This window comes from Cognatiluteimonas weifangensis, assembly GCF_003416885.1.
Lineage (GTDB): Bacteria > Pseudomonadota > Gammaproteobacteria > Xanthomonadales > Xanthomonadaceae > Cognatiluteimonas > Cognatiluteimonas weifangensis.
The window spans coordinates 1-49,640 of sequence record NZ_QVPD01000016.1 but is presented as its reverse complement, the minus strand read 5'-3'; the positions used below and the strand labels follow the sequence as shown (position 1 = coordinate 49,640).

Genomic DNA, 49,640 nt, shown 5'->3' with positions numbered 1-49,640 from the left:
ACCATGGAGGGTCCACGACCCGACTTAAAGACAGGAGGTCGTCAGGAGGGCGCAGCACCCCCAGCCCGCCGGGCGGCGACTCCTGCCGAAGCCGATCTCTCGAGCGCAGGCCACCGATGGTCCACGGCTCCACTTAAAGACAGGACATCGTCACGAGGGCGCAGCACCCCCAGCCCGCCAGGCGGCGACTCCTGCCGAAGCCGATCTCTCGAGCGCAGGCCACCGATGGTCCACGGCCCGACTTAAAGACAGGACATCGTCACGAGGGCGCAGCACCCCCAGCCCGCCGGGCGGCGACTGCCTCCAATGCCGATCTCACGAGGACAGGGATGGTCTTCGACCCACTTTCGCGGGATGACGACGACGCTTCCGACCTCCCTCCGAGCGACTCGTACGACCAGCCTTCGCGTGACCCAGCGCGGTCCAACGACAGCTCCGGACACCCGGCCGGCGTCTCCACCGGCTGGCCGCACTCCCGGCCCGATCTCCCGCGCCCCACGGAACGACGAAACGGGTTTACACGACTAGTCCGCTTCTTCCGGCGGCGGCACCACCGCGCCGGGGTCCAGCGCGAGCTTGCCGGCGATCAGCACCGCCTGGGTACGGTTGCTGGCGCCGAGCTTGCGCAGGATCGCGGTCATGTGCGCCTTCACCGTGGCCTCCGACACGCCCAGCTCGAACGCGATCTGCTTGTTCAGCAGCCCGGCGCCGAGCATCTGCAGCACCCGGAACTGCTGCGGCGTGAGCTCGCGCACGCGCTGCGCCACGGCCTGTTCGTCGGCGCTGGCGGCCGGGGCCTGCAGCGCGCCGGCCGGCGCCCAGCGGTCGCCCGCGAGCACCGCCGCAAGCGCGGCGCCAAGGGTGGCGGCGTCGGCGGACTTGGGGATGAAGCCGACCGCGCCGTGGTCCAGCGCACGCCGCATCACCGCCGGCTCCTCGCGCGCGGACACCACCACGATCGGCAGCTGCGGGTGCAGCGCGCGCAGGTGCACCAGCTCGCTGAAGCCCTGCGCGCCGGGCATGGTCAGATCCAGCAGCAGCAGGTCGGCGTCGGATTCGCGCTCCACCAGGGCGTTGAGCGCGGCGACGCCGTCGGCTTCGCACAGCCGCGCCTCGGGCAGCACGCGCGCGATCGCGCCGCGCAGGGCCTCGCGGAACAGCGGGTGGTCGTCGGCGATCAACAGCGTCGGCATGCGCATCTCCCTCCCCGGCGCCCGCGCGGCGACCGGACCGGAGGCACCGGCCCGGGCGGGCCGCGCGCAGGCCGGCGCGGCACGCTACATCACGCGCCGCTGCTGCACCAGCGACTCCACCACCGAGGGGTCGGCCAGGGTGGAGGTGTCGCCCAGCTGATCGGGGGCGTTCTCGGCGATCTTGCGCAGGATCCGGCGCATGATCTTGCCGCTGCGGGTCTTGGGCAGGCTCGGCGCCCATTGCAGGTGGTCGGGAGTGGCGATCGGGCCGATCTCGTTGCGCACGTAGGCGATCAGCTCCTTGCGCAGCTCCTCGCTGTCGGCCTCGCCGGCGACCAGGGTGACGTAGGCGTAGATGCCCTGGCCCTTGAGGTCGTGCGGGAAGCCGACCACCGCCGCCTCGGCGACCTTGGGATGCAGCACCAGCGCGCTCTCCACTTCCGCGGTGCCGATGCGGTGGCCGCTGACGTTGATCACGTCGTCGACGCGGCCGGTGATCCAGTAGTAGCCGTCGGCGTCGCGGCGGCAGCCGTCGCCGGTGAAGTAGCAGCCCGGATAGGCGCGGAAGTAGGTGTCGATGAAGCGCTCGTGGTCGCCGTAGACGGTGCGCATCTGCCCGGGCCAGGAATCCAGCAGCACCAGGTTGCCCTCGGCCTCGCCTTCCAGCAGGTTGCCCTCGGCATCGACGATCGCCGGCCGGACGCCGAAGAACGGCAGCGTCGCCGAGCCGGGCTTGGCCGCGATCGCGCCGGGCAGCGGCGAGATCAGGATGCCGCCGGTCTCGGTCTGCCACCAGGTGTCCACGACCGGGCAGCGGCCGTCGCCGACCACGTCGAAGTACCAGCGCCAGGCTTCCGGATTGATCGGCTCGCCGACGCTGCCCAGCAGGCGCAGGCTCCTGCGCGAGGTCCGCTTCACCGGCGCGTCGCCCTCGCGCATCAGCGCGCGGATCGCGGTCGGCGCGGTGTAGAACAGCGTGACCTGGTGCTTGTCGATCACCTCCCAGAAGCGCGACACGTCCGGATAGTTGGGCACGCCCTCGAACAGCAGCGCGGTCGCGCCGTTGGCCAGCGGGCCGTAGACGATGTAGCTGTGGCCGGTGACCCAGCCGACGTCGGCGGTGCACCAGTAGACGTCGTCCTCGCGCAGGTCGAACACCGCCTCGTGGGTGTAGCTGACGAACACCAGGTAGCCGCCGGTGGTGTGCAGCACGCCCTTGGGCTTGCCGGTGGAGCCGGAGGTGTAGAGCACGAACAGCGGATCCTCGGCGTTCATGCGCTCGGGGTCGCACTGCTCCGGCTGGCCCTCGATGACGGCGTCGTACCAGCGGTCGCGCGGCATCTGCATGGCGACCGCGCCGCCGGTGTGGCGCACCACCAGCACGGTCTCCACCGACTGCGTGCCGGGCAGCTTCAGCGCGGCATCGACGTTGGCCTTGAGCGGGACCTTCTTGCCGCCGCGTCGGCCCTCGTCGGCGGTGATCACCAGCTTGCTGGCGCAGTCGGCGATGCGCCCGGCGATCGAATGCGGCGCGAAGCCGCCGAACACCACCGAGTGGATCGCGCCGATGCGCGCGCAGGCGAGCATCGCCACCGCCGCCTCCGGGATCATCGGCAGGTAGATGGTGACCACGTCGCCCTTGCGCACCCCCAGGTTGCGCAGCGCGTTGGCCAGCCGGCACACGCGCGCGTGCAACTCGCGGTAGCTGATGCGTTGCGCCGGCTGCGCCGGATCGTCGGGTTCGAACAGCAGCGCGGTCTTGTCGCCGCGGGTGGCGAGGTGGCGGTCCAGGCAACTGACGGTGGCGTTGAGCTCGCCGTCCTCGTACCAGCGCAGGCGGAAATCCGCGGGATCGAAGTTGACGTTGCGGATCCGCGTGGGCGCGCGCATCCATTCCACGCGCTGCGCCACGCGTCCCCAGAAGGCGTCCGGGTCGCGGATCGATTCGGCGTACAGGCGCTCGTAGTCCTCGCGGCGGATGCGGGCGGCGGCGGCGAAGGCGTCGGGGACGGGATGGAGGTCTGGCTGCGACATGCGCGCGGCTCCATGAAAGGGGGCCACCAGTGTGCCGCAAGCGCCGTCGACGGCGTGAAGAAGCGGCCTTAGACATTGGTCGAAACCGCGCCCGGCTTCGACGAATGGCGAATAGGCGGCCCCCCCCCGGCACGTGCACGCTCGGCCCGTGCATCCGCACGCCGCCCGTGGAGGGACCATGACCCCCGTCGATGCAAACCGTCACCGGCAGCCGCTCGCGGCTGCACTCCTGATCGCGCTGCTGCTGCCGGGCCTGGCCCTGGCCGAAACCGACAAGGAGCGCGAACTCGAGGCCCGCGTCGCCCAGCTGGAACAACTGGTGCAGCAGCTGGTCGCACAGCAGCAGCAGGCGCAGGTCCAGGTCGAGGCCGTGCGCGCGGCGCAGGCGGCGCAACCGCAGCCCGCGGCCGCCAAGCCCGGCATCCAGGCCACGCCGATCGTCCCCGGTGCCGCGGCCGGCACCCGCTTCTCCTACGGCGGCTTCATCAAGCTGGACGCGATGCTGACCGACACCACCGACGGCGAGATCGCCGACGGCAGCGTCGGCCGCATGTTCTACGTGCCCTCGGCGATCCCGGTGGGCGGCGCCAACGAGGGCACCGACGCCGATTTCGGCGCGCAGTTCTCGCGCTTCTGGTTCGCCGCCGACACCGACCTGGAGTCCGGCGACAAGGTCAAGGCGTACCTGGAATTCGACCTGTACGGCGGCGGCAGCAACGCGTTCCTCGGCAACGAGGTCGCCACCAACACCCACGGCCTGACCGTGCGCCACGCCTACGTGGGATTCGGCAAGTGGCTGGCCGGGCAGACCTGGTCCAACTTCCAGGACGTGGCGGCGCTGCCGGACGCGGTCGACTTCGTCGGCCCCACCGAAGGCACGATCTTCGTGCGCCAGGCGCAGCTGCGCTACACGACCGGGCCATGGTCGTTCTCCGTCGAGAATCCGGAAACCACCGTCACCCCGTACCTGGGCGCCGGCGCGCGCATCAGCAGCGACGACAACAACGTGCCGGACCTGACCGCGCGCTGGCTGACCAAGGGCGACTGGGGCCACTTCACCGTCGCCGCGCTGCTGCGCCAGTACCGCTACCAGAACCCGGCCACCGGCATCGACGACAGCGGCAGCGGCGCCGCCCTCAGCGTCTCGGGCAAGGTCAACCTCGGCCCGCGCGACGACATCCGCTACATGGCCAGCGGCGGCCGCGGCATCGGCCGCTACCTGGGCCTGGGCATCGCCAGCGACACCGTGCTCGACGCCGCCGGCGACCTGGAGGCGATCGACGGCTACGGCGCGTTCGCGGCATGGCGCCACGTGTTCTCGCCGAAGCTGCGCGGCAATTTGTTCTATTCGATGGCGCATTTCGACAACGACCGCGCGCTCACCGGATTGTCGGTCACCGAACGCTCGCAGTCCTGGCACGCCAACCTGATCTATTCGCCGTTCCCGAAGCTGGACGTGGGCGCCGAACTGATCTGGGGCCGGCGCTCGCTGGAAGGCGAGGCCGACGGCGACCTGCGCCGCCTGCACACCCACGTCAAGTACAGCTTCTGAGGACCCCGGCATGAACTCCATCACCGCAGACAGCACCGGCTTCGAGAAAGGGCTCACCCAGAGCCACAAGAAGGTGATCTTCGCCTCCAGCCTGGGCACCGTGTTCGAGTGGTACGACTTCTACCTGTACGGCTCGCTCGCGGCGATCATCGCCAAGCAGTTCTTCTCCGCGCTCAATCCCACCAGCGCCTTCATCTTCGCCCTGCTCGCCTTCGCCGCCGGCTTCGCGGTGCGGCCGTTCGGGGCGCTGGTGTTCGGTCGCCTGGGCGACATGATCGGGCGCAAGTACACCTTCCTGGTCACGATCGTGATCATGGGCCTGTCGACGTTCCTGGTCGGCGTGCTGCCCAGCTACGCCGCGATCGGCATCGCCGCGCCGGTGACGCTGATCACGCTGCGGCTGCTGCAGGGGCTGGCGCTGGGCGGCGAGTACGGCGGCGCGGCGACCTACGTCGCCGAGCACGCGCCGCACGGCAAGCGCGGCCTGTACACCAGTTTCATCCAGACCACCGCCACGCTCGGCCTGTTCCTGTCGCTGCTGGTGATCCTGGGCACGCGCACCTGGCTGGGCAGCGAGGCGTTCGAGACCTGGGGCTGGCGCATCCCGTTCCTGCTGTCGTTCGTGCTGCTGGCGGTGTCGGTGTGGATCCGCATGCAGCTGGCCGAGTCGCCGATGTTCCAGCAGATGAAGGCCGAGGGCAAACAGTCGAAGGCGCCGATCACCGAGAGCTTCTTTTCCAAGAACGGCAAGATCGCGCTGCTGGCGCTGCTGGGCGCGACCGCCGGCCAGGCGGTGGTGTGGTACGCGGGCCAGTTCTACGCGCTGTTCTTCCTGACCCAGACCCTCAAGGTCGACGCCACCACCGCCAACCTGCTGATCGCCGGCGGCCTGGTCATCGGCACGCCGTTCTTCATCGTCTTCGGCTGGCTGTCGGACAAGATCGGGCGCAAGCCGATCATCATGGCCGGCTGCCTGCTGGCGGCGCTGACCTACTTCCCGATCTTCCAGGGCCTGACCCACTACGGCAACCCGGCGCTGGAAGCGGCGAGCACGACCAGCCCGGTGGTGGTGACGGCCGACCCGGCGACCTGCAGCTTCCAGTTCAACCCGGTGGGCACCAGCAAGTTCACCACCTCCTGCGACATCGCCAAGTCGGCGCTGGCCAAGAGCGGCATCCCCTACTCCAACGCGGTCGCCGCGGCCGGCAGCGTCGCCAGCGTCACCGTCGGCGACACCGTGGTCGCCGCGTTCGAGGGCGGCGGCCACGGGCCGGAGGCGCTCAAGGCCGACGGCGACCGCTTCAACGGCGAGCTCAAGGCGGCGCTGACCACCGCCGGCTATCCGGAGAAGGCCGACCCGGCGGCGATCGACAAGCCGATGCTGCTGGTGCTGCTGACCCTGCTGGTGGTGTACGTCACCATGGTCTACGGGCCGATCGCGGCGTGGCTGGTGGAGCTGTTCCCGACCCGCATCCGCTACACCTCGATGTCGCTGCCCTACCACATCGGCAACGGCTGGTTCGGCGGCTTCCTGCCGACCACCGCGTTCGCCATGGTCGCGGCGACCGGCAACATCTACCAGGGCCTGTGGTATCCGATCGCGATCGCGCTGATGACCTTCGTGATCGGTTCGCTGTTCCTGCGCGAGACCAAGGACGTCGACATCTCCAAGTGACCGTCGCGCCAGGGCGCGCGCGCCGACGCCGGCCTTCGGGCCGGCGTCGGCGTCCGTGCATGGCGCGGACGACCGCCCCGGCGCCCGCAGCCCGCGCGCGGCGGCGCCCGGCCGCGGATGCGGCCGATGACTTCCTGCCTATTTGGCGGCGGCGGCCGGCGGGACTAAGGTGGCGGTCCGTTTCCCACCCAGTGAACCCCATGCGCGGCTTCCTGCGTCCGACCCTGTTGACGATGGCCCTTGGCGCCTGCGTGGCCTGCACGCCGTCGTCCGCCCCTTCTTCCGCCGCCGGCCCGACCGCGGCGACGCCCGCGGCCCCGGCGATCGGCATCGACCTGGCCGGGATCGACAAGACGGTGGCGCCGGGCGACGACTTCGACGCCTATGCCAACGGCGCCTGGCGCAGGACCGCGGTGATTCCGGCCGACCGCGCCAGCACCGGCATCTTCCTGCAGGTGTTCCAGGCCGCCGAGCAGCGCAACGCCGACCTGGTGAAGGCAATCGCGGCCTCCAATCCCGCCGCCGGCAGCGACGAGCGCCGCATCGCCGACTACTACGCCGCGTACATGGACGAGGCCGCGATCGAGCGGGCCGGGCTGAAGCCGGTGCAGGGCGAGATCGACCAGGCCAACGCCATCGCCGACAAGGTCGCGCTGGCGCGGGTGCTGGGCGCCGGCCTGCGCGCCGACGTCGATCCGCTCAACGCCACCAACTACTACACCGACCGCCTGTTCGGCCTGTTCGTCACCCAGGACCTGCAGGATCCGGCGCGCAACACCGCCTACCTGCTGCAGGGCGGCCTGGGCATGCCCAACCGCGACTACTACCTGTCCGCCGACAAGGAAATGGCCGCGATCCGCGACAAGTACAAGACCTACGTCGCGGCGCTGCTGACCCAGGCGGGCATCGCCGATGCCGACGCCAAGGCGGCGTCGATCTACGCGCTGGAGGAGAAGATCGCCAAGGCCCAGGCCTCGATCGTCGACACCGAGAACGTGCACAACGCGCGCGCCTGGCGCATGGACGACTTCGCGAAAAAGGCGCCGGGGCTGGACTGGGCGGCGTATTTCCAGGCCGCCGGCCTCGACGGCCAGCCGTCGATCACCGCCTGGCAGCCCGACGCGATCGCGCAGCTGTCCGCGCTCACCGCCAGCCAGCCGCTGCAGGCGTGGAAGGACTGGCTGGTGTTCCATGCCATCAACCGCCATGCGGGCCTGCTGCCCAAGGCCTACGCCGACCTGGCGTTCGGTTTCTACGGCACCACCCTGAGCGGCACCCCGCAGCAGCGCGAGCGCTGGAAGCGCGCGCTCGGCGCGGTCAACAACGCGCTCGGCGACGCGGTCGGCAAGCTCTACGTGCAGAAGTACTTCCCGGCGTCCTCGCGCACGCAGGTGCAGCAACTGGTGGCCAACCTGCTGGCGGTGTTCCCGGAGCGGATCGACAAGCTCGACTGGATGGACGCCGCCACCAAGGCCAAGGCGAAGGCGAAAGTCGCTTCGATGCAGGTCGGCGTCGGCTACCCGGACACGTGGCGCGACTATTCCTCGCTGGAGATCAAGGCCGACGACGCGCTGGGCAACGCCGAGCGCGCCGAGCTGGCCGAATATCGTCACCAGCTGGCCAAGCTGGGACAAACGCCCGACCACGGCGAATGGTGGATGACGCCGCAGACGGTGAACGCGGTCAACCTGCCGCTGCAGAACGCGCTCAACTTCCCCGCCGCCATCCTCGAACCGCCGTTCTTCGACCCTAACGCCGACGCCGCCGCCAACTACGGCTCGATCGGCGCGGTGATCGGCCACGAGATCAGCCACAGCTTCGACAACCTGGGCTCGGAGTTCGACGCGCAAGGCAGGCTGCACAACTGGTGGACGCCCGAGGACGCTGCGCACTTCAAGGCCGCCAGCCAGGAGCTGGTCGCGCAGTACGCCGCCTACGAGCCGCTGCCGGGCCTGCACATCAACGGCGAGCAGACGCTGGGCGAGAACATCGCCGACCTGGCCGGGCTGGAGGTCGCCTACCAGGCCTACCGCAAGTCGCTGGGCGGCCAGCCGGCGCCGGTGATCGACGGCCTGACCGGCGACCAGCGCTTCTTCCTCGCCTTCGCCCAGAGCTGGCGCAGCAAGACCCGCGACGCCGCGCTGCGCGCGCAGGTGATCGGCGACGGCCACGCGCCAGGCCGCTTCCGCGCGCAGACGGTGCGCAACATCGACGCCTGGTACGACGCCTTCGGCGCGCAGCCGGGGCAGGCGCTGTACCTGGCGCCGGAGGCGCGGGTGCGGATCTGGTAAGCGAAGCAACCATGCAGGGGACGCCGGCCCGTTCGCGGGCCGGCGTCGTTTCCGGCGTCGCGACCGCTCAGCGCGCCGATGGTTACGCCGACGCCGGAGCGGGCAGCGAGGCGATGAAGGCGTCGACCGCGTCGGTGTAGGCGCCGGGTAGGCCCAGGGATTCGTTGATTTCGCGGTGCGACAGCGCCTGCGGCAGCACCTCGGCGCGGACGCCGAGACGCCGCGCGGCGCTGGCGAAGTCGCGCGCCTGGTTGCATGAATTCGCGCGCTCGCTCGAGCAGACCAGCAAGATGGGATGCGCGCCGCGCGCCAGTCGCAGCGTCGGCGATGCAGCGCGCCAGTAGGCCGGATCGGCGCCGAAGGCGTCGTCGTAGAGCGACGGATGGCGTGCCCCCATGATCTTCGCGACATCCAGCGCGGCGCTGTCGAGCGCGACGGTACCGCGCCATGCGCGTGCACCATGCGCACGTCCGAGCGCGGGGGCGGCATCCAGCAACGCGACGAGATGCGCGCCCGCGGAATGCCCGACGAGCACGAAGCGCGCCGGATCCGCGCCCCATCCGCGCGCATGACGCTGCGCGTACGCGAGCGCCGCAGCGACGTCGCCCGCCTGCTGCAACGGGTCGGTTTCGGGCAGCATCCGGTAGTCCACCGACACCACCACGATGCCGCGCGCGCTCCAGTCGGCGAGCTTGTTGGCGACCACGGCGCGATTGGCCTTGTCGCCCCGCTTCCAGCCGCCGCCATGCACGAGCAGCACCGCCTCGCCGTTCGGCCGGGCGGGCAGGTAGGCGTCGAGCCGCTGCGTCGGATCGGCGCCGTATGCAAGATCGGCGATCCGGCGCACGCCCGCGGGCAGGGCGTCTCGCTGCGCGCGTTGCCCGGCCGGATGGACGCGGCGCAGGCCTTCGCCGCGCCACGCCCGGTCCTGCCAGCCAGCCGGCGGGTCCGCCCACGCGGTTGCCGCAGCCGCAGCGACCATGCAGACGGCGACCCCGATGATCGCCATGCCTTTCCGCTTGCCCATCGTTGTGTTCCTTGCCAGGAATGGTGCCGACTCAACGCGGCGGCAGCCGCAGGAGTTGACGCCACCGCGTGGCGGGCGCCGTCGCAGCCGATCGGCGTTCAGGAAATCATCACCGTTTGCGGGGCGGCCATGCCGGACGGGTCAGCGAGGCGGGGCCGCCAGTTCCGCGGCGTCCAGGAATCCGTCGCCGTTGCGATCCTGGCGGGAGAACGTCGCCGCCAGTCGGGTGCGATGCGCCTCGCGACTGAGCGGATTACCGCGGCCGCCGGGAAGCTCCACCGGCGTCAGCACGCCGTCGCGGTCGCGGTCCATCGCCTCGAACCCGTAGCCCATCCAGGCTTGGTACTCGGCCAGCGACACGCGGCCGTCGCGGTCGGCATCCATGCGCGCGAGGTAGTCCGACGTGCCGCGGACCTGCGCCTGCAGCGGCAGTGCCATCGAGACCGCGAGCAGCCACGCCGCGGGCAGCGTGGCGCGGCTGCAGGAACGACGCGCTGCGGCGCGCATGGCGGGCGCCGCCGTTATGCCGCGGTGCCCTGCAGCGAATAGCCCTTCAGCCGCGCCGAGAACTCCTGCAGGGCGCGGATGCCGCTGGCCTCGGCCTCGTGGCACCAGGCCTGCAGCGCGTGCAGGCGGCCGGCCGCGTCCTGGCTGCGCGCCTCCAGCACGACGGCCAGGCGGCGGCGGTATTCGACCAGGGTGCCGATGCGCGGACGCTGGGCGAGGAAGGCCTGCAGCTGCGCGCGCGCGTCGGGCTGCAGCCAGCGGCCGTCGTCGGCGAGGCCGCGGCGCAGCTTGCGCGGCAGCAGCGCGCGCAATTTCGCGCCGGCGGCGCGCGCCTCCTCGCGCAGCGCCGGCGTGAGCACGTTGCGCTGGTAGTCGGTCATCGCCTGGAAGCGCACCGCCAGCAGCGCCTTGAGCGTGTCGGCGTCGGGCGCGGGGATGTTCGGGCGCACGTTGAGCGTGGGCGCGGTGCGCAGCACCTTGGCCAGGCCGACCCGCTGCAGCGCGCGGATCGCGCCCCAGCCGATGTCCACTTCCCACTTGCGCAGCGCGAACTTGGCCGAGGACGGGAACGCGTGGTGGTTGTTGTGCAGTTCCTCGCCGCCGATCCACACGCCCCAGGGGCTGAGATTGGTGGCGGTGTCGTCGGTCTCGAAGTTGCGGTAGCCCCACCAGTGGCCGAGGCCGTTGACCACGCCGGCGGCCCAGAACGGGATCCACAGCATCTGGATCGCCCACACCGCGACGCCGGCGAAGCCGGCCAGGGCGAAACTCGCGAACAGCAGCAAGGTCGGGCCCAGGGTCGCGTGCGGGGTGTACAGATGACGCTCGATCCAGTCGTCGGGGCAGCCCTTGCCGTACTTCTCGATCGACGCGCGGTCGGCGCGTGCGTCGCGGTACAGCTCCACGCCGCGCCAGAACACCTGGCCGATGCCCTTGACCACCGGGCTGTGCGGATCTTCCTCGGTCTCGCACTTGGCGTGGTGCTTGCGGTGGATCGCGACCCACTCGCGGGTGATCATCGAAGTGGTCAGCCACGACCAGAAGCGGAAGACATGGGCGATGGCGGGATGGAAATCCACGCCGCGATGCGCCTGGCTGCGGTGCAGGTACAAGGTGACGGCGAAGATGGTGAGTTGGGTGGCGACCAGCAGGTACAGGGCAAGCGCGCCCCAGCCTGGCTGCAGCAGGCCGCCGGCGAGGAATTCGGGCAGGGAAGCGGACATCGGGACTCCGGAAACGGGACGGGCAAACAGTGCCGGTCCTGCGGACATGATGCCAGCTAAAACGCGATTCCGTGCCGCTGCGGGGCCGCCGCGTTCAGCCGGCCGCCGCCGCCCCGGCGCGCATTTTCCGGCTCGGCCGGCGCAGGATTTCCCAGATCCGTTGCGCAGTCGCGCGACGCCGGGGCGATGACCGGCCAGTCGCCGGTTGCGTCGCTGCCTTGGGGCGAGCGGGGCTTCCGGCAACGCCGCGCCCGGCGCCCGGCTGTCCGCGGCGGGCGGGCTTTGCGACACTGCCGCCATGCCCGAACTGCCCGAAGTCGAGACCACGCGCCGCGGCCTGGCGCCGCATGTCGAGGGTCGCCGAATCGCGGCGGTGACCCTGCGGCGCCCGGACCTGCGCTGGCCGATCCCGCCGGAGGTGTCCGCGTTGCTGCCCGGGCAGCGCATCGTCGCGGTCCGCCGCCGCGCCAAGTACCTGTTGCTGGACACTGCCGCCGGCAGCGCGCTGCTGCACCTGGGCATGTCCGGCCGCCTGCGGGTGCTGCCGGCGGACTCCGCGGTCGGCCCGCACGACCACGTCGATCTGGCCCTGGCTGCCGGCGGCCGCGCTCCGGCGCGGGTGCTGCGCCTGACCGACCCGCGCCGCTTCGGCTGCCTGCTGTGGCAGCCGCCGGGCAGCGTCCATCCCCTGCTGCGCGGGCTCGGGCCGGAGCCGCTGCCGGATCCGGCCGGCGGCGGCCCGGTCTTCGACGGCGACTACCTGTTCAGCCGCAGCCGCGGCCGCAAGGCGCCGGTCAAGAGCTTCCTGATGGACCAGCGGGTGGTGGTCGGGGTCGGCAACATCTACGCCGCCGAGGCGCTGTTCGCCGCCGGGATCTCGCCGCTGCGCGCGGCCGGACGGGTCTCGCGCGAGCGCTACCGGCGGCTGGCCGAGGCCGTGCAGGCGATCCTGGCCGCGGCGATCGTGCGCGGTGGCACCACCCTGCGCGATTTCCTGAGCCCGGACGGCGCGCCGGGCTATTTCGAGCAGGAGCTGGCGGCCTACGGCCGCGGCGGCGCGCCCTGCCCGAACTGCGGGCGGCCGCTGAAGCAGGCCTGGATCGGCCAGCGCGCCAGCGTGTGGTGCGGGCATTGCCAGAAATGAACGACTTCCGTCACATTGTCGCGACCGAGGGCGCTATATTTGCCCCCACTCCGGGGGGGCAGCATGGCCGATACCGCCGAGATCACCCAGTGGCTGGATGCCGCGCGCGACGGCGACCGCGGGGCACTGGATCGCGTGCTGGCCACGCTCTACCAGGAACTGCACGCGATGGCGCGGCGCCAGCTCGCCGGCCAGCACGGGCAGACGCTGGACGCCACCGCGCTGGTGCACGAGGCCTATCTCAAGCTGATCGGCCGCAACGCCGCGCAGTTCGACGACCGCGCGCACTTCTTCGCCTATGCCGCCTCGGCCATGCGCAGCGTGGTGGTGGATTACGCGCGCCAGCGGCTGGCGCAGAAACGCGGCGGCGACCTGCACCGGGTCACCGAGCTGCCCGAGGAAGTCGAGGGCGCGTTGCGCCTGGACGAGGACACCCTGGGCCTGGACACCGCGCTGACCCGCCTGGCCAACGTCGACGAACGCCTGGCCCAGGTGGTGGAACTGCGCTACTTCGCCGGGCTCTCGGAACTGGAAATCGCCGCGCTGCTCAAGCGCTCCGAGCGCAGCATCCGCCGCGACTGGCAGAAGGCGCGGCTGTTCCTGCTGGCGTCGCTGAAGGATGAACCGGATCGCTAGCCCGGGCGGGAATTCCGCCGCGCGCGGCGAGCATGGCGCTGCGCGGGTTGCGCCGGAGAACATCGCGACCGTGCCCCCCTCGCCCTTTGCCCTCTCCCGACGGGAGAGGGGAAGTGATCGTCGCGCTGTGCGGGCTGCGTTGGAGAATGTCGCGACCGTGCCCCCCTCACCCTTTGCCCTCTCCCGACGGGAGAGGGGAAGTGATCGTCGCGCTGCGCGGGCTGCGTTGGAGAATGTCGCGACCGTGCCCCCCTCGCCCTTTGCCCTCTCCCGACGGGAGAGGGGAAGTGATCGTCGCGCTGCGCGCGACAGCGTTACTTGTTGAGGGCCGATGGACGCCGAACGCTGGCAACGCCTGTCGCCGCTGCTCGACGCCATGTTCGAGCTGGATGCGGCCACCCGCGCGCGCAGCCTGGCCTCGCTGCGCGAGGAAGATCCGCAACTGGGCGCCGACCTGGCCGAGCTGATGGCGCTGGAAGAGGCGCGCGGCGATTTCCTGTCGCAGCCGCTGGTGCCGGCGCTGCCCGGCCCCCGCCCCGGCACCCTGGCCGGGCCGTACCGGCTGGAGCGGCTGCTCGGCGAAGGCGGCATGGGCCAGGTCTGGCTCGCCAGCCGCGCCGACGGCCTGTACCAGCGCCGGGTGGCGCTGAAGCTGCTGCGCCCGGGCCTGGCCGATCCCAACCTGCAACTGCGCTTCACCCGCGAGCGCCAGATCCTGGCGCGCCTGGCGCACCCGCACATCGCGCGCCTGCTCGACGCCGGCATCAGCGGCGACGGCCAGCCCTACCTGGCGCTGGAGTACGTCGACGGCGAACCGATCACCGACTGGTGCCGCAGCCGCGCGCTGTCGCTGGAGGCGCGCTTGCGGCTGTTCCTGCAGGTCTGCGACGCGGTCAGCCACGCCCACGCCAACCTGATCGTGCATCGCGACCTGAAGCCGTCCAACATCCTGGTCACGCCGCTGGACGAAGTGCGCCTGCTCGACTTCGGCATCGCCAAGCTGCTGGACACCAACGAGCTCTCGCCCGAGCACACCGGCACCGGGCTGCGCGCCTTCACCCTGCACTACGCCGCGCCCGAGCAGATCCGCGGCGAGCCGATCACCACCATGACCGACGTCTATTCCCTCGGCGTGGTGCTGTACGAACTGCTGACCGGGAGCAAGCCGTACCGGCTCAAGCGCCAGACCGACGCCGAATGGGAAGAGGCGATCCTGACCGCCGACCCGATGCGCCCCTCGCTGTGCGTGCTGCGCGGCGGCGACACCACCGGCGCCGCGCAGCCGCAGCGCCGGCTGGCGCGCGCGCTGGCCGGCGATCTCGACAACATCGTGCTCAAGGCGCTGGCCAAGCGCCCGGAGCAACGCTATCCGTCGGTGGAAGCGCTGGCGCTGGACCTGGCGCGCTACCGCGACGGCAAGCCGGTGCTGGCGCGTCCGCAAAGCGTGGGCTATCGCCTGCGCAAGTACCTGCACCGGCATCGCTGGGCGCTGTCGACCGCCGCGCTGGTGACGGCGGTGCTGGCCAGCGCTTTCGGCATCGTCGCCTGGCAGGCGCGGCAGGCGGTGCAGGAAGCCAGCCGCGCGCAGGCGCTGCAGGATTTCGTGGTCGGCCTGTTCCAGCACGCCGGCGGCGGCAACGGCGAAGACCCGCTGGACGTGCGCCAGCTGCTCGACGCCGGCGTCGCCCGCGGCAACCGCGAACTGGCGCGGCAACCGGCCGCGCGCGCGGAACTGTTCGGCGTGATCGCGCGCCTGCGCCTGGGCCTGGGCGACTACGTCCCGGCGCTGCAGCTGCTGGAGCGCCAGGCGCTGATCGTGGACGCGCTCGGCGACGATGCGCCGCCGAGTCTGCGGCTGGAATCCACCACCGACCGCGGCCGCGCGCAGTTGCTGCTCGGCGATGCGCGCGCCTGCATCGCGGCGATGGCGCCGCGGCAGTCGCTGGCGCAGCGCGAGCAGCGGCAACTGCCGGTGCAGGTGGCGGAATTCTGGTCGCAGCTGGGGCGCTGCCAGCGCGCGATCGGCGCGGCGGACACGGCGCGGCCGCTGTTCCTGCGCTCGCTGGCGCTGCGCCGCGACGCGCTGGACGACGACGCCGGCGTGGTCGAGAACCTCGCCGACCTCGCCGGCCTGCACGCCGACGCCGGCGAGCTGGCCGCGGCCCGCCGCGGCTACCGCGATGCGCTGCGGCAGTTGCGCGAACGCGTCGGCTCGCGCCATCCGCTGTCGATCGCGCTGCTGCGCAACCTGTGCGCGGTGCAGCGCAGCGCCGGCGACACCATCGGCGCGCAACGCGACTGCGGCAACGCCCTGGCGCTGGCGCGGGAACTGCACGGCGACGACCATCCGGCCAGCATCGACGCGCGCCGCCAGCTGGCCACGATCCAGGTCGACATCGGGCGCTACGCCGAAGCCGAAGCGACGTTCCGCGACAGCCGCGCCTGGCTGGTGGCGCGGCTGGGGCCGGACCACGACAGCGTCGCCCGCGACGACAACAGCCTGGGCATCATCGCCTGGGAACGCGGCCATCCCGTGGCCGCGCTGGCGGCCTTGGACCGCTCGATCGCAGTGCGCCGGCGCCGCGGCAATCCGCTGGAGCTGGCCGGGGTGCTGTTCAACAAGGCGATGGTGCTGCACGAGCTGCGCCGCAATACGGAGGCGCGGCCGCTGCTGCTGGAGGCGCGGCGGCTGCGCAGCGAACACCTCGGCCCGGCGCATCCGCTGGTCGGCGACAGCGACCGCCTGCTGGGCGAAATCGACGCCGCGCTCGGCGACCGCGCGCGCGCGCTGGCCGAGCTGCGCGCGGCCGCGCAGTCCACCCGCGACGGCTACGGCGCCGCCCATCCGCACGCGCGCCGGGCACAACTGTCGCTGGCCGCGCTGCAGGCCGCCAGCGGCGACGCCGCCGCGCTGGCGCGGCTGGACGCGCTGGCGGAACTGGCGTCGCAACCGGAGATCGAACTGCGCAAGGTGGCCTGGCTGGCCGGCGCCGCGGCCGCCGCGCAGCGCTGCCACGGCCCGGAGCGCATGCGCGCGCTGGCCTCGCTGCAGGCGCTGCAGGCCGAGGTCCGCAATGCGCAGCCCGAAGGCGGCGTCACCGCGCGCCAGGTCGCCGCCCGCCAGGCGAGCTGCCTGTAGCGGCGCGGACCGCGCGCGTACGCGCGCCTACAACAGCGGCGCCTGCAGCGGCGCGATCTCCGACTCGCCGCGCATGATCTTCTTGAACTCCGCACGCGACACCGACACGTAACGCTCGTTGCCGCCGATCTCCACCTGCGGCCCGGCCTGCAACGCGCGGCCCCTGGCGTCCACGCGCACGGTCATGGTCGCCTTGCTGCCGCTGTGGCAGATGGTCTTGATCTCCTGCAGTTCGTCGGCCCAGGCCAGCAGGTACTGGCTGCCCTCGAACAGCTCGCCGCGGAAGTCCGTGCGCAGGCCATAGCACAGCACCGGGATGCGCAGCTGGTCGACCACTTCGGTGAGCTGCCACACTTGGCTGCGGCTCAGGAACTGCGCCTCGTCGACCAGCACGCAGTGCAGCGGGCCGTTGTTGCCGACGCTGGTGCGGACCATGCGTTCCAGGTCGTCGTCGCGGCCGAACGCGGTGCCGTCGGCGCGCAGGCCGATGCGCGAGGCGACCGTGCCGGCGCCGTCGCGGTGGTCCAGGCGCGGACTCAGGATCGCCACCCGCATGCCGCGCTCGCGGTAGTTGTGCGCCGACTGCAGCAGGGTCGTGGTCTTGCCCGCGTTCATCGCCGAGTAATAGAAGTAGAGCTTGGCCATCGCCGCAGTGTAGGGCGGGGGCCGGCCGGCCGGAACCGGTCCGTCCGCCGGCGGCCCGTTGGTTCCGCCGCGCGGCGGCCGCTGCCGCGGGCGGCGGGCCTGACGCGGGCCCTACAATGGCGCCTGTCTCCGGCGATCGCTTCCATGCACGGTCTCAACCCCCCGCAACGCCAGGCCGTGCTGCACGTGGACGGTCCGCTGCTGGTGCTGGCCGGCGCCGGCAGCGGCAAGACCCGGGTGATCGTGGAGAAGATCGCGCACCTAGTGGCTTCCGGGCGGATGCCGGCGCGGCGGATCGCCGCGATCACCTTCACCAACAAGTCCGCGCGCGAGATGCGCGAGCGCGTGGCGCGCCGGCTCAAGGGCGACGCCGGCGAGGGCCTCACCATCTGCACCTTCCATGCGCTGGGCCTGAAGCTGCTGCAGATCGAGCACGCCAGGCTGGGCCTGAAGCGCGGCTTCTCGATCTTCGACGCCGAGGACAGCGCCGCGCAGATCAAGGACCTGCTGCCGCCGGGCAGCAAGCCCGATGCGATCGAAGCGGCGAAGGCGCTGGTCGCGCGCGCCAAGAACGCCGGCCTGTCGCCGCAGCAGGCCGCCGATGTCGCCGCCAGCGTGCGCGAGCGCGAGGCCGCGGCCCTGTACGCGCGCTACCAGCAGCGCCTGGCGACCTTCAACGCGGTCGACTTCGACGACCTGATCCGGCTGCCGGTACAGCTGCTGGAGTCCGACCCGGACTGCGTCGCCGCCTGGCGCGAGCGCATCGGCTACCTGCTGGTGGACGAGTGCCAGGACACCAACGACGCCCAGTACCGGCTGCTGAAGGCCCTGGCGGGGCCGCGCGGCGACTTCACCTGCGTCGGCGACGACGACCAGTCGATCTACGCCTGGCGCGGCGCCAACCCCGAGAACCTGCTGCAGCTCGGCCAGGACTATCCGGCGCTGCGGGTGATCAAGCTGGAGCAGAACTACCGCTGCAGCAACCGCGTGCTGCGCGCCGCCAACGCGCTGATCGCCAACAATCCGCACGCGCACCCCAAGACCCTGTGGAGCGGCAACGCCGACGGCGAGCGCATCCGCGTGTGGGAGTGCAAGGACGTCGCGCACGAAGCCGAGAAGGTCGCCGCCGAGATCCAGTTCCAGGCGCAAAAGCACGCAGCGCCGTGGAGCGACTTCTGCGTGCTGTTCCGCGGCAACCACCAGTCGCGCGCGCTGGAGAAGGCGCTGCAGCTGCTGCGCGTGCCCTACCACCTCAGCGGCGGCACTGCGTTCCTGGACCGCGGCGAGGTCAAGGACGCGATGGCGTGGCTGCGGCTGGTCGCCAACCCCGACGACGACGCCGCATTCCTGCGCGCGGTGGCCTCGCCCTCGCGCGGGGTCGGCGGCACCACCCTGGCCAAGCTCGCCGAACTGGCGCAGCACGCGCACCTGCCGCTGGCGCGCGCGGCCGAATCGATCGCATTGCTCAAGCAACTGCCGGCACGCGCCGGCAATGCGCTGCAGGAATTCGCCGGCATCGTCCGCGGCCTGCGCGCCGACGCCGCGAAGCTGGCGCCGACGGACCTGGTGCGCAAGCTCAACGAGCGCAGCGGCCTGCTGGCGATGCTGCGCGCGCAATGCAAAGACGAGGCGCAGTTCCAGGCGCGGCGGCGCAACCTCGACGAACTCGCCGACTGGTTCGACGGCGGCCGCAACGCCGGCCCCGGCGACCTCGCGGCGGCGCTGGCATTGCTGTCGCACGCCGACAAGGGCGAGGCCGGCAACCAGGTGCGGCTGATGAGCCTGCACGCGGCCAAGGGCCTGGAGTTCCGCTACGTGTTCATCGTCGGCGTCGAGGACGGCAACCTGCCGCACGAGGCCAGCCTCGAGGAAGGCCGTCTGGACGAGGAGCGGCGCCTGCTCTATGTCGGCATCACCCGCGCCAAGGAAGCGCTGTGGCTATCGCACGCGCGCGAAGCGCAAAGGTGGGGCGAGCGCCTGCGGCTGGCGCCCAGTCGCTTCCTCGACGAGCTGCCGGCAGCGGAACTGCAGCGCGACGGCGCCGATCCCGTCGCCGACGCGCAGCGCAAGGCCGAACGCGCCAGCGCCGGCTTCGCCGCAATCCGCGAGTTGCTGGGTTCGTAGGGCTTGCAGGAGCGGCGTGCGCCGCGCCTGCGACCGCACTGGGCCAGCCGATACACTTCGCACCTCGCCGCCACCGGAGTTTCCCATGCGTCTCCCCTTGTCCGTGCTGTCCGTCGTGCTGCTGGCCGGCTGCGCAAGCCTGCCGTCACCCGGACCGACCCCGACGCCGGTGCCGGCCGCGCAACCGGCCGCCGGCATCCAGGCGCCCGACGACGGCCTCAACGCCACGGTCTGGTTCCAGACCTCGGTCGAGCGCGACCTGGTGTTCCGCGAGATCTACCGCGCCGCCGGCCAGGTGCTGCCCGCCGCGCTCGCCGACACGTCGTGGGACGCGCTGGCCGCGGGCGACCGCGACAACGATCCGCGCACCCTGCCGCCGGCGATCATCGTCGACGTCGACGAGACCGTGCTCGACAACTCGCCCAACCAGGTGCGGCAGATCCGCAGCGGCCAGGAGTTCAACGACGCCGCGTGGGACGAATGGGTGCAGCAGCGCGCCGCGCAGCCGCTGCCCGGGGCGCTGGAATTCCTCGCTGCGGCGGCGCGGCAGGGCGTCACCGTGTTCTACATCAGCAACCGCGACGCCGCCCAGGCCGAAGCCACGTTCGACAACCTGCGCCGGGCCGGCTTTCCCATCGCCGGCGTCGGCCAGTTTTTGGGCAAGGGCACTGTGGTCGCCGGCTGCGTGGCGCGGGGCTCGGACAAGGGCTGCCGACGGCGTTCGGTCGGCCGCCAGTACCGGGTGCTGATGCAGTTCGGCGACCAGGTCGGCGATTTCGTCGATATCGCAGCCAACACCCCCGCCGGCCGCCGTGCCGCGGTCGCCCCCTACCTGGAGTGGGTGGGCCAGCGCTGGTGGGCGCTGCCCAATCCGATGTACGGCAGCTGGGAGCCGGCCCTGTTCGACAACGCCTGGCGCCAGCCGGCAGCCACTCGGCGCGCCGCCAAGGCTGCAGCCCTGGACGATGCGCGCAATTGAAATCAACAACTTGCCTATGGATTACTCAGGCATTGCATCAGGTATGAGTCCGCGCTAGCCTGCGGTCATCCGGCCACGCCGGAGCCATGCCACAACTGACTGTCCTCCGGCGCTGCCGGACTTGAGGAGGCCGCCTGGCCTCCTTTCTTTTCCCGGCCTTTCGGGGTGCGAACACCTCCCCGTGAGGCCGGACCCGGCCGCGGCGGGGTACACCGCGAAATCCATCCCCGATGCGAACCTCTGCGGGCGAAGCCGCAGGCCCGGCCCGTGCGGGACACGCCGTGAACATGTTTCAAGCGCGGACACCTTTGCGGGGAAGCCGGTGGCCAGCTTGCGCGGGACACGCCGCGAAGCCTTCCCTTGAGCGCGGAAGTTTCTGCGGGGAGAACCAGTAATGGGCGGAAGCATCTGCGGGGGAAGCCGGCGGCCCGGCCTGTGCGGGACACGCCGTGAATACGTCCCTGTAGGCTCCTCGGCGGCATCCATGCCGCCGACGGTCCCGCACAGGCCGGGCCACCGGCTTCCGGGCAAGTGAGTCGGCGTGCGTGGGAACCAGCCGAAGCGACGAACCTCCAGTCTCGCGAAGTCGCCGCCCGGCGGGCTGGGGGTGCGGAGAGTGGACCATGGATGGTCCACGCCCCGACTTAAAGACAGGAGGTCGTCAGGAGGGCGCAGCACCCCCAGCCCGCCGGGCGGCGACTCCCTCCGAAGCCGATCCTCCAAGTGCAAGCCATCGATGGCCTGCGCCCCGACTTGCACACGGGACATCGTCAGGAGGGCGCAGCACCCCCAGCCCGCCGGGCGGCGACTCCCTCCGAAGCCGATCTCGCAAGAGCAGGCCACGACTCGAAGTCAGGCCAGGCACAGCCTTCGCCCCAACTGGAAGGACATCGTCAGGAGGGCGCAACACCCCAGCCCGCTGGGCGGCGGCTCCGTCCAAAGTCGATCCCGGTGGCCGGAAGAACCTTTGCCCTTGCCGTGCGGCCACACGGCGACGGCGCGACCGGCGGCCTTGCCCGTACCCGCCGCCGCAGCCAAGATGCGGCTGCGCCGGGGAGGGCGCCCCGCCACATGCCGATGTCCGCAATCCCGCGTCGCGTCATCCTGCTGCTGAGTGCCGGCCTGCTCCTGGCCGGATGCCAACCCCCGCCGCCGCCGCCGCCAACGGCCGCCATCGCGGCCACCAAGCCGGCGCAGGCGGTGCGGCAGCTGACCGCGCACCTGCGCGACAACGAGCTGCAGGCGTTCGCCCGCGAGGCGGTGCCGCCGGAGCTGCACGGCCGGCTGGAAGCCGCCTGGCGCGAGGGCCGCACACGCTGGCCGCTGGACGAGCTGCCGTTCGGCTCGCGCCTGCCCGAGATGCTCGCGGCGCTGGCTGCGCCCGACGCCGAAGCGCACCTGCAGCAGGTCTTCGAGCGCCAGTTCGCCGGCGCCGACCGTGCCCTCAAGACCGCCGCCGCCTCGCTGGGCCTGTTCGGCGCGCAGTACGTGGCGCACGAGGCCGGCTACAGCGACGACGAGCGCCAGCACTACGCCCAGCTGATCGCCGCCATCAGCCAGTGGGGCGCGAGCGCGCCGCTGGGCGACCGCCAGCGCGCGCGGCAGGCGCTCGCGCAGCTGGCCGGCGCCGCCCGCCGCACCGGCCTGACCTCCGCCGCCGCCTTCCGCGAGGCCGGGATGGACGCCAGCCTGCGACGCCTGGGCCCGTTCGCGGCCGCCTTCAAGCAGGCGCTGACGGCCTATGGCCTGGACCTGGACGCCGACCTGGGCACCCTGGAGGCGAGCCTGCAGCAGCAGACCGGCGACCGTGCCCGGGTACGGATGCGCTACCGCCTCGCCGGCCAGGACATCGACACCGTGGTCTCGCTGCGGCGCGTGGACGGGCGCTGGTACCTGGCCGATTACCTGCGCCATGCCGAAGCCGCGCTGGCGCGCCCGGCCCCCGCGCACGCAGTGCCCTCCGGGACCGTCACCGGCCCCGGGCCGCGCGCTCGGCGATAATGGCGGCGATGCCGACCCAGCCGACCCTTCCGTTCCAGCCCCCCGAGGACCCGCCGCCCACGCCGGAACCGTCGCCTGCGGCGGTCGGGCCGACCACGCCGGAACCCGCGGCGGCCGCGGGCGACAGCGGCGCCGGGGAGACGGACGCAAGCGGGCGCGGGGCCGTGGCCGAGCGGGTTCCCGAGCAGGCCGAGTTGCCGATGGCCGCCGATCCGCGCGACCGCCCTTGGCACCGCGCCGCACCCCGCGCGCGCCAGCCGTGGTGGGCGCGCGGGCTGGGCAAGCTGCTGGAGCCCTGGATCGGACTGAAGGTCGAGCCCACCGGGGGGCCGCAGGTCGACGCGCGGCCGCTGTGCTACGTGCTCGAGGACTACGGCCTGTCCAACGCCCTGATCCTGGACCGCGCCTGCCGCGAGGCCGGGCTGCCCTCGCCGTTGCGGCCGCTGCCGGGCGACCCGCTCGGGCGCAAGCGCGCCTATGTCGCGCTGTCGCGGCGCAGCGCCGGCAGCGCGCTCGGGCGCGCCGCCAGCCTGGCCACCAACAAGCCGCTGCGGCCGGTGAAAACGCACTCCGGCTCGCTCGCCCGGCTGCTGCAGGCGCATCGCGCCGACCCGGCGCTGGACGTGCAGCTGGTGCCGGTGTCGATCTTCGTCGGCCGCGCCCCGGACAAGCAGAGCGGCTGGTTCTCGGTGCTGTTCTCGGAAAACTGGACCCTGGTCGGCCGCTTCCGCCGGCTGCTGGCGATCCTGCTCAACGGCCGCGACACCCTGGTGCAGTTCGCCCCGGCGGTGGACCTGCGCGCGATCGTCGCCGAGGGCCTGGACCCCGAGCGCACCGTGCGCAAGCTGTCGCGGGTGCTGCGCACCCATTTCCACCGCATCCGCGAGGCGGTGATCGGGCCGGACCTGTCGACCCGCCGGCTGCTGATCGACAAGGTGCTCAGCGCCGAGACGGTCAAGGAGGCGATCGCCGACCAGGCGCGCCGCGACGGCCGCAGCGGCAAGGGCGACGCCGACGCGTGGAAGAAGGCGCACGCCTACGCCTACGAGATCGCCGCCGACTACTCGCACCCGGTGGTGCGCTCGGTCTCGTTTCTGCTGACCTCGGTCTGGAACCGGATCTACCGCGGCGTGCTGGTGCACCACCTGGACAAGCTCAAGGCGGCCGCGCCCGGGCACGAGATCGTCTACGTGCCCTGCCACCGCAGTCACATGGACTACCTGCTGCTGAGCTACCTGCTGTACACCCGCGGGATCGTGCCGCCGCACATCGTCGCCGGCATCAACCTCAACCTGCCGGTGCTGGGCACCCTGCTGCGCAAGGGCGGCGCGTTCTTCATCCGCCGCTCGATCCGCGGCAGCGCGCTGTACTCGGCGGTGCTGGGCGAGTACGTCGCGCAGCTGGTGGCCGGCGGCTATTCGCTGGAGTACTTCATCGAAGGCGGACGCTCGCGCACCGGGCGGCTGCTGCAGCCCAAGGGCGGGATGCTGTCGATGACGATCCGCGCGTTCCTGCGCCAGCCCACGCGCCCGGTGCTGTTCCAGCCGGTGTACATCGGCTACGAGAAGCTGATGGAGGGCGCCAGCTACCTGGACGAGCTCAGCGGCAAGCCCAAGGAGGCCGAATCGATCTGGGCGCTGCTGTGGGGCATCCCGCGGGTGCTGCGGCAGAACTACGGCCAGGTGGTGGTCAACTTCGGCGAGCCGGTCGCGCTGGCCGAACAACTGGCCGCGTACGCGCCGCAATGGGACGGCAGCGCGCTGGACGACGACGACCGCCCGGACTGGCTGTCGGCGACCGTGGACGCCACCGCGCAGCGGATCCAGGTCGAGATCAACCGCGCCGCGGACGTCAATCCGGTCAACCTGCTGGCCATGGCGCTGCTGTCCACGCCCAAGCACGCGATGGGCGAGGCCGACCTGCTGGCGCAGATCGCGCTGTCCAAGACCCTGCTGGCGGAGGTGCCCTACGGCGAGCGCGTCACCGTCACCCCGCACACCCCGGCGCAGATCCTCGCCCACGGCGAGGAAATCGGCATGCTCACGCGCACGCCGCACCCGCTCGGCGACGTGCTCGGCGTGGACGGCGACACCGCGGTGCTGCTGAGCTACTTCCGCAACAACGTGCTGCACCTGTTCACCGCCTCGGGCTGGATCGCCTGCTGCTTCCAGCACAACCGGCGGATGCCGCGGCAGGCGGTGCTGCAGCTGGGGCGGACGATGTATCCGTTCCTCAAGGCCGAGCTGTTCCTGCCCTGGACCGAGGAGGAATTCGCGCAGCGGCTGGACCGCACCATCGAAGTGTTCGTGCGCGAGGGCCTGCTGCAGGTCGTCGACAGCGGCGGCGAGGACGACGGCGGCATCCTCGCGCGCAACGCCGGCCAGAGCGACGAGGTGTTCCGGTTGCGCGCCATCGGGCACGCGCTGCAGCAGGCGTTCGAGCGCTACTACATCGCGATCTCGGTGCTGTCCAAGAACGGCCCCGGCACCCTCGGCGCCGCCGAGCTGGAGAGCCTGTGCCAGCTGGCCGCGCAGCGGCTATCGCTGCTGTACGCGCCGGCGGCACCAGAGTTCTTCGACAAGTCACTGTTCCGCGGCTTCATCCTCAAGCTGCGCGAGCTCAAGCTGGTGTGGCCGGACGAGCACAACAAGCTGGTGTTCGACCAGCGTCTGGACGCCTGGGCGCGCGACGCCAAGGTGATCCTCGGCCGCGAACTGCGGCACACGATCGAGAAAGTCAGCCCGGAAGCGGCCAAGCCCGACGAAGCGACGCCCGCCGACTGAGCGCTCAGCCGCGCGCGGCCGGCGACCACAAGCCCTCGTGCAGGTCGCGCTGCACCCTGGCGGCGCGATGGGCGCCACGCACCAGCGCCGTCCACGCCGGCGCCTCCAGCGGCAACCGCTCCAGCAGCTGCCGGCGCCGCGGCATCATCGCGGCGAGCTGCCGCAGCCGGTACGCCAGCCAGCCGCCGCCGTGCGCGAGCGCGGGCAGTTCCGCCACCGCGCGGACGGCGGCGTGCGCCGGCCCGTCCATCGCCGCATCCAGCAGCGCCACCGCGCCCAGCACCGCGTGGCGATCGGCCAGCTTGCCCGCGGGCCACAGCCGGCAGGCGCTGCGCAGCGCCGGCGAGTCGTCGCGCGCCTCGACACCCAGGGCCTGCAAATCGCCATCGAGCGCCGCCGCGGCCGCCTGCAGGCATTGCGCCTGGGCGTCCAGCCATTGCGCCAGCGGCGAGGGCCGGGCGCAGGTCGCCTGGATCGGCTGCAGCAATTGCATCAGGTCGCGCCCGATGGCGCGTTCGGCGCGCAGCCACTGCGCGTAGCGGGCCGGGTCGACCCGGCCTGCGGCGAGCGCGCGCGCCAGACCGTCGCCCAGCTCGCCTTGCGCGGCGCGCACGCAGTCGCGCCAGAGCCGCCGTTCGTCGGCTCCATGCGCCTGTTCGTTCCCCTGGATCGGCCGTGTCATCGCCGCAGTACTGTGCCGCGCCTCCGCGCCCGACGCGGAGGCGCGCCCTCCCTGGCACACCATTGGACCGTCGATTCCCCCACCACGCCGCAAAAATGTCGCAGACTCGGCCTCGGTGCAGCTCCCAGACACGACTTGACAGGAACGCAGGCAGGTGCTCGGCCAGTCCGACTACGACGCATTGCTGGCCGACCTCTATGCCGGCACCGCCGAGCGCACGCGTCTGCAGCACTTCCTCGACCGCCTCAGCGCCGCCTCCGGCAGCCACCTCACCGCCCTGGTCTGCCAGGACACCGGCGAGCACGGACGCACCCTGCTGCTGGGCCGGGTGGAGCCGCGGCTGGTGCGGCGCTACCAGAGCGACTTCCGCTCGCCCGACGACCGGCTCTGGTTCCGGCGCTCGGCCGCGGCGATGCACACCGGCGCGGTGCTCGACGGCGACGACTGGGCCAGCCCGGCCGAGATCAAGCGCACGCGCTATTACGCCGAGTTCCTGCGCGAGATCGACACCCTGCACGCGGTCGCCCTGTGCGGATTGCGCACGCGCACCCGTACCGCGCTGCTGGCGCCATGCCGGTCCGAGCGCGCCGGCCCTTACGGCAGCGAGGAACTGGCGCTGTTCCGGCAGCTGGCGCCGCACTGGGTCAATGCCTACGCGCTGATGCTCGGCTTCGAGCAGCTGCAGGCGCACGCGGCGCTGTCCGAACGCGGCGACTGCGGATTGTTCCTGCTCGACGCTGACCTGCGCTGGAGCGGCGGCAACGAGGGCGCCGAGCGCATGGTCGCCGCCGGCTGGTGGCAGGGCCGCCACGGCGGCCGCCTCGACAGCCCGTCGGCGGTGACCCGCGCGGCGTGGCAGGGCGCGCAACGCCGGCTCGCGGCCGGGGCCGCGGCACTGCGTCCGAACACGATCCCGGTCTACGACCGGCTGGCTTCGCTGGTCGCCTTCGCCACGTTGCGGCCTTTCGGCGTCGCGGCGCCGGGCGAGGGCATGCCGAGTTTCGTGCTGTTCGTGCGTCCGCTGCAGGCCGGCGACGACGAGCGGCTGGGCGCGCAACTGCGGCACCTGTTCGACCTGACCCCGGCCGAAGCCGCGCTCGCCGTCGCGCTGCGTCGGCACGGCGACCTGCCGCAGGCGGCGGCCGCCCTGGGCATCGCCGAAGGCGGCGCGCGCACGCGCCTGCAATCGGTGTTCGACAAGACCGGCATGCACCGCCAGAGCGAGCTGCTGCGCATGCTCGACGTGCTCGCCGACGACCTCGCGTAGGGCCCGCACCAGCGCGCGCCGCGTCGCAGGTCGGGTTACGCCGGCTTGGGTGCGGCTACGCCGGCTCGTCGGGGATCAGCGCGCTCTCCAGCCGCGCGATCTGGTCCTTGAGCAGCAGCTTGCGTTTCTTCAGCCGCTTGACCGCGAGCTCGTCGGCGCCGCGGTCGGCCTGCAGCCGGACGATGGCTGCATCCAGCTCGCGGTGCTCCTGCCTGAGCAGGGCCACGCGCTGGGCGATGCGGGCGAGTTCCTCGGGACCGGTCGGCTGGGTCACGCGCCGAGCTTACCCGGATTCGGCCACAGGCCGATGGCCGCAAGCACGCGGAACCGCGGTCGCCCATTGCACCCCGCGCGGCCGGCCAGGAGTGCGCAAGCTAGAATGGCCGGCCCGGCTCGCCGCACAACGCATGTCCCCGCTCCAGTCCTTGCCCGCAATCCCGCCCCGCGCCGACAGGCAGCTGCACGAGCAGCACAAGCTCGGCAAGCGCCTGCGCCACCAGGTCGGCCGCGCGATCGCCGACTTCGGCATGATCGAGGACGGCGACAAGGTGATGGTGTGCCTGTCCGGCGGCAAGGACAGCTACACGCTGCTGGACGTGCTGCTGCAGCTGCAGAAGAAAGCGCCGGTGGACTTCAGCATCACCGCGGTCAATCTCGACCAGAAGCAGCCCGGCTTCCCGGAACACGTGCTGCCGGACTACCTGCGCGGCCTCGGCGTGGATTTCCACATCATCGAGCAGGACACCTATTCGGTGGTCACCCGCGTGATCCCCGAGGGCAAGACGATGTGCTCGCTGTGCTCGCGCCTGCGTCGCGGCGCGCTGTACACCTACGCCGAACAGCACGGCTTCACCAAGATCGCGCTGGGCCACCACCGCGACGACCTGGTGGCGACCTTCTTCCTGAACCTGTTCTTCCACGCCAAGCTGAGCGGCATGCCGCCCAAGCTGCTGAGCGACGACGGCAAGCACGTGGTGATCCGGCCGCTGGCCTACGTGCGCGAGGCCGACATCGAGGCGTATGCGCAGGCCAAGGGGTTTCCGATCATCCCCTGCAACCTTTGCGGCTCGCAGGACAACCTGCAGCGCAAGCAGGTCAAGCGCATGCTCCAGGCCTGGGAGCAGGAGTCGCCCGGCCGGATCGAGACCATCGCCCGTGCGCTTGGCGACATCCGCCCCTCGCAGCTGAGCGACCCGAAGCTGTTCGACTTTCTCGCCCTGGGCACTCGCGACGGCAGCGCGCTGCCGGATGCGCATGCCTGGCTGGGCGGGGAAACGCACGACCGTGCAACGTGAGGTCGTGACGTCGGGCGGAGGCACGGCGCCGCGGCCGGACGGCGCTGCGACGCGAAGTCCGCGTCCGGCTGCCACACGCCGGCGCGCGCCGCCCATGGCGCACCCGGCGCAGCCCGGCCACGCCGCCGTGCCCTCGCAACTTGAAGATTCTTGACTTCGTTCAGCACAAGCAACACCCCGTCTTCCAACTGGATCATCGATGTTCTTCCGCAACCTGACCCTGTTCCGCTTCCCCACTTCACTCGACCTTGCCGACCTGGACTCCCGCCTCGCCGCCTGCGCGCTCAAGCCGGTCGGCGCGCTGGAGCTGTCCTCGCGCGGCTTCGTGTCCCCGTTCGGCCGCGACGCGGAAGAGCTGTCGCACCGGATCGGCGACGCCATCTGGCTCAGCGTCGGCAGCGAGGACAAGCTGCTGCCCGGCGCGGTGGTCAACGACCTGCTGCAGAAGAAGCTGGCCGAGCTCGAGCAGAAGGAAGGCCGCCGCCCCGGCGGCCGCGCGCGCAAGCGGCTCAAGGAAGACCTGGTGCACGAGCTGCTGCCGCGCGCCTTCGTGCGCCCCGGCCGCACCGACGCCATCCTCGACCTGGAGCACGGCCTGTGCGTGGTCGACACCGCCTCGCGCAAGCAGGCCGAGAACGTGGTGTCGGAGATCCGCCACGCGCTGGGCAGTTTCCCGGCGCTGCCGGTCAATGCCGAGGTCGCGCCGCGCGCGGTGCTGACCGGCTGGATCGCCGGCGAGCCGCTGCCCGAGGGCCTGTCGCTGGGCGAGGAATGCGAGCTCAAGGACGCCGCCGACAAGGGCGCGGTGGTCAAGTGCCAGCGCCTGGAACTGACCGGCGAGGAGATCGGCAAGCACCTGGACGTCGGCAAGCAGGCGACGCGGCTGGCGCTGACCCTCGACGACCACGTCGGCTTCGTGCTCGGCGAGGACCTGGTGCTGCGCAAGTTCAAGCTGCTCGACGGCGCGGTCGACCAGCTCGAATCGAGCGAACGCGACGACCTGCGGGCCGAACTCGACGCGCGCTTCGCGTTGCTGGCAGGCGAACTCAAACGCCTGTTCAGCGTGCTCGAGCCGGCGCTCAAGCTCAGCCGCGTCGATGCCTGAAGCGCAGCGGCGCGGCTTCGCCGCAACGACGTAGCCGCAAGCACCCCGGCGCGCACCGTCGGCGACCCTGCGCGCGCGCCGCGAGCCCCGCGAACTGCGCATCGCGCGCCGGCCACGCTTCTACAATGACGGCCATGCCCGATCCTTTCCGCCTGCTCGCGCCCAAGCCCCGCGGCCTCGAACGCGACGCGGTCGAACTGGCGCTGGCCGACGGCCGCCGCGTGCAGGTGGCGCGGGTGCGCGATCCGCGCGCGCGCCGGCTGCGGCTCAGCGTCGACGAACGCGGCGCGCGTCTGACCTTGCCGCCACGCGCCAGCCTGGCCGCGGGCGAGCGCTTCCTGGCCGAGCACCGCGACTGGCTGGCGGTGCAGCTGGCGCAGTACGCGTGCGATGCCATCGCGCCGCTGCAGCGCGACGCTACCGCGACCTTGCCGTTGCGCAGCGCGCGGCTGCCGCTGCGCTGGGAGAGCGGGCGCTACGCGCGCCTGCGGCGCACGGACACGGCGCTGGTGTTCGCCGCACCCGCCGGTGCCGACGACGCCGCACTGCGGCGCGCGCTGCGCGATTTCTACACCGGCGAGGCGCGCGCGGACCTGGGCCGCTGGCTGCCGCGGCAGCTGCCGTCGCTGCCGCGGCCGCCACGGCGGGTGCAATTCAAGGTGATGTCCTCGCAATGGGGCTCGCTGGCGCCCGACGGCAGCGTCGCCCTGGACCTGTCGCTGGTGCTGGCGCGGCCGTCGGCGTTCCAGTACGTGCTGGTGCACGAGCTGTGCCACCTGATCCGCCCGGATCACTCGCGCACGTTCTGGCGGGAAGTGGAAACCCGCTGTCCGGCGTGGCGCGCAGAGCGCGATTACTTCCACGCCGAGGGCCGGCGCCTGAAGGCGACGCTGCGGATACTGCTCGGCAACTAGGCGCGGTCTGCGGCCTCGCCGCCATCCCCGCGCGAACGAGGACCGGCATTTGCGGCCGCGCCGATCATGGCCGCACCCGGACACGGGATCGAGTATCGCGCGGGTCCGGGACACGGGCGGACCGCGATTCCACTGCCGAGCGCCCTTGCCGCCGGCGCGACCCGCCAACGCCGATTGGGCCGACCTGCCCGCCGCGATGGCCGCTGGCAGCCGCTTTGCGCGTTCGGCTTTCGTTGCAGGCGTCGTGGGACGCCGTTCAGGGGAGCGAGCAATGCGCAAGTCGAAGGGGATTTTGGTGGCGGTACTGGCCGTGGCCTGCCTGGCCGCATGCGGCAAGTCGCCGGAGGAACGCATCGCCGAGGCGGCGATCGGGGCCATGACCGGCACAGCGGTGTCCGTCGACAAGGACGGCGAGAAGGTCACCTTCGGCAGCGGCAAGGACGCGATGACGATCAGCGGCGGCGACAGCGCGCAGTTGCCCGCCGGATTCCCCAAGGACGTGTTCCTGCCGGCCCGCTACAAGGTCGAGAGCGTGATGGATTCGGCCGGCTTCACGATGGTCTCGGTGCGCGCGCCGGGGAAGGTGCCGGTGGTGGCCGCGGCCGCGCAGAAGCACATGCAGGGTGCCGGCTGGAAGCAGTCGATGGCGGCGATGGACGACGACACCAACCACCTGCTGGCCTACGAAAACGCCCGCGGCACCGCGCTGCTGTCGTTCACCACCGACGAGGGCGAGGGCGTGGTCTACAGCGTGCAGCTGTCGCAGAAGCAGCCGTAGCCGCGGCTCAATCGTCGCCGGCGGTCAGGAAGTCGCCGATCGCGACGGCGACCGCCGCCGGCCGTTCCATGTGCAGGTGATGGCCGCCGGGCAGCAGCACCAGTTCGCCGCGCGGCAGCAGCGCCGCGCGCTCGCTGCGCAAGGGTTCGGGCAGGTAGGGCTGCGCCGGGGTGGCGTGGATCACCCGGGTCGGGCAGGCGATCGCGCGCACCAGGTCGCGCACCTGCGGTTCGGTCATGCGCTGCAGGCTCGGCAGGGTCAAGCGCGGGTCGCTGCTCCAGGCGTAGCCGCCGGGGCCGTCGTCGCCGGCGCGCACCGGGACCAGGCCACGCTCCACCAGCAGGCGCGCCGCCGCGGGATCCAGCGCGCTGCCGGTGACGCCGCGGGTACGCGCCAGCACCGCGCTGGCAAGGTCCGGGAACACGCGCAGGCGCTTGCCCGGCAGCGCGCGGGCACTGGCGACCGCCTCGCGCAGGCGGCTGGCGGTGCGTTCGGGCGCTTCGGCGAGCGCGCCCAGCGCCTCGATCGCGACCAGCCGTCGCACCCGCTGCGGACAGCCCGCCGCCAGCAGGCTGGCGATGCCCGCGCCCATCGAGTGCCCGAGCAGGGCGAAGCGCTCCCAGCCCAGCGCGTCGGCGATGTCGAGCACGGCATTGACCGCGGCGGCGAAGGAGTAGTCCGCGCCCGGCGGCAGGTGTGCGCTGCGGCCGTGGCCGGGCAGGTCCGGCGCCACCAGTTCGATCCCGCGCAGGTGCGCGGCCAGCGGCAGGAAGCTGGCGGCATTGTCGAGCCAGCCATGCAACGCCAGCACCGGCGGCGCCCCGGCTTCGCCCGCACGCAGGCCGGCGATGCGGCCGAGCGGCGTATCGAGCACGAACTCGCGCATGCCGCGCCTCAGTCCGCCGCCAGCGCGCGCCGCGCCAGCGCCGCCAGCGCATCGGCGTGCGCCGGCGCGGCGTTGAGGCAGGGGATGTAGCGCAGCGTGCCGCCGGCCGCGGCGAAGCGTTCGGCCAGCATCATCGCCACTTCCTCCAGCGTCTCCAGGCAGTCGGTGGCGAAGCCCGGACAGGCGACGTCGAGCGTGCGCACGCCGGCCGCGGCCAGCGCGTCCAGGCGCTCGGCGGTGGCCGGCTGCAGCCAGCGCTCGCGGCCGAAGCGCGACTGGTACGCCAGGCTCCAGGCGTCGTCCGCCAGATCCAGCGCCGCGGCGATCGCGCGCGCGCTGGCCGCGCACTGCTGCGGGTACGGGTCGCCGGCGTCGGCCAGCCGCTGCGGGATGCCGTGGAAGGACAGCAGCAGGTGCTGGCCGCGGCCGTGCGCGGCCCAGTGCGCGCGGATCGAGCCGGCGATCGCGGCGATCCAGCCCGGGTCCTCGTGGTACTCGGGCAGCAGCGCGGTCGGCATGCTGCGCGCGCGCCCGACCACGTCGGCGATCGACGCGGTGGTGGTGGTGGAGTACTGCGGATACAGCGGCAACACCAGCACCCGGCCGACCCGCTGCCGGCGCAGCTGAGCGAACGCCGCGTCCAGCCCCGGCTCGCCGTAGCGCATCGCATGCAGCACCTGCACCTGCGGCAGGCGCTGCTGCACCGCCGCGGCCAGCGCCCGCGTGTACACCGCCAGCGGCGAGCCTTCCGGCAGCCAGATCGCGGCGTACTTGCGCGCCACCTTGGGGCCGCGCAGCGGCAGGATCAGGAAATGCAGCAGCGGGCACCACAGCCAGCGCGTGAGCTGCACCACCCGGCGGTCGTGCAGGAACTGCGCCAGGAAGCGCCGCACCGCGCGCGGCGTCGGCGCCGCCGGGGTGCCGAGGTTGGCCAGGATCAGCGCGGTCGCGGCTGCGTCGGGAGCGGAAGCGTCGGTGGCGGAAGGGTCGGTCATCGCCATAGGATGGCAGGCGCGCGCGCGCTTGGCACGGCCAGGCGCGGCTCACTCGCGATTCATGCCGGCGCGTCTAGCCTGAATCGCGACTTGCGCGCTGTCCCGGCGTCGGGCGCCGCACGCTCGGCGCCTCGCTCCAGCCGATTCCAAGATCCGCCTGCTCCCGCCACCTCGATCCCGCCCCGGAGTCCGCCATGCCCGTTCTGCGCCCCGCCCCCCGCCTGCTGCGCCTGTCCGCGCTCGTGCTGTTCGCCGTCGCCGCCGTCGCCCAGGCCGGCAGCCGCGAGGATGCGCGCGCGCAGAACGCGGTGCGGGTGCTCACCGACATCCAGGCGATCCCGGAATCGGCGATCCCCGACAAGCTGCTGGACGAGGCGCACGCGATCGTGGTGGTGCCCGACACGATCAAGGCCGGGCTGGTGATCGGCGGCCGCCGCGGCCACGGCCTGCTGGCGGTCAAGCGCGCCGACGGCACCTGGTCCAACCCCGGCTTCGTGACCCTCACCGGCGGCAGCATCGGCTTCCAGGCCGGGGTGCAGTCGGCCGACGTGGTGCTGGTGTTCCGCAGCGACCGCGGGCTGGAGTCGATCGTCAACGGCAAATTCACCCTCGGCGCCGATGCCGGCGTCGCCGCCGGCCCGGTCGGGCGCAACGCCTCGGCCTCCACCGACGGCGAGATGAAGGCCGAGATCTGGTCCTGGTCGCGCGCCCGCGGCTTGTTTGCCGGCGTCGCCCTGGACGGTGCGGTGCTGGCGATCGACGATGCCGCCAACGAGGCCGTGTACGGCCGCGACACCACGCCGCGGATGATCTTCGAGGACCGCGCGACGCAACGCCCGTCCGATGCCGTGGTCGGCTTCCGCGACGCGCTGGAGGAAGCCACCGCCGCGGCCCGCGCCGCGCGCCGCGATTCCCCCGCACCCGCCGCCGCGGCCGCCGCCCCGGCCGCGACCGCGGTCCCGCAGTCGGCGGCAGTGACGGAACCGCAGTCGGCCGCGCCGACGGACCCGGCACCGACCCCGTTCCAGCCGGTCGAGGACAACCCGGCCACCACCGAGCCACTGCCGCCGGCCCCGTAATCGCCGGGCAAACGCGGGTTTACGGACGCTGCGTTATCCTGTCGCCCCCTCCAACCGGCGGACACGCACATGGGCGGTCTGAGTCTCTGGCACTGGCTGATCGTGCTGCTGATCGTGGTGCTGGTGTTCGGCACCAAGCGCCTGAAGAACGTCGGCCAGGATCTGGGCGAGGCGGTCAAGGGCTTCAAGAAGGGTCTGCACGAGGACGCGCCGCCGCAGTCGCTGCCGCCGGCCGCCGGCCCGCAGGATGCCGCGTCGCCGCCGGGCGCGACGCGCACGGGCGACGACGAGCGCACGCCGCCGGACGCGCATTGAACCCGCCGCGCCGCGGGCGTGGCCGCCGGCGCTGAACCGGAGCGGGCATGTTCGACATCGGTTTCTCCGAACTGCTGGTGATCGCGGTGGTCGCGCTGCTGGTGCTCGGCCCGGAACGGCTGCCGAAAGCGGCGCGCCTGACCGGGCTGTGGGTGCGGCGCGCGCGCGCGCAATGGCATGCGGTCAGGGCCGAACTGGAACGCGACCTCGCCGCCGAGGACCTGCGGCGCAGCCTGCACGACACCCAGGCGGCGATGCGCGAGGCGCAGGCGGCCCTGCGCGAGGCCGGCGACGACGCGCAACGCGCGCTCGAGCCGGACACGCGGATGCGCGACGACGCGCCGCCCACCGCCGCGCCGCCCTCCCCGCCGACCGAGCCGCGCCCTGGCGCGCCCGCCGACGACGACGCCCGTGGCGGCTGACGCCGACAACGGCAACGCGACCCTGCTCGACCACCTGGTCGAGTTGCGCGCGCGGCTGCTGCGCGCGGTCGCCGGGCTGCTGCTGCTGTTCGTGGCGCTGCTGCCGTTCGCCAACCGGCTGTACGCCTGGCTGGCGCAACCGCTGCTGGACAAGCTGCCGCGTGGCGGCCAGCTGATCGCGGTCGAGGTCGCCTCGCCGTTCCTGGCGCCGCTCAAGCTGGCGTTCTGCGTCGCCGTGGTGCTGGCGATGCCGTGGCTGCTGTACCAGCTGTGGGCGTTCGTCGCGCCGGGTCTGTACAAGCGCGAGAAGAAACTGGCGCTGCCGCTACTGGCCTCCGCGCTGGCGCTGTTCTACGCCGGCTGCGCGTTCGCCTACTGGATCGTGCTGCCGGCGGTATTCGCGTTCCTGCAGCAGGTGACGCCGGCGGGCGTGGCGATGATGACCGACATCAACGCCTACCTGGACTTCGTGCTGGTGGTGTTCCTGGCGTTCGGGGCCAGCTTCGAGCTGCCGGTGGCGCTGGTGATCCTGGTGCTGCTGGGCTGGGTGACCCCGGCACAGTTGCGCGAGTGGCGCGGCTACGCAATCGTCGGCATCTTCGTCGTGGCCGCAGTGATCACGCCGCCGGACGTGGTCTCGCAGCTGCTGCTGGCGCTGCCGATGGTGGCGCTGTACGAACTCGGCATCCTCGCCGCGCGTGCGGTGACGCCTTCCAAAACTGCGCGGCGCGACGACGCCGCGCCGCGATGAACCACGCCGCATGAACCACGCCGGCTCGCCGCAGCGATGAAGGCCGTCGCGCCCGCGCTGCTGCCGGCCGCCGGGTTCTGGCGTCGGTACGCGGCCTGGTCGCTGGACTTTGCCGTGCTCGGCGCGGTCGCCACGCTGCTGACCTGGCCGCAACTGCGCGCCGGCGGGCATGCGGTCGGCCTGGCCGCGGCGCAGTTGTCCGCCCACGCCGGCCAAGCGCTGGCCGATGCACTGATGTCCGGCACCGCGCCGCAGGCGTTGTCGCAATCGCTGTTGCACGACCCCGGATTGCGGGCCGCCGCGGCCGCGGTGCAGGCCGGCGTCTGGCAGATGCTGTGGCCGTGGCTGCTGGCATACGCGGTGCTGGCGGCGGTGTGGCACGTCGGCGGCGAGTGCTCGCGCTGGCAGGGATCGCCGGGCAAGCGCGCGTTGCGGCTGCGGGTCACCGACCTGGACGGCGCGCCGCCGGCACCGACGCGCGCGGCGCTGCGGCACGTCGCCGCCGCGTTGTCGTGGCTGACCCTCAACCTCGGCCACGCGCTGGCGGCGCTGCCGCCGCAGCGACGCGCGCTGCACGATTACCTGGCCGGCACCCGGGTGGCCTGCGCCGACGGCGACCCGCGCCTGCCCGCCGCAGCTGCGACCTGGCTGCTGCTGCAGGCGGTGGTGGGCGTCGCCGTGGTCGCGTGGCTGCTGCTGCGCTACGTCGCGGCCCTGCAGGCCGCGCTCGCAGGCCAGCTGTAAAACCAGCTGTCGTTCCCTGTCGTTCAGTGGAACGCAGGAAATCGGAGCAGGTGATGCAGTCAGCATCGGCTCGGGAGGAGTCGCCACCCGGTGGGCTGGAAATGATTGCGTCCTCCTGAGACGTGCCGTCTTTGAGGCATGAACCATCGGTGGCCTGCGCTCGTGTGATCGGCTTCGGCAGGAGTCGCCGCCCGACGGGCTGGGGGTGCTGCGCCCTCCTGACGACCTCCTGTCTTTGAGGCATGAACCATCGGTGGCCTGCGCTCGTGTGGTCGGCTTCGGACGGAGCGCCGCCCGACGGACTGGGAGTGCCGCGCCCCCTGACGACGTCCTGTCTCGGCGCAAGCGCTATTGATGGCCTGATCTTGGGAGATCGGCTTCGGAAGGAGTCGCCGCCCGGCGGGCTGGGGGTGCTGCGCCCTCCTGACGACCTCCTGTCTTTAAGTCGGGTCGTGGACCCTCCATGGTCCACTCTCCGCACCCCCAGCCCGCCGGGCGGCGCCTTCGGGGGATTGGAGATTCATCGCTTCGGATGGTTTTCTCTACAAGCACCAACTCACCTGCCTGGAGACTGCTGGTCGGCTGGTGTCTTCGGGGGATTGGGGTCGTCGCTTCGGGCGGCTCTCTTTTCAAGCGCCGACTCACTTGCCAGAAGCCGGTGGCCCGGCCTGTGCGGGACCGTCGGCGGCATGGATGCCGCCGAGGAGCCTACAGGGACGTATTCACGGCGTGTCCCGCACAGGCCGGGCCACCGGCTTCCCCCACGGAGGCTTCCGCACCTGAAGCATGAGTTCACCGCATGCCTCATACAGGTCGGGCCGCCGGCTTTCCCCGCAGGGAAGAATGCATTCACGGCCTGAAAGGCAGGACTACCGGCTTCCCCTGCAGAGGTTCCGCACCAGGGGATGCATTCACGGCGTGTCCTGCCGCGATCTCGTCCTCGGAGAGAAACCGCGTTCATGCAGGCCCACCCGGGATTCCGGAGGGGCTGATTCGTGCTTCCGGCCTTCGGGATCGCCCCGGACGAACAACTAGCGAGAGATCACGGCCACGCCTCAGGCCTCGAACCCGGTCGCGCTCGGTGCCGCGGTGGCAGCGTCGCCGTCGGCCAGCATCTGCTTCCAGGCGAAATACATCGCGCCGGTCACCAGCGGCATGAACACCGCCATCGCCAGCAGCTGCACTGCGACCTGCATCGCCGTCGCGCCGGCAACCAGCTTGACCGCGACGCCGACGATCAGGATCGCGATGTACAGCGCGATCACCGCGATCGCCATCAGCACCAGGAACACCGCGACCGCCGCCAGGTTGCGCATGCAGGCGCGGAAGCTGCGCCGCATCGCGTCCAGTGCGCCGCTGTCGGTGAACATCACCTCGGGCACCGCGACGAAGGTGAAGAAACTGGCAAGGATGCCGACCACGAACACCAGCAGCAGCCATAGCGCCAGCCGCCCGAACGGCAGTCCGGCCATCAGCGCCGGGTCCGGCGCGGCCTGCCCCTGCATGCGCTCCATCGCCTGCGCCAGCTGCAGCAGCTCGCTGCCGCCGACCAGCAGGAACAGCAGCACGATGCACACTACCAGCGCCACCACCTGCGGCAGCAGCATCGCCAACAGGCGCGCGCTGCGCCCGCTGCGCACGCCCTGCAGCAGCTGCCCGGGTTCGGCCCGGCCGCCCTGGTCGACGCTGCGCGCCGCGTACACGAATCCGCCCAGCAGCAGCGGCCCGATCAGCACCAGCGCCAGTTCCGCCAGCAGGAACAGGTTCATGTCCTGCTCGGCGCTGCGCGCGACCAGCACCGCGATCAGGCCGTAGATCACGCCCAGCAGCCCCAGCCCCAGCGGCGCCTTGCGCAGCAGGCCGAATCCGCCCAGCAACCATTCCGCGCCGGCCGACGCCGGCAACTTGCGTACATCGGTCATCTCATTCCCCCAGCGGTTGCCGTGGCGCCAGTGTACGGGCGTGGCGCACGAAGCGGCGCAACACCCGGCGCGCGTGCGGCGTGGCGCGCACCGCGCGCTGCAGCCGCGCCGGATCGCGGCCCTCGCGCGCCAGCGCCTCGCGCCGCGCCCGCAGGTAGCCGTGCATGTGGGTGGTGCCGAATTCGGGGTGGAACTGCACGCCCCAGGCGGACGCGCCCCAGCGGAAGGCGTGGCAGGCGTCCAGCGCCGAGCGCGCCAGCACGCGCGCCCCGTCCGGCGCGCGCAGCACCGACTGCAGATGCGTGGCCTGCGCCGGAAACCGCGCCGGCAGCCCGGCGAACAAGGCGTCGTCGCCGGCCTGCGGCTGCAGCTCCAGCTCCACCGTGCCCATCTCGCGCCCGGCCGGGTTGTCGCCGACCTGGCCGCCGAGCGCGTGCGCCAGCAACTGGTGGCCGTAGCAGATGCCCAGCAGCGGCAGCCCCGCGTGCGCGGCCTCGCGCAGCCACTGCGCGCTGCGCTCGCTCCAGGGATGGCGGTCGGTGACCATCGCCGCCGAACCGGTGACGATGGCGCCGGCGAAACCCGCCGCCGCGGCGTCGCGCAACGGCGGCAGCGGGGCGCCGCGCTCGACGTCCACCACCACGGCCGCGTCCGCGTCCAGCCCGGCGGCGACGCGGATCCAGTGCGCAAAACCGCGGTGGCGGCGCATCGAGGCGACCGGCCGGCCGGTCTCCAGGATCAGGAAAGGCGCGCTCATGCGCCGCGCCGCTGCCCGCGTTGCAGCGGCCACGCGGTCGGGCGCTCGAGCCGGGAAGGCCGGACCGGAACCGCGAACAGACAAGCGATCAGCGCCATGACGAGCCTCGTGCAAGGCCGGAAACTGGCCGCGAAAAGTATACTAGCCCGCTTTGGCGACCCGACCGAGCCCATGCCAGGCCCCACCTTCCAGGAACTGATCCAGCGCCTCAACGCCTACTGGGCGGCACAAGGCTGCGTGCTGGTGCAGCCGCTGGACCTGGAGGTCGGCGCCGGCACCTTCCACCCGGCCACCTTCCTGCGCGCGATCGGCCCGGAGCCGTGGGCCGCGGCCTACGTGCAGCCCTGCCGCCGCCCCGCCGACGGCCGCTACGGCGAGAACCCCAACCGCCTGCAGCGCTACTACCAGTACCAGGTGGTGATGAAACCCAACCCCGACGACATCCAGGCGCTGTACCTGGGCTCGCTGCTGGCGCTGGGCATCGACCCGAAGGTGCACGACCTGCGCTTCGTCGAGGACAACTGGGAATCGCCCACGCTGGGCGCCTGGGGCCTGGGCTGGGAGGTCTGGCTCAACGGCATGGAAGTGACCCAGTTCACCTATTTCCAGCAGGCCGGCGGACTGGAATGCAAGCCGGTGCTCGGCGAGATCACCTACGGCCTCGAGCGGCTGTGCATGTACCTGCAGAACGTCGACAACGTGTTCGACCTGGTGTGGACCCACGGGCCCGACGGCGCGCCGGTGACCTACCGCGACGTCTACCACCAGAACGAAGTCGAGCAGAGCGCGTACAACTTCGAGCACGCCAACGTCGAGGTCCTGTTCCGGCACTTCGACGAATGCGAGGCCGAGGCGCTGAAGCTGGTCGACCTCGGCCTGCCGCTGCCCGCCTACGAGCAGGCGATGAAGGCCAGCCACAGCTTCAACCTGCTCGACGCGCGCCGCGCGATCTCGGTGACCGAGCGCCAGCGCTACATCCTGCGCGTGCGCCGGCTGTCGCAGGCGGTGGCCGAGGCGTACTACGCGCAGCGCGAGAAGCTCGGCTTCCCCGGGGTCAAGGATCCGGCCCGACGCCAGGCTCTCGGGCTGGCCGCGGCAACGCCGGAGACCGCGGCATGAGCCTGCAACCGCTGCTGGTCGAAATCGGCACCGAGGAACTGCCGGTCGGCGCCCTGCCCGGCCTGGCGCAGGCGCTGTTCGACGGCGTGATCGACGGGCTGCTCAAGCGCGGCATCGCCGTGGATCGCGACGACGCCAAGCCGCTGTACACGCCGCGCCGGCTGGCGGTGCTGCTGCCGGGGGTCGCCACGATGCAGCCCGAGCAGCACGCGGAACTGCTCGGCCCCTACGTCAACATCGCGCTCGACGCCGCCGGCCAGCCGACCCGCGCGCTGCAGGGCTTCGCCGCCAAGGCCGGGGTCGACTGGAGCGCGCTGGCACGCACCGCCGACGCCCGCGGCGAGCGCTTCGTGCACCGCGCGACGACGCCGGGCGCGGCCACCGCCGCGCTGCTGCCGCAGATCGTGCGCGAGGCGGTGGCGGCGATGCCGATCCCCAAGCCGATGCGCTGGGGCGACCGCGCCGAGGGTTTCGCGCGGCCGGTGCACTGGTGGGTGCTGCTGCACGGCGCGCAGGTCGTGGCCGGCGAGCTGTTCGGGCTCGCGGCCGGCCACAGCAGCCGCGGCCACCGCTTCATGCACGAGGGCGCGGTGCGGATCGACGCGCCCGGCGACTACGTCGATGCGCTACGCAACGCGCACGTGCTGGTGGATCCGGACGAGCGCCGCGCGCGCATCGTGCGCGAGGTCGAGGCCGCGGCGGCATCGGTCGGCGGCGTCGCCCGCATCGACGCGGACAACCTCGCCCAGGTCGAGTGCCTGAGCGAATGGCCCAGCGCGGTGCTGTGCAGCTTCGAGCGCGACTTCCTCGCGGTGCCGGCGGAAGCACTCATCGCCACGATGGAAGCCAACCAGAAATTCTTCCCGGTGCTGGACGCCGACGGCAAGCTGAGCGAGCACTTCGTCGGCATCGCCAACCTCGAATCGACCGCCGTGGCCGAGGTGCGCAAGGGCTACGAGCGCGTGATCCGGCCGCGCTTCGCCGACGCGCGCTTCTTCTTCGACGCAGACCTCAAGCAGGGGCTGACGGCGATGAACGACGGGCTGACGACGGTGACCTACCAGGCCCGGCTCGGCAGCGTGGCCGCCAAGGTCGCGCGCGTGGCCGCGCTGGCGCAGGCCATCGCGGGCGAAGTCGGGGTCGATCCCGCGCTCGCCCGTCGCGCCGCGGAGCTGTCCAAGGCCGACCTGCAATCGCGGCTGGTCAACGAGTTCCCGGAGCTGCAGGGCATCGCCGGGCGCTACTACGCGCTGCGCGATGCGGCGCTGGCCGACCTCGACGCCGACGCGCGCGCGCAGCTGGCGCAGGCGCTGGACGAGGCCTACATGCCGCGCTTTTCGGCCGACGCGGTGGCGCCGTCGCCGCTGGGCCAGGTGCTGGCGATCGCCGAGCGCCTGGACACGCTGGCCGGCGGTTTCGCCGCGGGCCTGAAGCCGACCGGCAACAAGGACCCGTTCGCGCTGCGACGCAATGCGCTGGGCCTGGCGCGCACGCTCATCGAGCGCGGGATCGAGCTAGACCTGCCGAAGTTGATCAAGATCGCTGAAGCTCAAGCATCGATGGCTTTAAGGCAAACGGCACTTCAGAAAGTCGAATCCGAAGCCGCTCGAGCCAAATCAAAGGGCGTCGAAGCTTCGGGTGTACACACTGTTACGACAGATGACATTTTTCCGAATCAGAACGTTCGAGACATTCTCGACTTCATCCTCGACCGCCTGCACGGCTACTACGCCGACCAGGGCGTTCCGCCGCAGCAGTTTGAAGCGGTCGCGGCGCTGCGCCCGGCCTCGCTGCACGACTTCGACCGCCGGCTCAAGGCGATCGCGGAGTTCGCGCTGCTGCCGGAGGCCGACGCGCTGGCCGCGGCCAACAAGCGCATCCGCAACATCCTGAAGAAGGTCGAGGGCGACATTCCGCAGGCGGTGGACCCGGCACTGTTCGCCGAAGCCGCCGAGCGCGAGCTGGCCGCGGCGGTGGACGCCGCGATCGCCGACAGCGACGCCGCGCTGGCGGCAGGCGACTACGTCGCCGTGCTCGGCCGCCTGGCGCGGCTGCGGCCGCAGGTCGACGCGTTCTTCGACCAGGTGATGGTCAACGTCGACGACGCCGCGGTGCGCCACAACCGCCTGGCGCTGCTGCAGCGGCTGGCCGCGCGCCTGGGCAGCGTCGCCGCGATCGAGCACTTGTCCGCGTAGGCGGACTCCGACGGTAAAGCGGCACCCCTCACCCTGCTTCGCTGCGCGAAGCTGTCCCTCTCCCCGCTGCGCGGGGCGAGGGCGGCCTCCTTGCGCGGGGGAGGGATGACGATACAGGAGCGAAGACTTTTTCTTCTCCTTGCCTGCGGGGCGAGAGCAGGCCGCTGCACGAGGCGCGGGATGACGACGCGGGGCAACAGCTCTTTCCTTCTCCCCGCTTGCGGGGAGAAGGTGCCGAAGGCGGATGAGGGGCCGGCGGCCAGGCGGCGTAGCCGTCAGTTGCCGTTGACGCGCGCCGGGTATGCTCCCGGCATGCGTCCGCTCCCCCGCCTGCTCGCTATCGTCGCGCTGTGCCCGCTGCTCGCGCAGGCCATCGCGGCGCAGGCGGCGGTGGTGCGGCGCGTGGACATCGTCGGCCTGGACGAGGCGATGACCGACAACGTCCGCGTGTCGCTGTCGCTGGTGGAGGCGATCGGCAAGGACCTCTCCGAGCGGCGCCTGGACTATCTGGTGCGCGCGGCGCAGGACGAGACTCGCGAGGCGCTGCAGCCGTTCGGCTACTACACGCCGCAGGTGACGGTGACGCGCGATGGCGCCAGCGGCGACGTCACCATCGCGGTGACGCCCGGCACGCCGGTGCGCGTGCGCGAGCGCACCGTCGCGATCGAAGGCGCGGCCGGCAGCGACCGCTACATGCGCGCAGAGCTCGCCGCCTTCGCCCCCGGCCCGGGCGCGATCTTCGACAGCCGCCTGTACGAAGCCAGCAAGACCCGGATCAGCCGCCGCCTGGCCGAGCGCGGCTATTTCGATGCCGACTTCCTCGCGCGCCGGGTCGAGGTCACCCGCGCCGCGCACGCGGCCGACATCGACCTGCGCTGGCACAGCGGCGCGCGCTACGCCATGGGCCGCATCGCCTTCGAGCAGACGCCGACGCGGATCCTGCGCCCGGATCTGTTCGACAAGCTGGTGTACTGGGACGAGGGCAGCTATTACCACCAGGGCAAGCTCGACCGCCTGCGCACCTCGCTGGTGGCACTGGATTACTTCAGCCGCGTGGAGATCGAGCCGCATCCCGAGCAAGCCGCGCCGGGGCCCGCGGGCAACGGCAAGCGCGTGCCGGTGACGGTGACGCTGACCCCCGCCAAGCGCAGCATCTACACCGCCGGCCTCAGCTACGGCAGCGACAGCGGCGCCGGCGTGCGCCTGGGCCTGGAGCGGCGCTACCTCAACGCGCGCGGGCACAAGGTGCTGGCGCAGGTGGACTGGGCGCAGAAGCGCAAGACCGCGACCGTGCAGTACCGCATCCCCGCCTTCGCCTGGGTCGACGGCTGGTACAGCGCCAGCCTGCAGCTGGCCGACGAGCAGACCGACTACATTGACAGCCGCCGGGTCGAGTTCGTCGCCAGCCGCAGCGGCCGGATCGATGCGCGCCTGACCGCGATCGCCGCGCTGCATGTACTGCGCGAGCGCTGGGCGTATACCGGCGACCTCGACCATCCCGCCTACCGCTACGGCAGTTTCGCCTTCCCCTCGCTGCGCGCCGAATACGTCCGCGCCGACGACCGCCTGTATCCGCGCAACGCGCTCGGCGGCACGCTGCAGTTGCGCGGCGCGCGCGCAGGCGTGCTCGGTGCCGACGCCGGCTTCCTGCAGGCGCAGGCGCGCGCCAGCTGGTTCCGCGGCCTGGGCCCGCGCGATCGCCTGATCGTGCGCGGCGAGCTCGGCCACACCTTCACCGGCAGCGTGGTCGAGCTGCCGCCGAGCCTGCGCTTCTACGCCGGCGGCGACCGCAGCATCCGCGGCTACGACTACCGCGAGGTCGGCCCGCGCCTGGGCGATTTCGGCCTCGGCGCGAAGAACGTGATCACCGCCAGCGCCGAGTACGAGCGCTACTTCGGCGCCAGCTGGGGCGGCGCGGTGTTCGTGGACGGCGGCAGCGCGTTCGACGGCACGTCGCCGGACTGGCACACCGGCGTCGGCGTCGGCGTGCGCTGGCGCTCGCCGGTGGGCCCGGTGCGGCTGGACATCGCCCGCGGACTCGACGACCCGCGCTCGCCGTTCACCCTCAACCTCAACATCGGTGCCGACCTGTGAGCCGGCGCGACCGCGAACGCCGCCACGGTCTGGCGCCGCTGCCCGAAAACGCCAGCGCGCAGCAGCGCGAGGCGCGGATCGCCGAACTGCGCGCGCTGCGCCGCCGCCGGCAACGCCGGCTCGCGGTCCGCGCCGGCCTGGGCACGCTGGCGCTGGCACTCGTGGCGGCGCTGGCGCTGTCCTGGCTGCTGCTGACCATCGGCGGCCGCGACCTGCTGCTGCGGCAGATCGTGGCGCGGCTGCCGGCAGGCACCACGCTCGACTGGACGCGCGCGCAAGGCCCGGCGGCCGGCCCGCTGACCTTGCACGGCGTGCGCTTCTCGATGCCGCGGCAGCTGGACGCGGACTGCGTGCCCAGCGCCGCCGCCAGCTGCGCGATGGGGCGCATCAGCTTCAGCGCGCGCGCCATCGTGCTGGATCCGGCGCTGCGCCCGCTGCTCGGCCGGCGGCTGCGGCTGGACGCGCTGGTGGTGCGCGACGCCACGCTCGACCTGCCGCGCAGCGACACGCCGTTCGCGTGGCCGCGCTGGCCGCAATCGCTGCCGGACATCGCCCCGCCACTGGCACTGCAGGCCGACGCCATCCGCATCGACCGGCTCGCGGTCACCCGCGCGGCGCAACCGCTGCTCGCGATCCGCAGCGCGCGCGGCGGCCTCGATGCGTCCGCCGGCCAGCTGCACGTCGAGCACCTGGTCGTCGACAGCGACCGCGGCCGCTTCGGCGCGCACGGCGACTACGCGCCGCGCGACGATTACCGCAGCGACTTCACGCTCACCGCGGCGCTGCCGGCGCCGGCCGGACGCACGCCGCCGCGCCTCGGCGTGGTGGCGCGCGGCGACCTGGCGCGGCTGCTGGTCGCGGTCTCCGGCCATGCGCCGGCGCCACTCGACGCCCTGCTGACGCTCACCGACGACAGCGGCGGCGAACGCCCGCAGTGGACGTTGCGCGCCGGCAGCGCAGCGCTGGATCCCGGCCTGCTGTCCGGCACCGGCGTCCCCGCCACACCGATCGCCTTCGACCTGCGTGCCCGCGGCAGCGGCGGCGCGGCGCGGCTGCAGGGCAGCCTCGCGCGCGGCGCCTTCACTGCCACGCTGCAGCCCTCGCGCGTGCGCCTGCACGACCAGGTATTGCAGCTGCAACCGCTGGTGGTCGACCTGCTCGACGGTCGCGTCATCGCCCGCGGCCACCTCGACCTGCGTCCGCCGACCGGCGCGGGTCCCGCGCCGCAGAGCCGGCTCGCACTCAACGCGCGCCACCTGCGCTGGCTCGGCAACACCGCAGGCACCCCGGCGGTCGTCGCTAACGCCGACTTCGGCATCGCCGGCACCCCCGACCGCTGGGCGGCGATCGGCAAGGCCACCTTCCAGCGCGGGACGCAACGGGCGCAGCTCGACTTCGACGGCCGCGGCACCCGCGCGCAGATACGGGTGCGCCAGCTGCATGCCACCATGCCGACCGGCACGCTGGAGGCGACCGGCCACCTGCGCTGGTCGCCGGCGCTGGCCTGGGACGGCGCCGCCACGCTGGCCGGTTTCGATCCCGGTTACTTCCTGCCCGACTGGGACGGCGCGGTGGATGGCCGCCTCGCCAGCACCGGCGAGACGCGCAGCAACGGCGACCTGGACGCACGCCTGGACGTGCAACGGCTCGGCGGCAGGCTACGCGGGCGCGCGCTCGGCGGCCACGGCCGCGTCGCGCTGCTGCGGCCGGCGAACGACGCCGCCGCCACCCGCTACGAAGGCGACATCGCGCTCGCGCTCGGCGCCAGCCGCGTCAGCGCGCGCGGCACGATCGCCGACACGCTGGACGTGCACGCCGCCTTTGCGCCGCTGCAACTCGGCGACCTGCTGCCCGATGCCGCCGGCACCCTGCACGGCACGCTGGCCCTCGGCGGCGCCCGCACCGCGCCGGATGTCGCCGCCGACCTCGACGGCCGCGGTCTGCGTTACCGCCGCTGGCAAGCCGACACCCTGCGCGCGCAAGGTCGCCTGCCCTGGCGCCACGGCAGCGGCGCGCTGGTGCTGGACGCGCGTGGCCTCGAGGCCGGCGTCGTCTTCGATCGGCTGCATGTGGACGCACGCGGCGCGGTCGAACAACTGCAACTGGAAGCGAACGCGAGGAGCGAATTCGGCAGCCTCGCGCTGGCGGGCAGCGCCGCGCGCGGCCACGGCCCATCGAGCCGGGGTCGGGCCAGACCCTGGCAAGGCACGCTCGACCGCCTGCGGCTGCAGCCAGTCAAAGGCGGCGCCTGGCAGCTGCAAGCGCCCGCCCGCTTCGCCCAGAGCGGCAACGGCTGGACGCTGGGCCGCAGCTGCCTCGCCGCGGTCGACGGCGGCAGCCTCTGCGCCAGCGGCCAGTGGCCGCGCCAGGGCCTCGACATCGCAGGCCAGAGCCTGCCGCTGGCGCTGGCCACGCCCTGGCTGCCCGTCCGCGACGACGGTCGCCCGTGGCTGCTGCACGGCGAAATCGCGCTTGCCGCCCATCTGCGCGCGGCCGGCAATGGCTGGCGCGGCACCGCCCGCCTCGCTTCCGCCGCAGGCGGACTGCAAAGCAGCGCGCGTGCCGGCGATGACCTGGTCGACTACCGCAACCTGGTGCTCGACGCGCAGCTGGATCCGCAACGCGTGCAGGCCACCCTCGACGCCACGCTCGACGGCGACGGCCGCATCCATGCGCGCCTGGCCAGCGGCTGGGACGCCTATGCGCCGTTGTCCGCCACTGTCGCCCTCGACACCGAAGAGCTCACCTGGATGGAGTTGCTGTCGCCGGACATCGTCGCGCCCCGCGGCCAGCTCGTCGGCCAGGTCACCGTGGCCGGCAGCCGCACGCAGCCGGTGCTGGGCGGCAGCGCGCAACTCAGCGGCTTCAGCGCCGAGATCCCGGCGCTGGCGATCGCGCCCGGCGACGGCAACCTGCGCCTGGACGCACGCGCCGACGGCAGCGCACGCATTGCCGGCAGCCTGCGCTCCGGCGACGGCATCCTGGACATCGACGGCACGCTCGGCTGGCGCGACGACGACACCCCGCTGCTGCTCAACGTGCGCGGCAAGAACGTACTCGCCTCCGACACCCGCGACCTGCGCGCGGTGATCGACCCCGACGTGACGGTGCGCTACGCCGCGCGGCAGCCGCTGGACATCCGCGGCAGCGTCGGCGTGCCCAGCGCGCGCATCGACCTGGAGCGGCTGGACCGCGGCGTGTCCACCTCGCCGGACGTGGTGATCCTGGATCCGGCGGACCCGGAAGACGGCCTCGCCACCCCGCTGCAGCTTGACCTCACCCTGGCGCTGGGCGAGGACGTGCGGCTCCACGGCTTCGGCCTGGACGGCAGCCTCGACGGCAGCCTGCGGGTGCGCGCGCGCCCGGGCCGCGAAACGCTCGCCAGCGGCACGCTCGAAGTCGGCGGCCGCTACACCGCCTACGGCCAGAAACTCGCCATCCGCCGCGGCCGCCTGCTGTGGCAGGGCGGCCCGATCGCCGATCCGCTGCTCGACATCCGCGCCGAGCGCGACCTGGGCGACGTCACCGCCGGCATCGACGTCAGCGGCCGCGCCTCGCGCCCGCAGGCCGAAGTCTGGACCGACCCAGCGAGCGACCAGTCCCAGGCGCTGGCCTGGCTCGCGCTCGGCCGGCCGCTGTCCACCGCGACCGGCGACGAAAGCCGCCGCCTCGACGCCGCCAGCGCCGCGCTTTCCGCCGGCGGCAGCCTGCTGGCCTCGCAACTGGGCGCCAGCCTCGGCCTGGACGATGCCGGCGTCAGCCAGTCGCGCGCCCTGGGCGGCAGCGTGCTCGGCGTGGGCAAATACCTGTCGCCGAAACTCTACGTCGGCTACGGCGTGTCGCTGCTGGGCACCGGCCAGGTGCTGACCCTGAAATACCTGCTGCGCAAGGGCTTCGACATCGAGATCGAATCCAGCACGGCGGAGAACCGGGCCTCGGTCAACTGGCGCACGGAACGCTAGCGGCGATCGCTCGGCAAGTCGTTCGTCGGGCCCAATGCGGGACCTGTGCGAAGGAAGCCGATGGCACGGCGGGTTGCACGACACGCCCATTTCGCGGCGCGGATTCGACGGCGGCGGGCTCAATCCACGCGCCGGTCCAGCGGACTCAGCACGCCGTTGCCGCCGCGGCCCAGCACGTGGGTGTAGATCTGCGTCGTCGCCACATCCTTGTGCCCGAGCAGTTCCTGGATGGTACGGATGTCGTAGCCGGCTTCCAGCAGATGGGTGGCGAAGGAATGACGCAGGGTGTGCGCGCTGACCGGCTTGGCGAGGCCGGCGTCGAGGCGGGCGCGCTTGAGTGCGCGCGACAGCATGCCCTCGTCGAAATGATGGCGCCGCTCGCGGCCGTCGCGCGGATCGCACGCCCGCGCCCGCGCCGCGAACACGTACTGCCAACCGAACTCGCGCGCGGCGTTGGGATACTTGCGTGCCAGCGCATGCGGCAGCCAGACCTCGCCGAACCCGGCCGCCAGGTCGTCGTCGTGCAGCAGACGCACCCGCTCGAGTTCGCGCTGCAGCGGCTCGACCAGCGCGCGCGGCAACACCGTGCGCCGGTCCTTGCCGCCCTTGCCGTCACGCACCATGATCTCGTTGCGCGCGAAGTCCACATCCTTGACCCGCAGCCGCAGGCACTCCATCAGGCGCAGGCCGGTGCCGTACAGCACGCTGGCGATCAACCACGGCCGCCCCTCCATCCGCGCCAGCAGCGCCTGCACCTCCGCCACCGACAGCACCACCGGCAGGCGCTGCGGCCGCTTCGCCCGGACCACGTCCTCCATCCACGGCAGATCGACCTGCAGCACCTCGCGGTACAGGAACAGCAGCGCCGACAGCGCCTGGTTCTGGGTGCTCGCCGCAACCTTGCCGCGGGTCGCCAGCAGCGTCAGGAACGCCTCGACCTCCTTTACGCCCATCTGTCGCGGATGCCGCTTGCTATTGGCCAGGATGAACCGACGGATCCAGCCCACATACGCCCGCTCGGTACGCAGGCTGTAGTGTTTGAGCCGCAAACGCCGGCGAACATCGTCGAGCAAGCGGGGTTTCTTCGCATCGGCCGCCCCCCCGGAAGCATCGGATACCACCGCATCTGATGACTGATAAGACATACACCCTCATCCGCACCGGTTTCCCGGCAACAGCGTGGCCGCCCTGCAAACGCAGCGGCATCGTCCAAGTACGTGATCCGATGTAGGGTTTTCCCGCTTGACGACGCCGCCACCGACTATGAATATCCGGTGCATATCCCCGTTTTTGGGGTCCACTAGGCGTTAGGCCCCAATGGTGGAATTCCGGCAACCCATCGAAGATCTGAACTCAGTCCACTCGGCGCGGGCTTGGCAGCGCCATCGTTACCTGCATCGAGCCG

At 72.2% G+C, this 49,640-nt stretch carries 37 protein-coding genes; 24 read left to right on the top strand and 13 right to left on the bottom strand.

Going from position 1 to position 49,640, the window contains the following annotated elements; all coding sequences use genetic code 11:
- Positions 1-524 precede the first annotated feature (524 nt).
- Together D0Y53_RS12010 and acs are read right to left on the bottom strand one after the other, a co-directional pair.
- Positions 525-1,193, bottom strand: coding sequence for a response regulator transcription factor (locus D0Y53_RS12010; RefSeq protein WP_117203559.1), 669 nt, complete (start codon positions 1,191-1,193; stop codon positions 525-527).
- A gap of 84 nt (positions 1,194-1,277) precedes the next feature.
- On the bottom strand, positions 1,278-3,227 hold the full coding sequence (gene acs / locus D0Y53_RS12005) for an acetate--CoA ligase (RefSeq protein ID WP_117203558.1): 1,950 nt from the start codon (positions 3,225-3,227) through the stop codon (positions 1,278-1,280).
- A 178-nt stretch (positions 3,228-3,405) separates the two neighbouring features.
- Here acs and D0Y53_RS12000 point away from each other — a divergent pair, with 178 nt between their 5' ends.
- The 3 genes from D0Y53_RS12000 (at position 3,406) to D0Y53_RS11990 (ending at position 8,745) form a co-directional block, all read left to right on the top strand.
- Positions 3,406-4,779 carry a DcaP family trimeric outer membrane transporter gene (locus tag D0Y53_RS12000; protein ID WP_117203557.1) on the top strand — a complete coding sequence of 458 codons (1,374 nt, stop codon included), beginning with the start codon at positions 3,406-3,408 and terminating at the stop codon, positions 4,777-4,779.
- Positions 4,780-4,789: 10 nt separating this feature from the next.
- Positions 4,790-6,454 carry an MFS transporter gene (locus tag D0Y53_RS11995; protein ID WP_117203556.1) on the top strand — a complete coding sequence of 555 codons (1,665 nt, stop codon included), beginning with the start codon at positions 4,790-4,792 and terminating at the stop codon, positions 6,452-6,454.
- A gap of 200 nt (positions 6,455-6,654) precedes the next feature.
- Complete coding sequence (locus tag D0Y53_RS11990; RefSeq protein WP_233511774.1) at positions 6,655-8,745, top strand: M13 family metallopeptidase; 2,091 nt, start codon at positions 6,655-6,657, stop codon at positions 8,743-8,745.
- A gap of 82 nt (positions 8,746-8,827) precedes the next feature.
- Here D0Y53_RS11990 and D0Y53_RS11985 read toward each other — a convergent pair whose 3' ends face one another.
- From D0Y53_RS11985 to D0Y53_RS11975, 3 genes are all read right to left on the bottom strand, one after another.
- On the bottom strand, positions 8,828-9,772 hold the full coding sequence (locus tag D0Y53_RS11985) for an alpha/beta hydrolase (protein ID WP_233511773.1): 945 nt from the start codon (positions 9,770-9,772) through the stop codon (positions 8,828-8,830).
- A 141-nt stretch (positions 9,773-9,913) separates the two neighbouring features.
- Positions 9,914-10,279 (bottom strand): EF-hand domain-containing protein, encoded by a 366-nt coding sequence (locus D0Y53_RS11980; RefSeq protein ID WP_117203555.1) that lies wholly within the window; start codon positions 10,277-10,279, stop codon positions 9,914-9,916.
- Positions 10,280-10,293: 14 nt separating this feature from the next.
- The gene (locus D0Y53_RS11975; protein WP_117203554.1) at positions 10,294-11,502 is read right to left on the bottom strand and encodes a DesA family fatty acid desaturase; all 1,209 of its coding nucleotides are present in this window, start codon (positions 11,500-11,502) and stop codon (positions 10,294-10,296) included.
- 298 nt (positions 11,503-11,800) lie between these two features.
- On the opposite strand from D0Y53_RS11975, the gene mutM reads away from it, so the two are divergent.
- From mutM to D0Y53_RS11960, 3 genes are all read left to right on the top strand, one after another.
- Positions 11,801-12,646, top strand: coding sequence for a bifunctional DNA-formamidopyrimidine glycosylase/DNA-(apurinic or apyrimidinic site) lyase (gene mutM / locus D0Y53_RS11970; protein WP_117203553.1), 846 nt, complete (start codon positions 11,801-11,803; stop codon positions 12,644-12,646).
- 63 nt (positions 12,647-12,709) lie between these two features.
- Positions 12,710-13,282, top strand: a complete 573-nt coding sequence (locus D0Y53_RS11965; RefSeq protein ID WP_117203552.1) for an ECF-type sigma factor — start codon at positions 12,710-12,712, stop codon at positions 13,280-13,282.
- A gap of 331 nt (positions 13,283-13,613) precedes the next feature.
- Positions 13,614-16,421: a serine/threonine-protein kinase gene (locus D0Y53_RS11960; protein WP_117203551.1), complete on the top strand. Its 2,808-nt coding sequence runs from the start codon at positions 13,614-13,616 to the stop codon at positions 16,419-16,421.
- A gap of 27 nt (positions 16,422-16,448) precedes the next feature.
- On the opposite strand, the gene D0Y53_RS11955 is transcribed toward D0Y53_RS11960, so the two are convergent.
- Entirely contained in the window at positions 16,449-17,066 is a 618-nt protein-coding gene (locus D0Y53_RS11955; protein WP_117203550.1) for a thymidine kinase, read from the bottom strand.
- 144 nt (positions 17,067-17,210) lie between these two features.
- Here D0Y53_RS11955 and D0Y53_RS11950 point away from each other — a divergent pair, with 144 nt between their 5' ends.
- The 4 genes from D0Y53_RS11950 to plsB all read left to right on the top strand — a co-directional run bounded on the left by D0Y53_RS11950 (position 17,211) and on the right by plsB (position 24,953).
- Positions 17,211-19,190 carry a UvrD-helicase domain-containing protein gene (locus D0Y53_RS11950; protein ID WP_117203549.1) on the top strand — a complete coding sequence of 660 codons (1,980 nt, stop codon included), beginning with the start codon at positions 17,211-17,213 and terminating at the stop codon, positions 19,188-19,190.
- An 85-nt stretch (positions 19,191-19,275) separates the two neighbouring features.
- The gene (locus D0Y53_RS11945) at positions 19,276-20,169 is read left to right on the top strand and encodes a 5'-nucleotidase, lipoprotein e(P4) family (RefSeq protein WP_117203548.1); all 894 of its coding nucleotides are present in this window, start codon (positions 19,276-19,278) and stop codon (positions 20,167-20,169) included.
- 1,077 nt (positions 20,170-21,246) lie between these two features.
- Complete coding sequence (locus D0Y53_RS11940; protein WP_117203547.1) at positions 21,247-22,170, top strand: hypothetical protein; 924 nt, start codon at positions 21,247-21,249, stop codon at positions 22,168-22,170.
- Positions 22,170-24,953, top strand: coding sequence for a glycerol-3-phosphate 1-O-acyltransferase PlsB (gene plsB, locus D0Y53_RS11935; RefSeq protein WP_117203546.1), 2,784 nt, complete (start codon positions 22,170-22,172; stop codon positions 24,951-24,953). The genes D0Y53_RS11940 and plsB overlap by 1 nt, the downstream gene beginning before the upstream one ends.
- A 4-nt stretch (positions 24,954-24,957) precedes the next feature.
- Here the strand turns inward: plsB and D0Y53_RS11930 are convergent, their stop codons facing one another.
- Complete coding sequence (locus D0Y53_RS11930; RefSeq protein WP_117203545.1) at positions 24,958-25,635, bottom strand: hypothetical protein; 678 nt, start codon at positions 25,633-25,635, stop codon at positions 24,958-24,960.
- 154 nt (positions 25,636-25,789) lie between these two features.
- Between D0Y53_RS11930 and D0Y53_RS11925 the strand changes: the two genes are divergently transcribed.
- Positions 25,790-26,902 carry a helix-turn-helix transcriptional regulator gene (locus D0Y53_RS11925; RefSeq protein WP_117203544.1) on the top strand — a complete coding sequence of 371 codons (1,113 nt, stop codon included), beginning with the start codon at positions 25,790-25,792 and terminating at the stop codon, positions 26,900-26,902.
- Between the two features lie 55 nt (positions 26,903-26,957).
- Here the strand turns inward: D0Y53_RS11925 and D0Y53_RS11920 are convergent, their stop codons facing one another.
- Positions 26,958-27,176, bottom strand: a complete 219-nt coding sequence (locus tag D0Y53_RS11920) for a YdcH family protein (protein WP_199492062.1) — start codon at positions 27,174-27,176, stop codon at positions 26,958-26,960.
- Positions 27,177-27,309: 133 nt separating this feature from the next.
- Here D0Y53_RS11920 and ttcA point away from each other — a divergent pair, with 133 nt between their 5' ends.
- From ttcA to D0Y53_RS11900, 4 genes are all read left to right on the top strand, one after another.
- A complete protein-coding gene (gene ttcA / locus D0Y53_RS11915; RefSeq protein WP_117203543.1) occupies positions 27,310-28,197 on the top strand; it encodes a tRNA 2-thiocytidine(32) synthetase TtcA in 888 nt (295 codons plus the stop codon).
- A 199-nt stretch (positions 28,198-28,396) separates the two neighbouring features.
- Positions 28,397-29,302, top strand: coding sequence for a recombination-associated protein RdgC (locus D0Y53_RS11910; protein ID WP_117203542.1), 906 nt, complete (start codon positions 28,397-28,399; stop codon positions 29,300-29,302).
- 134 nt (positions 29,303-29,436) lie between these two features.
- Positions 29,437-30,216: a YgjP family zinc-dependent metalloprotease gene (locus tag D0Y53_RS11905; RefSeq protein ID WP_117203562.1), complete on the top strand. Its 780-nt coding sequence runs from the start codon at positions 29,437-29,439 to the stop codon at positions 30,214-30,216.
- A gap of 271 nt (positions 30,217-30,487) precedes the next feature.
- The gene (locus D0Y53_RS11900) at positions 30,488-30,994 is read left to right on the top strand and encodes a hypothetical protein (protein WP_117203541.1); all 507 of its coding nucleotides are present in this window, start codon (positions 30,488-30,490) and stop codon (positions 30,992-30,994) included.
- 7 nt (positions 30,995-31,001) lie between these two features.
- Here D0Y53_RS11900 and D0Y53_RS11895 read toward each other — a convergent pair whose 3' ends face one another.
- Both D0Y53_RS11895 and hemH read right to left on the bottom strand, forming a co-directional pair.
- Positions 31,002-31,880: an alpha/beta fold hydrolase gene (locus D0Y53_RS11895; protein WP_117203540.1), complete on the bottom strand. Its 879-nt coding sequence runs from the start codon at positions 31,878-31,880 to the stop codon at positions 31,002-31,004.
- Positions 31,881-31,888: 8 nt separating this feature from the next.
- Complete coding sequence (hemH, locus tag D0Y53_RS11890; RefSeq protein WP_117203561.1) at positions 31,889-32,875, bottom strand: ferrochelatase; 987 nt, start codon at positions 32,873-32,875, stop codon at positions 31,889-31,891.
- A gap of 194 nt (positions 32,876-33,069) precedes the next feature.
- On the opposite strand from hemH, the gene D0Y53_RS11885 reads away from it, so the two are divergent.
- The 5 genes from D0Y53_RS11885 to D0Y53_RS11865 all read left to right on the top strand — a co-directional run bounded on the left by D0Y53_RS11885 (position 33,070) and on the right by D0Y53_RS11865 (position 36,186).
- Positions 33,070-33,954: a lipid-binding SYLF domain-containing protein gene (locus D0Y53_RS11885; RefSeq protein WP_117203539.1), complete on the top strand. Its 885-nt coding sequence runs from the start codon at positions 33,070-33,072 to the stop codon at positions 33,952-33,954.
- 69 nt (positions 33,955-34,023) lie between these two features.
- Entirely contained in the window at positions 34,024-34,269 is a 246-nt protein-coding gene (gene tatA, locus D0Y53_RS13210) for a Sec-independent protein translocase subunit TatA (protein ID WP_117203538.1), read from the top strand.
- Between the two features lie 47 nt (positions 34,270-34,316).
- On the top strand, positions 34,317-34,691 hold the full coding sequence (gene tatB / locus D0Y53_RS13305) for a Sec-independent protein translocase protein TatB (protein ID WP_117203537.1): 375 nt from the start codon (positions 34,317-34,319) through the stop codon (positions 34,689-34,691).
- Positions 34,681-35,442: a twin-arginine translocase subunit TatC gene (gene tatC, locus D0Y53_RS11870; RefSeq protein ID WP_117203536.1), complete on the top strand. Its 762-nt coding sequence runs from the start codon at positions 34,681-34,683 to the stop codon at positions 35,440-35,442. Before tatB ends, tatC begins: the two co-directional genes overlap by 11 nt.
- Before the next feature lie 36 nt (positions 35,443-35,478).
- Positions 35,479-36,186, top strand: coding sequence for an RDD family protein (locus tag D0Y53_RS11865; protein ID WP_117203535.1), 708 nt, complete (start codon positions 35,479-35,481; stop codon positions 36,184-36,186).
- A gap of 1,055 nt (positions 36,187-37,241) precedes the next feature.
- Here D0Y53_RS11865 and D0Y53_RS11860 read toward each other — a convergent pair.
- Positions 37,242-38,108, bottom strand: coding sequence for a BPSS1780 family membrane protein (locus D0Y53_RS11860; protein WP_117203534.1), 867 nt, complete (start codon positions 38,106-38,108; stop codon positions 37,242-37,244).
- Position 38,109: 1 nt separating this feature from the next.
- The gene (locus D0Y53_RS11855) at positions 38,110-38,865 is read right to left on the bottom strand and encodes a glutamine amidotransferase (RefSeq protein ID WP_117203533.1); all 756 of its coding nucleotides are present in this window, start codon (positions 38,863-38,865) and stop codon (positions 38,110-38,112) included.
- A 171-nt stretch (positions 38,866-39,036) separates the two neighbouring features.
- On the opposite strand from D0Y53_RS11855, the gene glyQ reads away from it, so the two are divergent.
- The 4 genes from glyQ to D0Y53_RS11835 all read left to right on the top strand — a co-directional run bounded on the left by glyQ (position 39,037) and on the right by D0Y53_RS11835 (position 48,235).
- On the top strand, positions 39,037-39,984 hold the full coding sequence (gene glyQ, locus D0Y53_RS11850) for a glycine--tRNA ligase subunit alpha (protein ID WP_117203532.1): 948 nt from the start codon (positions 39,037-39,039) through the stop codon (positions 39,982-39,984).
- Positions 39,981-42,179: a glycine--tRNA ligase subunit beta gene (gene glyS, locus D0Y53_RS11845; RefSeq protein ID WP_117203531.1), complete on the top strand. Its 2,199-nt coding sequence runs from the start codon at positions 39,981-39,983 to the stop codon at positions 42,177-42,179. Before glyQ ends, glyS begins: the two co-directional genes overlap by 4 nt.
- Before the next feature lie 312 nt (positions 42,180-42,491).
- Positions 42,492-44,273, top strand: coding sequence for an autotransporter assembly complex protein TamA (locus D0Y53_RS11840; protein WP_117203530.1), 1,782 nt, complete (start codon positions 42,492-42,494; stop codon positions 44,271-44,273).
- On the top strand, positions 44,270-48,235 hold the full coding sequence (locus D0Y53_RS11835) for a translocation/assembly module TamB domain-containing protein (protein WP_233511772.1): 3,966 nt from the start codon (positions 44,270-44,272) through the stop codon (positions 48,233-48,235). The genes D0Y53_RS11840 and D0Y53_RS11835 overlap by 4 nt, the downstream gene beginning before the upstream one ends.
- Before the next feature lie 119 nt (positions 48,236-48,354).
- Here D0Y53_RS11835 and D0Y53_RS11830 read toward each other — a convergent pair whose 3' ends face one another.
- Positions 48,355-49,380: an integron integrase gene (locus D0Y53_RS11830; protein ID WP_117203529.1), complete on the bottom strand. Its 1,026-nt coding sequence runs from the start codon at positions 49,378-49,380 to the stop codon at positions 48,355-48,357.
- Positions 49,381-49,640: the final 260 nt, after the last annotated feature.

What these genes read in the sequence shown, in the direction of transcription:
- D0Y53_RS12010 (WP_117203559.1), bottom strand. Translation starts at nt 1,193, where the DNA reads ATGCCGACGCTGTTGATCGCCGACGACCACCCGCTGTTCCGCGAGGCC.
- acs (WP_117203558.1), bottom strand. Translation starts at nt 3,227, where the DNA reads ATGTCGCAGCCAGACCTCCATCCCGTCCCCGACGCCTTCGCCGCCGCC.
- D0Y53_RS12000 (WP_117203557.1), top strand. Translation starts at nt 3,406, where the DNA reads ATGACCCCCGTCGATGCAAACCGTCACCGGCAGCCGCTCGCGGCTGCA.
- D0Y53_RS11995 (WP_117203556.1), top strand. Translation starts at nt 4,790, where the DNA reads ATGAACTCCATCACCGCAGACAGCACCGGCTTCGAGAAAGGGCTCACC.
- D0Y53_RS11990 (WP_233511774.1), top strand. Translation starts at nt 6,655, where the DNA reads ATGCGCGGCTTCCTGCGTCCGACCCTGTTGACGATGGCCCTTGGCGCC.
- D0Y53_RS11985 (WP_233511773.1), bottom strand. Translation starts at nt 9,772, where the DNA reads ATGGGCAAGCGGAAAGGCATGGCGATCATCGGGGTCGCCGTCTGCATG.
- D0Y53_RS11980 (WP_117203555.1), bottom strand. Translation starts at nt 10,279, where the DNA reads ATGCGCGCCGCAGCGCGTCGTTCCTGCAGCCGCGCCACGCTGCCCGCG.
- D0Y53_RS11975 (WP_117203554.1), bottom strand. Translation starts at nt 11,502, where the DNA reads ATGTCCGCTTCCCTGCCCGAATTCCTCGCCGGCGGCCTGCTGCAGCCA.
- mutM (WP_117203553.1), top strand. Translation starts at nt 11,801, where the DNA reads ATGCCCGAACTGCCCGAAGTCGAGACCACGCGCCGCGGCCTGGCGCCG.
- D0Y53_RS11965 (WP_117203552.1), top strand. Translation starts at nt 12,710, where the DNA reads ATGGCCGATACCGCCGAGATCACCCAGTGGCTGGATGCCGCGCGCGAC.
- D0Y53_RS11960 (WP_117203551.1), top strand. Translation starts at nt 13,614, where the DNA reads ATGGACGCCGAACGCTGGCAACGCCTGTCGCCGCTGCTCGACGCCATG.
- D0Y53_RS11955 (WP_117203550.1), bottom strand. Translation starts at nt 17,066, where the DNA reads ATGGCCAAGCTCTACTTCTATTACTCGGCGATGAACGCGGGCAAGACC.
- D0Y53_RS11950 (WP_117203549.1), top strand. Translation starts at nt 17,211, where the DNA reads ATGCACGGTCTCAACCCCCCGCAACGCCAGGCCGTGCTGCACGTGGAC.
- D0Y53_RS11945 (WP_117203548.1), top strand. Translation starts at nt 19,276, where the DNA reads ATGCGTCTCCCCTTGTCCGTGCTGTCCGTCGTGCTGCTGGCCGGCTGC.
- D0Y53_RS11940 (WP_117203547.1), top strand. Translation starts at nt 21,247, where the DNA reads ATGTCCGCAATCCCGCGTCGCGTCATCCTGCTGCTGAGTGCCGGCCTG.
- plsB (WP_117203546.1), top strand. Translation starts at nt 22,170, where the DNA reads ATGGCGGCGATGCCGACCCAGCCGACCCTTCCGTTCCAGCCCCCCGAG.
- D0Y53_RS11930 (WP_117203545.1), bottom strand. Translation starts at nt 25,635, where the DNA reads ATGACACGGCCGATCCAGGGGAACGAACAGGCGCATGGAGCCGACGAA.
- ttcA (WP_117203543.1), top strand. Translation starts at nt 27,310, where the DNA reads ATGTCCCCGCTCCAGTCCTTGCCCGCAATCCCGCCCCGCGCCGACAGG.
- D0Y53_RS11910 (WP_117203542.1), top strand. Translation starts at nt 28,397, where the DNA reads ATGTTCTTCCGCAACCTGACCCTGTTCCGCTTCCCCACTTCACTCGAC.
- D0Y53_RS11905 (WP_117203562.1), top strand. Translation starts at nt 29,437, where the DNA reads ATGCCCGATCCTTTCCGCCTGCTCGCGCCCAAGCCCCGCGGCCTCGAA.
- D0Y53_RS11900 (WP_117203541.1), top strand. Translation starts at nt 30,488, where the DNA reads ATGCGCAAGTCGAAGGGGATTTTGGTGGCGGTACTGGCCGTGGCCTGC.
- D0Y53_RS11895 (WP_117203540.1), bottom strand. Translation starts at nt 31,880, where the DNA reads ATGCGCGAGTTCGTGCTCGATACGCCGCTCGGCCGCATCGCCGGCCTG.
- hemH (WP_117203561.1), bottom strand. Translation starts at nt 32,875, where the DNA reads ATGACCGACCCTTCCGCCACCGACGCTTCCGCTCCCGACGCAGCCGCG.
- D0Y53_RS11885 (WP_117203539.1), top strand. Translation starts at nt 33,070, where the DNA reads ATGCCCGTTCTGCGCCCCGCCCCCCGCCTGCTGCGCCTGTCCGCGCTC.
- tatA (WP_117203538.1), top strand. Translation starts at nt 34,024, where the DNA reads ATGGGCGGTCTGAGTCTCTGGCACTGGCTGATCGTGCTGCTGATCGTG.
- tatB (WP_117203537.1), top strand. Translation starts at nt 34,317, where the DNA reads ATGTTCGACATCGGTTTCTCCGAACTGCTGGTGATCGCGGTGGTCGCG.
- D0Y53_RS11865 (WP_117203535.1), top strand. Translation starts at nt 35,479, where the DNA reads ATGAAGGCCGTCGCGCCCGCGCTGCTGCCGGCCGCCGGGTTCTGGCGT.
- D0Y53_RS11860 (WP_117203534.1), bottom strand. Translation starts at nt 38,108, where the DNA reads ATGACCGATGTACGCAAGTTGCCGGCGTCGGCCGGCGCGGAATGGTTG.
- D0Y53_RS11855 (WP_117203533.1), bottom strand. Translation starts at nt 38,865, where the DNA reads ATGAGCGCGCCTTTCCTGATCCTGGAGACCGGCCGGCCGGTCGCCTCG.
- glyQ (WP_117203532.1), top strand. Translation starts at nt 39,037, where the DNA reads ATGCCAGGCCCCACCTTCCAGGAACTGATCCAGCGCCTCAACGCCTAC.
- glyS (WP_117203531.1), top strand. Translation starts at nt 39,981, where the DNA reads ATGAGCCTGCAACCGCTGCTGGTCGAAATCGGCACCGAGGAACTGCCG.
- D0Y53_RS11840 (WP_117203530.1), top strand. Translation starts at nt 42,492, where the DNA reads ATGCGTCCGCTCCCCCGCCTGCTCGCTATCGTCGCGCTGTGCCCGCTG.
- D0Y53_RS11830 (WP_117203529.1), bottom strand. Translation starts at nt 49,380, where the DNA reads ATGTCTTATCAGTCATCAGATGCGGTGGTATCCGATGCTTCCGGGGGG.